Annotated in this window: 54 protein-coding genes (2 of these 54 cut by a window edge); 38 read left to right on the forward strand and 16 right to left on the reverse strand. The window is 43.5% G+C overall.

Annotation, left to right across the window (positions count from 1 at the left end):
- A protein-coding gene (locus ACN0VI_RS06440; RefSeq protein ID WP_417446179.1) for a DUF1329 domain-containing protein crosses the window boundary here: on the reverse strand, positions 1–573 show its start. It extends 774 nt beyond the left edge of the window; the window shows 573 of its 1,347 coding nt (coding positions 1–573); it begins with the start codon at positions 571–573; the stop codon falls past the left edge of the window.
- Between the two features lie 251 nt (positions 574–824).
- Between ACN0VI_RS06440 and ACN0VI_RS06445 the strand changes: the two genes are divergently transcribed.
- The gene (locus ACN0VI_RS06445; RefSeq protein ID WP_417446180.1) at positions 825–1,265 is read left to right on the forward strand and encodes a MarR family winged helix-turn-helix transcriptional regulator; all 441 of its coding nucleotides are present in this window, start codon (positions 825–827) and stop codon (positions 1,263–1,265) included.
- Between the two features lie 164 nt (positions 1,266–1,429).
- On the opposite strand, the gene rpsT is transcribed toward ACN0VI_RS06445, so the two are convergent.
- Entirely contained in the window at positions 1,430–1,690 is a 261-nt protein-coding gene (gene rpsT / locus ACN0VI_RS06450; RefSeq protein WP_015780686.1) for a 30S ribosomal protein S20, read from the reverse strand.
- A gap of 205 nt (positions 1,691–1,895) precedes the next feature.
- Between rpsT and murJ the strand changes: the two genes are divergently transcribed.
- Positions 1,896–3,428, forward strand: a complete 1,533-nt coding sequence (gene murJ, locus ACN0VI_RS06455) for a murein biosynthesis integral membrane protein MurJ (RefSeq protein WP_331889609.1) — start codon at positions 1,896–1,898, stop codon at positions 3,426–3,428.
- 64 nt (positions 3,429–3,492) lie between these two features.
- Here the strand turns inward: murJ and ACN0VI_RS06460 are convergent, their stop codons facing one another.
- A complete protein-coding gene (locus ACN0VI_RS06460; protein ID WP_417446181.1) occupies positions 3,493–4,071 on the reverse strand; it encodes a hypothetical protein in 579 nt (192 codons plus the stop codon).
- A 188-nt stretch (positions 4,072–4,259) separates the two neighbouring features.
- Here ACN0VI_RS06460 and ribF point away from each other — a divergent pair, with 188 nt between their 5' ends.
- The 22 genes from ribF (at position 4,260) to aroC (ending at position 28,011) form a co-directional block, all read left to right on the forward strand.
- Positions 4,260–5,201, forward strand: coding sequence for a bifunctional riboflavin kinase/FAD synthetase (gene ribF, locus ACN0VI_RS06465; RefSeq protein ID WP_417446182.1), 942 nt, complete (start codon positions 4,260–4,262; stop codon positions 5,199–5,201).
- A 58-nt stretch (positions 5,202–5,259) separates the two neighbouring features.
- Positions 5,260–8,076: an isoleucine--tRNA ligase gene (ileS, locus tag ACN0VI_RS06470; protein WP_417446183.1), complete on the forward strand. Its 2,817-nt coding sequence runs from the start codon at positions 5,260–5,262 to the stop codon at positions 8,074–8,076.
- Positions 8,077–8,090: 14 nt separating this feature from the next.
- Positions 8,091–8,633, forward strand: coding sequence for a signal peptidase II (lspA, locus tag ACN0VI_RS06475; protein WP_331889617.1), 543 nt, complete (start codon positions 8,091–8,093; stop codon positions 8,631–8,633).
- The gene (fkpB, locus tag ACN0VI_RS06480; RefSeq protein WP_331889619.1) at positions 8,623–9,060 is read left to right on the forward strand and encodes an FKBP-type peptidyl-prolyl cis-trans isomerase; all 438 of its coding nucleotides are present in this window, start codon (positions 8,623–8,625) and stop codon (positions 9,058–9,060) included. Before lspA ends, fkpB begins: the two co-directional genes overlap by 11 nt.
- 3 nt (positions 9,061–9,063) lie before the next feature.
- Entirely contained in the window at positions 9,064–9,999 is a 936-nt protein-coding gene (gene ispH, locus ACN0VI_RS06485) for a 4-hydroxy-3-methylbut-2-enyl diphosphate reductase (RefSeq protein ID WP_331889622.1), read from the forward strand.
- A 176-nt stretch (positions 10,000–10,175) separates the two neighbouring features.
- Positions 10,176–10,652, forward strand: a complete 477-nt coding sequence (locus ACN0VI_RS06490; RefSeq protein WP_417446184.1) for a GspH/FimT family pseudopilin — start codon at positions 10,176–10,178, stop codon at positions 10,650–10,652.
- Positions 10,652–11,305, forward strand: coding sequence for a type IV pilus modification protein PilV (gene pilV / locus ACN0VI_RS06495; protein ID WP_331889626.1), 654 nt, complete (start codon positions 10,652–10,654; stop codon positions 11,303–11,305). Before ACN0VI_RS06490 ends, pilV begins: the two co-directional genes overlap by 1 nt.
- A gap of 9 nt (positions 11,306–11,314) precedes the next feature.
- Positions 11,315–12,055, forward strand: a complete 741-nt coding sequence (locus ACN0VI_RS06500; RefSeq protein WP_331889628.1) for a PilW family protein — start codon at positions 11,315–11,317, stop codon at positions 12,053–12,055.
- 1 nt (position 12,056) lies between these two features.
- Positions 12,057–12,596, forward strand: a complete 540-nt coding sequence (locus tag ACN0VI_RS06505) for a PilX N-terminal domain-containing pilus assembly protein (RefSeq protein ID WP_331889630.1) — start codon at positions 12,057–12,059, stop codon at positions 12,594–12,596.
- Between the two features lie 21 nt (positions 12,597–12,617).
- Positions 12,618–15,824: a pilus assembly protein gene (locus ACN0VI_RS06510; RefSeq protein ID WP_417446185.1), complete on the forward strand. Its 3,207-nt coding sequence runs from the start codon at positions 12,618–12,620 to the stop codon at positions 15,822–15,824.
- A 3-nt stretch (positions 15,825–15,827) separates the two neighbouring features.
- Positions 15,828–16,250: a type IV pilin protein gene (locus ACN0VI_RS06515; RefSeq protein WP_331889634.1), complete on the forward strand. Its 423-nt coding sequence runs from the start codon at positions 15,828–15,830 to the stop codon at positions 16,248–16,250.
- A 116-nt stretch (positions 16,251–16,366) separates the two neighbouring features.
- A complete protein-coding gene (locus ACN0VI_RS06520) occupies positions 16,367–17,077 on the forward strand; it encodes an AAA family ATPase (RefSeq protein WP_417446186.1) in 711 nt (236 codons plus the stop codon).
- Positions 17,078–17,541: 464 nt separating this feature from the next.
- Positions 17,542–18,576, forward strand: a complete 1,035-nt coding sequence (gene aroF, locus ACN0VI_RS06525) for a 3-deoxy-7-phosphoheptulonate synthase (protein WP_417446187.1) — start codon at positions 17,542–17,544, stop codon at positions 18,574–18,576.
- Complete coding sequence (locus ACN0VI_RS06530; protein ID WP_417446188.1) at positions 18,566–20,158, forward strand: anthranilate synthase component 1; 1,593 nt, start codon at positions 18,566–18,568, stop codon at positions 20,156–20,158. The genes aroF and ACN0VI_RS06530 overlap by 11 nt, the downstream gene beginning before the upstream one ends.
- Positions 20,155–20,775, forward strand: a complete 621-nt coding sequence (locus ACN0VI_RS06535; RefSeq protein WP_417446189.1) for an anthranilate synthase component II — start codon at positions 20,155–20,157, stop codon at positions 20,773–20,775. The genes ACN0VI_RS06530 and ACN0VI_RS06535 overlap by 4 nt, the downstream gene beginning before the upstream one ends.
- Complete coding sequence (gene trpD / locus ACN0VI_RS06540; protein WP_417446190.1) at positions 20,759–21,766, forward strand: anthranilate phosphoribosyltransferase; 1,008 nt, start codon at positions 20,759–20,761, stop codon at positions 21,764–21,766. Before ACN0VI_RS06535 ends, trpD begins: the two co-directional genes overlap by 17 nt.
- A complete protein-coding gene (gene trpCF / locus ACN0VI_RS06545) occupies positions 21,759–23,219 on the forward strand; it encodes a bifunctional indole-3-glycerol-phosphate synthase TrpC/phosphoribosylanthranilate isomerase TrpF (protein WP_417446191.1) in 1,461 nt (486 codons plus the stop codon). Before trpD ends, trpCF begins: the two co-directional genes overlap by 8 nt.
- The gene (gene trpB, locus ACN0VI_RS06550; protein WP_417446192.1) at positions 23,216–24,427 is read left to right on the forward strand and encodes a tryptophan synthase subunit beta; all 1,212 of its coding nucleotides are present in this window, start codon (positions 23,216–23,218) and stop codon (positions 24,425–24,427) included. The genes trpCF and trpB overlap by 4 nt, the downstream gene beginning before the upstream one ends.
- Before the next feature lie 42 nt (positions 24,428–24,469).
- Entirely contained in the window at positions 24,470–25,375 is a 906-nt protein-coding gene (gene trpA / locus ACN0VI_RS06555; protein ID WP_417446193.1) for a tryptophan synthase subunit alpha, read from the forward strand.
- Positions 25,320–25,568, forward strand: coding sequence for a hypothetical protein (locus ACN0VI_RS06560; protein WP_331889652.1), 249 nt, complete (start codon positions 25,320–25,322; stop codon positions 25,566–25,568). Before trpA ends, ACN0VI_RS06560 begins: the two co-directional genes overlap by 56 nt.
- A 26-nt stretch (positions 25,569–25,594) precedes the next feature.
- Positions 25,595–26,887 (forward strand): 3-phosphoshikimate 1-carboxyvinyltransferase, encoded by a 1,293-nt coding sequence (gene aroA / locus ACN0VI_RS06565; protein ID WP_417446194.1) that lies wholly within the window; start codon positions 25,595–25,597, stop codon positions 26,885–26,887.
- A gap of 29 nt (positions 26,888–26,916) precedes the next feature.
- Positions 26,917–28,011: a chorismate synthase gene (gene aroC, locus ACN0VI_RS06570; protein WP_417446195.1), complete on the forward strand. Its 1,095-nt coding sequence runs from the start codon at positions 26,917–26,919 to the stop codon at positions 28,009–28,011.
- A 38-nt stretch (positions 28,012–28,049) separates the two neighbouring features.
- Here aroC and ACN0VI_RS06575 read toward each other — a convergent pair whose 3' ends face one another.
- Genes ACN0VI_RS06575 through arsC form a run of 3 tightly spaced genes read right to left on the reverse strand, consistent with a single transcriptional unit; the run spans position 28,050 to position 29,468 of the window.
- Positions 28,050–28,463, reverse strand: a complete 414-nt coding sequence (locus tag ACN0VI_RS06575) for a DUF2069 domain-containing protein (protein WP_331889658.1) — start codon at positions 28,461–28,463, stop codon at positions 28,050–28,052.
- A 39-nt stretch (positions 28,464–28,502) separates the two neighbouring features.
- On the reverse strand, positions 28,503–29,102 hold the full coding sequence (gene wrbA / locus ACN0VI_RS06580) for an NAD(P)H:quinone oxidoreductase (protein WP_417446196.1): 600 nt from the start codon (positions 29,100–29,102) through the stop codon (positions 28,503–28,505).
- Between the two features lie 12 nt (positions 29,103–29,114).
- A complete protein-coding gene (gene arsC / locus ACN0VI_RS06585; RefSeq protein ID WP_417446197.1) occupies positions 29,115–29,468 on the reverse strand; it encodes an arsenate reductase (glutaredoxin) in 354 nt (117 codons plus the stop codon).
- A gap of 50 nt (positions 29,469–29,518) precedes the next feature.
- Here arsC and ACN0VI_RS06590 point away from each other — a divergent pair, with 50 nt between their 5' ends.
- On the forward strand, positions 29,519–30,712 hold the full coding sequence (locus tag ACN0VI_RS06590) for a YihY family inner membrane protein (protein ID WP_331889664.1): 1,194 nt from the start codon (positions 29,519–29,521) through the stop codon (positions 30,710–30,712).
- Here ACN0VI_RS06590 and ACN0VI_RS06595 read toward each other — a convergent pair.
- Positions 30,683–32,260, reverse strand: a complete 1,578-nt coding sequence (locus ACN0VI_RS06595; protein WP_331889666.1) for a hypothetical protein — start codon at positions 32,258–32,260, stop codon at positions 30,683–30,685. The genes ACN0VI_RS06590 and ACN0VI_RS06595 overlap by 30 nt on opposite strands.
- Before the next feature lie 123 nt (positions 32,261–32,383).
- Here ACN0VI_RS06595 and ACN0VI_RS06600 point away from each other — a divergent pair, with 123 nt between their 5' ends.
- A complete protein-coding gene (locus tag ACN0VI_RS06600; protein WP_417446198.1) occupies positions 32,384–32,860 on the forward strand; it encodes a TlpA family protein disulfide reductase in 477 nt (158 codons plus the stop codon).
- A gap of 41 nt (positions 32,861–32,901) precedes the next feature.
- Here the strand turns inward: ACN0VI_RS06600 and ACN0VI_RS06605 are convergent, their stop codons facing one another.
- Positions 32,902–34,413 carry a M48 family metalloprotease gene (locus tag ACN0VI_RS06605; RefSeq protein ID WP_417446199.1) on the reverse strand — a complete coding sequence of 504 codons (1,512 nt, stop codon included), beginning with the start codon at positions 34,411–34,413 and terminating at the stop codon, positions 32,902–32,904.
- Positions 34,414–34,539: 126 nt separating this feature from the next.
- On the opposite strand from ACN0VI_RS06605, the gene ACN0VI_RS06610 reads away from it, so the two are divergent.
- Complete coding sequence (locus ACN0VI_RS06610; RefSeq protein ID WP_331889672.1) at positions 34,540–35,670, forward strand: AI-2E family transporter; 1,131 nt, start codon at positions 34,540–34,542, stop codon at positions 35,668–35,670.
- Positions 35,671–35,774: 104 nt separating this feature from the next.
- Here the strand turns inward: ACN0VI_RS06610 and ACN0VI_RS06615 are convergent, their stop codons facing one another.
- From ACN0VI_RS06615 to bcp, 3 genes are all read right to left on the reverse strand, one after another.
- Positions 35,775–37,463: a serine hydrolase gene (locus ACN0VI_RS06615; RefSeq protein WP_417446200.1), complete on the reverse strand. Its 1,689-nt coding sequence runs from the start codon at positions 37,461–37,463 to the stop codon at positions 35,775–35,777.
- 366 nt (positions 37,464–37,829) lie between these two features.
- Positions 37,830–39,251 (reverse strand): PhoH family protein, encoded by a 1,422-nt coding sequence (locus tag ACN0VI_RS06620; RefSeq protein WP_331889676.1) that lies wholly within the window; start codon positions 39,249–39,251, stop codon positions 37,830–37,832.
- A 22-nt stretch (positions 39,252–39,273) separates the two neighbouring features.
- Positions 39,274–39,741, reverse strand: a complete 468-nt coding sequence (gene bcp / locus ACN0VI_RS06625) for a thioredoxin-dependent thiol peroxidase (RefSeq protein WP_417446201.1) — start codon at positions 39,739–39,741, stop codon at positions 39,274–39,276.
- A 175-nt stretch (positions 39,742–39,916) separates the two neighbouring features.
- Here bcp and dapA point away from each other — a divergent pair, with 175 nt between their 5' ends.
- Genes dapA through ACN0VI_RS06640 form a run of 3 tightly spaced genes read left to right on the forward strand, consistent with a single transcriptional unit; the run spans position 39,917 to position 42,660 of the window.
- Entirely contained in the window at positions 39,917–40,798 is an 882-nt protein-coding gene (gene dapA, locus ACN0VI_RS06630; RefSeq protein WP_331889680.1) for a 4-hydroxy-tetrahydrodipicolinate synthase, read from the forward strand.
- Positions 40,782–41,864 (forward strand): outer membrane protein assembly factor BamC, encoded by a 1,083-nt coding sequence (gene bamC / locus ACN0VI_RS06635; RefSeq protein WP_331889682.1) that lies wholly within the window; start codon positions 40,782–40,784, stop codon positions 41,862–41,864. Before dapA ends, bamC begins: the two co-directional genes overlap by 17 nt.
- The gene (locus ACN0VI_RS06640; RefSeq protein ID WP_331889684.1) at positions 41,851–42,660 is read left to right on the forward strand and encodes an MBL fold metallo-hydrolase; all 810 of its coding nucleotides are present in this window, start codon (positions 41,851–41,853) and stop codon (positions 42,658–42,660) included. Before bamC ends, ACN0VI_RS06640 begins: the two co-directional genes overlap by 14 nt.
- 47 nt (positions 42,661–42,707) lie before the next feature.
- Here ACN0VI_RS06640 and ACN0VI_RS06645 read toward each other — a convergent pair whose 3' ends face one another.
- Positions 42,708–44,072, reverse strand: a complete 1,365-nt coding sequence (locus tag ACN0VI_RS06645; protein WP_331889686.1) for an ATP-binding protein — start codon at positions 44,070–44,072, stop codon at positions 42,708–42,710.
- Positions 44,069–44,800: a response regulator gene (locus tag ACN0VI_RS06650; RefSeq protein WP_417446202.1), complete on the reverse strand. Its 732-nt coding sequence runs from the start codon at positions 44,798–44,800 to the stop codon at positions 44,069–44,071. The genes ACN0VI_RS06645 and ACN0VI_RS06650 overlap by 4 nt, the downstream gene beginning before the upstream one ends.
- Before the next feature lie 266 nt (positions 44,801–45,066).
- Between ACN0VI_RS06650 and ACN0VI_RS06655 the strand changes: the two genes are divergently transcribed.
- From ACN0VI_RS06655 to ACN0VI_RS06665, 3 genes are all read left to right on the forward strand, one after another.
- A complete protein-coding gene (locus ACN0VI_RS06655; RefSeq protein WP_417446203.1) occupies positions 45,067–46,290 on the forward strand; it encodes a TonB family protein in 1,224 nt (407 codons plus the stop codon).
- A 106-nt stretch (positions 46,291–46,396) separates the two neighbouring features.
- Complete coding sequence (locus ACN0VI_RS06660) at positions 46,397–47,524, forward strand: M14-type cytosolic carboxypeptidase (protein ID WP_417446204.1); 1,128 nt, start codon at positions 46,397–46,399, stop codon at positions 47,522–47,524.
- Positions 47,525–47,528: 4 nt separating this feature from the next.
- On the forward strand, positions 47,529–48,854 hold the full coding sequence (locus ACN0VI_RS06665; protein WP_417446205.1) for a saccharopine dehydrogenase C-terminal domain-containing protein: 1,326 nt from the start codon (positions 47,529–47,531) through the stop codon (positions 48,852–48,854).
- A gap of 28 nt (positions 48,855–48,882) precedes the next feature.
- Here ACN0VI_RS06665 and ACN0VI_RS06670 read toward each other — a convergent pair whose 3' ends face one another.
- A complete protein-coding gene (locus ACN0VI_RS06670; RefSeq protein WP_417446206.1) occupies positions 48,883–51,039 on the reverse strand; it encodes a prolyl oligopeptidase family serine peptidase in 2,157 nt (718 codons plus the stop codon).
- Positions 51,040–51,181: 142 nt separating this feature from the next.
- Here ACN0VI_RS06670 and nadA point away from each other — a divergent pair, with 142 nt between their 5' ends.
- Complete coding sequence (nadA, locus tag ACN0VI_RS06675; protein ID WP_331889699.1) at positions 51,182–52,243, forward strand: quinolinate synthase NadA; 1,062 nt, start codon at positions 51,182–51,184, stop codon at positions 52,241–52,243.
- A gap of 34 nt (positions 52,244–52,277) precedes the next feature.
- Complete coding sequence (locus ACN0VI_RS06680) at positions 52,278–53,201, forward strand: methyltransferase domain-containing protein (RefSeq protein ID WP_331889701.1); 924 nt, start codon at positions 52,278–52,280, stop codon at positions 53,199–53,201.
- A gap of 57 nt (positions 53,202–53,258) precedes the next feature.
- On the opposite strand, the gene ACN0VI_RS06685 is transcribed toward ACN0VI_RS06680, so the two are convergent.
- On the reverse strand, positions 53,259–54,266 hold the full coding sequence (locus ACN0VI_RS06685; protein WP_331889703.1) for a LysR substrate-binding domain-containing protein: 1,008 nt from the start codon (positions 54,264–54,266) through the stop codon (positions 53,259–53,261).
- A 282-nt stretch (positions 54,267–54,548) separates the two neighbouring features.
- On the opposite strand from ACN0VI_RS06685, the gene cysK reads away from it, so the two are divergent.
- Complete coding sequence (cysK, locus tag ACN0VI_RS06690; protein ID WP_417446207.1) at positions 54,549–55,496, forward strand: cysteine synthase A; 948 nt, start codon at positions 54,549–54,551, stop codon at positions 55,494–55,496.
- A 66-nt stretch (positions 55,497–55,562) separates the two neighbouring features.
- Here the strand turns inward: cysK and metJ are convergent, their stop codons facing one another.
- Positions 55,563–55,859 (reverse strand): met regulon transcriptional regulator MetJ, encoded by a 297-nt coding sequence (gene metJ, locus ACN0VI_RS06695; protein ID WP_331892474.1) that lies wholly within the window; start codon positions 55,857–55,859, stop codon positions 55,563–55,565.
- Positions 55,860–56,020: 161 nt separating this feature from the next.
- Between metJ and metX the strand changes: the two genes are divergently transcribed.
- The gene (metX, locus tag ACN0VI_RS06700; protein WP_417446208.1) at positions 56,021–57,058 is read left to right on the forward strand and encodes a homoserine O-succinyltransferase MetX; all 1,038 of its coding nucleotides are present in this window, start codon (positions 56,021–56,023) and stop codon (positions 57,056–57,058) included.
- A protein-coding gene (metB, locus tag ACN0VI_RS06705; RefSeq protein WP_417446209.1) for a cystathionine gamma-synthase crosses the window boundary here: on the forward strand, positions 57,055–57,671 show its 5' portion. The gene runs 562 nt beyond the window's last position; only the first 617 of its 1,179 coding nucleotides appear in the window; it begins with the start codon at positions 57,055–57,057; the stop codon falls past the right edge of the window. The genes metX and metB overlap by 4 nt, the downstream gene beginning before the upstream one ends.

The following is a 57,671-nucleotide window of genomic DNA, read 5'->3' on the forward strand; positions in this document are numbered from 1 at the left end:
GTCTTGTTGTGGCGTTACCTGAATGTATTCACGAGTAATATATTCGCCACGATAACGGGTTAAGTGGTTCCAGATTGCTTCTAATCCATTATTAGGGATCGGAAAGGGGGCGCCAACTTTGGCATTAACCAGACCAGCACCATCCTGGGTAAGTTCTGCTCGTGTCGCATTTTGAATACTATAGTCATAGACCTTTTGTGGGAATGAAGCGGTTCTATGAGTAGGATAGATCTTGATTTTATAATCAGGGTATTGATTGATCATGGCAATCTGTCCTGCCGTCAGCTTGTCTGAGTAGCGTTGAACATTGCTTTGATCGATGATTAGCAGTGCTTTCTCATCAGCAAAAGGATCTTTATGGTGTTCGCCCGGTTCATAATCCTGGGGAACTTGTTGGATTCCACCTGTCCAGGCTGGAATAGTGCCGTCTGCACTGCCTGCCAACTCAGCACCAATTGGACTGAGGGTATTGCCTAAAGCTTGTGCTTCATCGGCTGTAACTTTGGCCTGGATTGCAGAAAGTGGAAGAATGCTAAGGGTTGTAACAATCGCGGATAGAAAGACCTTTCTCATCAAAATGCCTCAAGAAGGTTCTGAAAATGTGGCGCAATTCTACTCATCCGACCAATAAAGTCAATAACTGGTCATACCTCATAGAGGGAAACTAATAGGGGGCTGCAGTAAGTCCCTGATATTGCATGCTTGAGGCTGCAGAATTTTCATTCTGATAGGCATCTTCTATCTATTTTTTGGATAGCTTATTGAAATAGGTAGCTAAGACGAATATATTTAACCAATGTTAATATTTAACCATGGCAAGACAAATGTCTGATTCCAGAAGCAATCATACGGAAGTCGCTGAAATGTTGCATAGTGTAGCCATTCATCTACTTAGAAATGCCAAAAAGCATGATCAGGAAAGCGGTTTAACTGCCGAAAGGCTCTCTTTGCTGTCTATTCTTATCTATGTTGGGCCGCAGACCATAAACAGTCTGGCTGAAATGGAGCAGGTATCAGCACCGGCAATCACTCGAACCGTAAAGAGTCTTGAAAAGCAGGGCTATGTGATTAAGTCCCGCTCAAAGACTGATCAAAGAGTTGTCTATGTTGCACCAACCCGTAAAAGTCAGCAGTTATTGGAAGAAACGCGGCGCAAGAGATTACAGAGAATAGAGCATTTGTTAGAGGGAGCAGCTGAAGAGGATTTAAAGCAGTTGAAGGCGGCGATGACCATACTGGAAAAGCAAATAGTGAATAATGGCTAATAAAAAAAACATTATGGGTATTGGATGGAAGTGATTGCTGTTTGTGGATAATTTACACGGCAACAAAAAAAGCTGCGACTCAAAAGAGAAGCAGCTTTTATAATTCTTACTGTCTAGCGACTGGTTGTATTAACTTAAATAACCAGCTCTAGTAACCCGGGCAATTATAGAGCCTGGATACGTGCGGTAAGGCGGCTCTTATGACGAGCAGCTTTATTTTTGTGGATAATGCCTTTGTTAGCGGCTTTATCAATCACAGGGATAGCACGCTCGAAAGCAGCTTGCGCGTCAGTTTTGTTGCCTGCATCAATAGCATAAACAACTTTTTTAATGTAGCTGCGCAACATAGAGCGGCGGCTAGCGTTGTGCTGGCGACGAGCTTCAGCTTGACGAGCACGTTTTTTGGCAGATTTAATGTTAGCCAAGGTGAACTCCTAACAACGTAATAGTTAATTCAAAATTTAAGGTCGCGAAATATACCGTCTTTGCACGTCCTTATCAAGTAAAAACCACCAAAAACGGCAGAATTCTGGCAATTTGGAGGCTTTTAAAGCGATTGTCTGGTCGCAGGTCTAATTATCACTTAAACTTGCGCCAATTTCTACAACAAACAACAGATTAGGGGAATCGATGGGTGGCTTACTAAAATCAAGTACCATCGTCAGTTTTTGGACTATGATCTCGCGTGTTATGGGCTTAGTGCGCGACGTGGTTCTGGCAAACCTTTTAGGCGCTTCATTTCAGGCGGATGTGTTTCTGGTGGCGCAAAAAATCCCTAACTTTTTACGTCGGTTGTTTGGTGAGGGTGCTTTCGCGACCGCGTTTGTACCTGTATTTTCCGAGTATTATTCCAACCGAAGCCAAAAAGAAACGGTGCAACTGTTAAGCAAGGTTTCGGGCACTTTGGGTGGTGTTCTGGCGATCGTCACCATTGTTGGTGTGCTGGGTTCACAAGGTGTTATCGCTATCTTTGGTATCGGTTTCCTTGATGAGCCGGAAAAGTTTAACCTGGCCAGTGACCTGTTGAAGATCACTTTCCCTTATATCTTCTTTATCTCATTGGTTGCGATGTACAGTTCGGTACTTAACACGCTAAATAAGTTTGCTGTACCTGCCTTTGCGCCTATTTTACTCAATCTTTCAATTATCGCGGCTGCTATAGTCTATGCCCCGACAATGGAAGAGCCAACGGTAGCTCTGGCCTGGGCTATCTTTATTGCTGGCGCTTTGCAGTTGTTTCTGCACTTTCCATTCCTGTGGAAAGCAGGCTATTTGCCTAAACCACAATGGGCCTGGAAAGATACTGCGGTGCAACGCATCATCAAATTGATGATTCCAGTGATTTTCGGCGCATCAGTGAGCCAAATTAACCTGCTTATCGATACTCAGATTGCTTCTTTGCTGGTTGAAGGCAGTATTTCCTGGCTGTATTACTCTGATCGTTTGCTCGAGTTTCCTTTGGGTATTTTCGGCATTGCCATTGCTACGGTATTGTTGCCTACCTTATCCAAGTTCTTCTCTAAGAAAGATATGGAGCATTATTCAGGGACGCTGGACTGGGGCTTGCGGATGGTGCTTATGATTGGTATTCCTGCAGCGATAGGACTCTTCTGGCTTGCCGAACCGATCATGATAACCGTATTCCAGCACGGCGCTTTCACTGATTATGATTCCTTTAAAGCAGGACAGAGTTTGCAGGCCTATTCTTCAGGCCTGATAGCTTTCATGATGGTTAAAGTGTTTCTTACTGGATTCTACTCGCGCCAGGACACTAAAACGCCAGTGAAAATTGCGGTTGTGGCGGTGGTTACTAATATTGTGTTGAACCTTGCCTTGTTTAAGCCTTTTGGTCATGTGGGGTTAGCGGCGGCAACCAGCGTTTCAGCTTTCGTCAATGCTATCTTGTTGTATCACTTCTTGAGTAAAGATAACCACTTAAAGCTTTCCAGAGAAAGTAAGCTGTGGATAGGCAAGTTGGTTGTGGCCAGTAGCTTACTGTTGTTAGGGCTTTGGTATACGGACTTTAGCATTGAGCAGTGGCAGGCCTGGTCACGAATGGAAGCCATTGGCATGATCAGTATTATTATTACTGCAACCATCGCAGCTTACGTGGTTCTGTTAGTCATATTAGGACTCAGGCGCAAAGACTTCAGGATAGGCTGATATGCGCCTTACACTAAAAAGGGAAGCCGTTGCTTCCCTTTTTTTGTAGTGTTGTAGTCTCGGATTACTGTTCTTCAACCAGCTTTAAAACTGCTTTATATCTTGGCTCTTGATGACGCTCTAAATAATAGGTCATTTCCTGAGTATCTGGATTGTATTCCAGCATCCAGACATTGCTTTGCGCAGCTGGAATCAACTCGGCAGTATAGTCATCAGCATGGAAAAACTGTTTGTACTGGGTCGGCTTTTCACCTTTATAAGGCGCGGAATAACCACCGTAAAGCGTTTCTTCATCAGGTGTCCCATCTTCATGACGGTGGTCGTGGCGCAATCTCAAGCCACTGCCAGTTTTGTAGATGAGCCATGTTCTGGACTTGTCTTCACCAACCTGAAAAGGAATAGAGACGTAGCGGGGGCCACAGCCATCAATCGTGGCAACCAGTTGTTTGCCAGCAAAGTCATGGCTGGGATCATCAGGATAGGTTGACTCACCAATAAACTTACTTCCACACATACGGGCAAGGTTATCAAAGAAGGCTGCCTCTTCATCGGTTAAGTCATAATCTGGCGAGAAAAAGCAGGCGCAGCTGGTCAGCAATAGACTAGAAGCTATCAGACTGGTGATTATTAGTTGGTTTTTCATAAGGTTACCGAATTGTTGTATCATTCTATGGAATACTCATATCTTGGCAGTTTCTTGAGTTCGATTCAATTCCGATGAAAATTAGCTAATTTATTGAAAGGTGGTTAATTCCTGACCCATAGTCCGCTATAATTGCCCGCTTTGATTAGCTCGGCATCAATGTCTGTCGCCTGGAGAACATTGCGTTCATGCGCTTAATTCGTGGTCTATACAGTTGTCCGCCTAACCTGTTTGCTCAGGGGAGCGTGGCAACCATTGGTAATTTTGATGGTGTCCATTTGGGCCATCAGGCGATCATCGAACGATTAACGAGCAAGGCCAAAGCTCTATCAGTGCCCAGTGTCGTTATTGTTTTTGAGCCACACCCGCAAGAGTTCTTCCGTCCTAGTGCTGCACCAGCGCGTTTGTTTAAGCTGACGGATAAACTACAGGCATTAAAAGATATGGGTGTGGATTACGTGCTATGTTTACGCTTTAATCAAGAGCTGGCAGAACTCAGCGCGGAAGATTTTATTCGTCGTGTGCTGGTAGAGACTTTACGGGTTAAGTACTTGTTTATCGGTGATGACTTTAAATTTGGTTATCAGCGACAGGGTGACTTTGCTTTGTTGAAGCAGGCCGGTCACTTTCCAGTTGAAGCCAATCAGACGGTTGTGCAAGAGATTGATGATAGTGATGTACGTATTAGCAGTAGTCTAGTGCGACAGGCTATAGCGGATAGTGATTTTGCACGAGCTGAAAAGTTGTTAGGCCGTCCTTATCGATTTCGTGGACGTGTGGCGCATGGCGACAAACAAGGACGAACCATTGGCATTCCAACCGCCAACATTGCCTTAAAGCGTGTCAAAAGCCCATTGCAGGGCGTTTACGCGGTTAAGGTCTTAGGTGTCGGCGACAAGGTCGTGAATGGCGTTGCTAACGTTGGTAAGAAACCCACGTTGAATGAGCGCGAAGAACGGTTAGAAGTACATTTATTAGATTTTAATAGTGATGTTTACGGACAACACCTAACGATTGAGCCGATTATGAAAATTCGTGACGAACAGAAGTTCAATGGTAAAGATGAGTTGATTGAACAAATTAACCGAGATATTGAAAAAGCGAGAGCGCTTTTTAACAACCAGCTTTAATCTTATTAGCAAAGCATTAATTTAATTTCACATTACATAAAACAGAGTAGTAGCTTAAATGAGCGATTATAAAGACACATTAAACCTACCGAAAACACGTTTTGAAATGCGTGGAAATTTGCCACAGCGCGAGCCAAAAATGTTGGCTGAATGGAGCAAGAATGATCTTTACGGTGAAATTCGTAAAGCGCGCGCTGGCCGTGAGCAATTTATTTTGCACGATGGCCCTCCATACGCGAATGGCAATATTCATATTGGTCACTCTGTGAATAAAATTCTTAAAGACATTGTTGTTAAAAGTAAAACCTTGAGCGGTTTCGACAGCCCTTATGTACCGGGCTGGGACTGTCATGGTTTGCCGATTGAAAATAATGTCGAGAAAAAAGTCGGTAAAGCCGGAGCTAAAGTCACTCATGCAGAATTTCGTCAGAAATGCCGTGACTATGCGGCGAAACAGGTTGACGGTCAGAAAGCTGACTTCATTCGCCTTGGTGTCTTGGGTGAGTGGGACAACCCGTATTTGACCATGGACTTTAAATTTGAAGCCAATATTGTTCGCGCTTTATCAAAATTGGTGCGTAATGGCCATTTGCATAAAGGCGAAAAGCCAGTGTATTGGAGTGTGGTCGGTGGTTCATCTTTGGCAGAAGCTGAAGTTGAGTATCAGGATAAAACTTCGTTCTCGATTTATGTGAATTACCCAGTCAGCGATGAACAAAAATTTTTACAGACGTTTGATTTCTCCGGCGAACAGGGCGAAGGTGAAGTATCTGTTGTGATCTGGACCACAACGCCTTGGACACTACCTTCGAGTCAGGCTGTTACTATCCACGAAGATTTGGAGTATGTACTAGTACAGGTCGATCGTGAAGGTAAAAAACAGCGTTTTGTTCTGGCCAATGAGTTGGTTGAGAGCGTGATGAAAGAAGCTGAAATTGAACATTATTCAGTGTTGGCTTCTACCAAAGGTTCCAAGCTTGAAAACTTGGAGCTTAACCATCCATTCTACGATAAAAAAGTACCAGTGATTATCGGTGAGCATGTCACCACTGATGCTGGTACGGGCCTTGTCCATACCGCCCCAGATCACGGTCCTGATGACTTTGTGGTGGGTAAGAAGTATGGCATAGGCTTATTAAACTATGTGATGGCCAATGGTGTTTTCTCTGATGACACGCCAGTCTTTGCCGGACAGCATGTTTACAAAGTGGATCAGCCGGTGGTTGATCATTTGATCGAAAAAGGTTGCTTGTTACATCATGATAAAATCCGTCACAGCTATCCACATTGCTGGCGTACTAAAACACCATTGATTTATCGCGCCACTCCTCAGTGGTTTATTTCAATGAGCCAAAATGGTTTGCAGGCGCAGGCCATGGAAGAAATCAAAAAAGTGAAGTGGGTTCCAGAGTGGGGCGAAGCTCGCATTGAAAGCATGGTCGGCACGCGTCCTGATTGGTGTATTTCACGCCAGCGTACCTGGGGCGTACCATTATGTTTGTTCATTGATAAGCAGACCGGCGAACCGCATCCAGAGTCGGCTGACATAATGGAAAAAGTGTCGGTTTATATCGAAGAGAAGGGTATTCAGGCCTGGTACGACTTAGATGCTTCGGAGTTTGTCGATGCTGACAAGTACGAAAAAATTGATGACACTTTGGACGTCTGGTTTGATTCCGGTGTGACGCACTATTGTGTGCTTGAATCGCGTGATTATTTGCGTCAGCCGGCAGATTTATATCTAGAAGGTTCTGATCAGCATCGTGGCTGGTTCCAGTCTTCGTTGCTTACAGCAACTGGCATGTATGGTCATGCGCCTTATAAGCAATGTCTGACGCACGGTTTCGTAGTCGATGGTAAAGGCGAGAAAATGTCCAAGTCCAAAGGCAACGTGATGGCACCTAATGATGTCATCAACAAGCTGGGCGCTGATGTGTTGCGTCTTTGGGTTTCGTCGGCTGACTACCGTGGCGAGATGGCGGTTTCCGAAGAAATCTTAAAACGTACTGGCGATACCTACCGTCGCCTGCGTAATACTTCTCGTTTCTTATTATCAAATCTTGAAGGTTTCGAACCTGCAAAAGATTTGGTGGCTAAAGATGATTTATTGCCATTGGATCGTTGGGCGGTTGATTGTGCATACCAAGCACAACAGGAAATCATTAAGGCCTATGACGAATATAACTTCTGGTTAGTGGCGCAAAAAATTCATCACTTCTGCTCGATTGATATGGGCAGTTTCTATCTGGATATTATTAAGGATCGTCAATACACAGCAAAAACAGATTCGCGTGCACAGCGTTCTTGTCAAACAGCTCTGTATCATATTATCGAAGGGTTAGTACGCTGGATGGCACCTGTGTTGAGTTTCACTGCCAACGAAATCTGGCCGCTCTTACCTGAGCCAGCTGAAGGCAAGCGCGAATCCAATGTATTCATCGCTGAGTGGTATGAAGGCTTATTCGCGATGGAGCAAGCTAAGATTACTCAAGCTGACTGGGCGCTTATTTCACAAGTTAAAGATGAAGTGAACCGTGCGCTAGAAAATAAGCGTAAGGACGGCGCTATTGGTGGTTCATTAGCTGCTGAAGTGACGCTCTATGCCAATGATGAACTCTATGCTGTTCTGTCGAAACTGGAAGATGAGTTACGTTTTGTATTCATAACTTCACAGGCTCGTCTGGAGAAAGCAGAGGGCGGTGAAGCAACAGAAATGAAAGGTTTGCAGTTGAGTATTACCAAATCTGAAGCAGAGAAGTGCGAACGCTGTTGGCATCATCGTCATGATGTGGGTGAGAATCCGGAGCATCCGACTATCTGTATCCGTTGCGTTGAAAACGTGGTGGGTGATGGCGAAATTCGTCATTACGCTTAAGGGCATTAAATACTATGAAAAGATTGCCATTTAAACAGTCAGGTTTGGTCTGGTTGTGGTTGACCGTGGTTTTATTGATTATCGATCAGGCTACCAAGATTTGGGCTAACTTGGCATTAGCTCCGGTTCATGGCGGACCGATCATTGAGGTGATGCCGCATTTTAATTTAAATCTTGCTTATAATTACGGCGCTGCGTTCAGCTTTCTTGGAGATGCTGGGGGCTGGCAACGCTGGTTCTTTACTGCGGTGGCGATTGGTATCAGCTTACTCTTGTTGTTCTGGATGTGGTGTACTGAATCCAATAAGAAGTTGTCAAATGTTGGTATGGCGCTAATCCTAAGTGGCGCATTTGGTAATTTAATTGACCGCATGGCTTATGGTTATGTGATTGATTTTATTGACTGGTATGTATCCATAGATGGTTACCATTGGCCAACCTTTAATATTGCTGATAGCGTTATTCTAATAGGTGTAGGGCTTCTCTTGATTGACTCTTTTGTTAATCCTGAGCAAAAGAGTCAATCTAAAAAGGCGAGAAAAGTTAATGAAAATTGAAGCAAATTCAAAGGCTTTAGTGCATTTTAATATTTTGCTTAAGGATGGCTCAGCAGCGGACAGTACACGCGTGGATGGGAAGCCGGTGTGGTTTATTTTTGGCGATGGCAGTTTGACCGATAAGCTCGAAGCAAAATTGCTTGGCGCTGAAAAAGGTGACACTCGCGAGCTTGATATTCATGGCTCAGAATTTTTTGGTCCCGCTAGCCCAGATAATGTTCATTTTATGGATATTAACCAGTTTCCAGTTGATTTAAAATTGGAAGAAGGCTCTATTATTGCTTTTGAGCAAATGGGCGGCGGCGCCATTCCTGGCATGGTTCGAGAAGTAAAAGGCCACTCGGTTAAGGTAGATTTCAACCATCCCTTAGCTGACCAGGATATTATTGTAGAAATTGAAGTTGTCGATATTCGACACCAGGAATAAAAGATGGATATTGTTTTAGCTAATCCTCGTGGTTTTTGTGCTGGTGTAGACCGCGCCATTGAGATCGTTAACCGTGCCATTGAGATTTTCGGTGCGCCAATTTACGTCAAGCATGAAGTGGTGCATAACAAGTTTGTGGTGGATGGCCTGCGTGAAAAAGGCGCTGTATTTATCGAAGACTTGAATGATGTCCCTGAAAATGCCACTTTGATTTTTAGTGCGCACGGGGTTTCTCAACAGGTTCGCCATGAAGCTAAAGAAAGGAATTTGAAGGTGTTTGATGCCACCTGTCCTTTAGTAACTAAGGTACACATGGAAGTTGCGCGCCATAGCCGTCGCAACGAAGAATGTGTTTTGATTGGTCATAAAGGACACCCCGAAGTTGAAGGCACTATGGGGCAATACGATAACTCAGTGGCTGGCATCTACCTGGTTGAAGATGAGCAGGATGTGGCTGAGCTTCAAGTCAAAAATCCAGATGCATTTTTCTACGTCACTCAAACCACCTTGTCAGTTGACGACACCCAACGATTAGTGCGTGCTTTGAAGGAGAAATTCCCGAATATTCAAGGCCCTAAAAAGGACGATATCTGTTATGCCACACAAAACAGACAGGATGCGGTGAAGCAATTGGCCGCAGAATGTGACCTGATTTTAGTGGTCGGTGCGCAGAACAGCTCTAACTCCAGCCGCTTGCAAGAATTAGCTGAAAACCAAGGTTGCCGCTCCTATCTGATTAATAACGCTAAGGAAATTAACCCTGAATGGCTGGCTGGTGTCAACAAAGTAGGGGTTACCGCCGGTGCTTCAGCGCCTGAGATATTAGTTCAGGATGTGATCTGCTATCTTGAGTCACAAGGTGGCTCGACTGCACTGGAATCCGATGGAGTGGAAGAGAATATCGTATTTGTACTGCCAGCAGAACTAAGAGTAGAGTAAGAGCGATCAAGATTCTTAAGCCTCTGATTATTATCACTTTCCTTCATAAACTCTTTACTAAAAGCCGATAAACTCACCGTTTGTCGGCAAATCCCTACCGTCTATCAAATAAAGTGTGCTTCTATATTTTTAATTAGGTATAAAGTATATGTCGACAGAATTTAGGTAGGTGGCCAATGATACAACCAAAAAATACGGGACTAACTCTGATTGAACTGATGGTTACAATTGCTGTTCTGGGAATTGTCTCAGCCATAGCTGCGCCATCTTTTAGCAATTTGATTAGCAGTAATCGTCTTACAGGCTTAGCAAACGAACTCAATGCTTCGTTTACTTCTGCTCGAGCTGAAGCTATCAAAATGAAAACTGATGTAACCGTTGCCCCGATTGGCGGAAGCTGGGCAGGAGGTTGGATAGTTACTTATGTAGATAGCGGTGCGACTGTAGAGTTATTGAAGCAAGACCCAATTAATAAAGCGGTTACTCTTGGTACTGGTTCCTCTACGGGGTCGGCTGTATTCAATGCAAGTGGTTACAGTGTTGGCAACCATCTTGGAGCCAATGGTGTTGTATTTTGCGGTGCAGACAAAAACGGCAGGAAGGTTGATGTGTTACCTTCCGGTACAACGGTCGTTGAAAGGGTGGAGTGTTAATGATGAGTTTACAAAATCAAAAGTACATTCAAGGCCTGACTCTAATCGAGGTGATTATCACTGTGTTGGTGGTAGCTATTGGAATGCTGGGTATGGCAGCTTTACAGGTCAAAACCCTTACTTCTACTCAAGAAAGCTATGCCCGCTCGCAGGCTGTTGCTCTTCTAGAAGATGCTAGTGGACGGATCCGTGCAAACCGTGAATTTTTTGCTACAGACCCAGCTTCGAGCCCTGCAGTTGATGCAGATGGCAATCCGATTGATCTGGCAAATCCCTATACAAATAATCTTACTTCTGGTTCTTTTTACCAGTGGTGTGAAGTGACTGGTGCACCGTATGAGCCGATTGGTACCTGTACTGGAGCCTGCTCCGCGAGAGACTTGGCTATGGCTGATATAGATTTAGTCTGCTCTGGGTTGAACGATACGGGTATTCAAGGGGCTCAAATTGGCGTCGCTTGCACTGATAGAGATGTTGGCGATAGCGATAATTGTAGCAGCGGCTCAAAACTTACTCTATATGTTGCTTGGCCTCAAATTGAAAGAGAGGACTCGGGCGACAAACAGATAACGGGTACTAGATGTCAATCAGATATACCAACAGACTTGGTTGGTGATGGTCATTCATGTGTCATTATAGAGTTAATACCGTAGGGGTTGATTGTGATTAAGAATACAAGAGCAAGACATCAAAGTGGTTTCACTCTGGTTGAGTTGATGGTGGGTATGTTACTGGGATTAATCCTGATAGCCGGCATATTTACTGTTTATATATCAACTAAAAAAACAAATAACACAACCGAAGGTGTCATCACTGCGCAAAGCGGGGCCCAGCTGGCTATAAACTTTATGAAAGAAGATATAGCTCGCACAGGTTGGGTTAATAACTCCTCATTGAGTTATTCGCTATCAAGCCCACTAACAGCCGATTATGCCGCACTTGATGGTGGGATCGCTTCTGATACGCTCAAAGTTCATTACGAATCATGCGACGCCTCATCACCTTTAAATGAGTGTGATGCTAATGGTCTTGATGTCGCAGATTGTAATGGGGTTGCGGTAGCTCCAGGAGCGATAATTACTAATGTTTATGCTTTGAATGCTGATAATGAGTTAACGTGTAATGGACAACCTCTTATCAACAATGTTACTGATTTTCAGGTGCTCTATGGTGAACTCACTCCTTCAGGACTTCAGTATGTTACTGCTAATAATATTAGCGACAGTTCTAAGATTCACAGCATTCGTTTTGGCATTTTAGTAACTTCTGACAATGACACTTCAGACTCTAATATCTCTAGAGCCGTAAATTTGTTAGATCAAACGATAAACCTTAACGATAAAAAGCTTCATCTGAAGTATGAATCTACTGTAGTTGTTTATAATCGACCACATGGTATTTAATATGAAATTGAAAAATGAGTCTGGATTTTCGCTACTTATAGCACTAATTATTTTGATGGCTCTAACCATAGTTGGTTTAGCTATTATGCGCTCAGCTGTCTTATCCGAAAAGCAGGCAGCAAACATCCAAGAAAAGTCCGTATCATTCCATGGAGCGCAAAGTTCCAACAATGGTGTGATTGAAAGCTATCGTTATAACCCTAATTTACTTGCTGAAACTTTAGATGCTCCCGATCAAACGATAGATACATGTGTTGATTCTGCGGGTAATGTATCCAGAGATTGTGGCACGCTTCCTACCATTGATAATGTAGGAGGAGTATTAAAAGGAATTACTGAAACACGTTATAAGCAATGCTTAACAGCGATGAAGTGTACTGGTAACTCTTCCGGTATGACTAGCTCGAACCCTATAGGCTGTAATGTCTTTCAACATATGGGTACAGGCTGGGTTGATATTGATGGTGATGGCGTTGAGGATGCAAATGAAGCAAAAACTCAAATTGAGCAGTGGTCGTTTTTAGTTGCGGCTTGTTCGTAAGGTTAATTGTAGGAGATTGTTGTGAAAACATTTAAACAGAAAATTCAAAGTGCTGGCGTGTCGTTAGTAGTCGCTTTGGTGATTGGCTTTGGAGTAACGACAACTTCTCAAAAAGCTTATGCTGATGATACTGAGATTTTCTTTGGCGAAGCTAAAACGGCGAACTTAATGTTGGTTCTTGATGAGTCAGGCTCAATGTCTTTTGCTGCCGACGGTTCAGAAGAGGTAACCGAGGGAGAGGTTATAGTAGACTCATGGGCTCAAAGAAACAAAATTACTATTGACCAGGCTAGAAGCTTATTACCTGATCCTGCGGGTAACCCCAAAGCACGGTTTCCTACACTGCAAGTGGAGCTTGATGCGTGTCTTAATTGGTCTTGGGGATGGTGTGCAGAATGGGGCAAGAAATGGGTTAATTACACCCCTTACAAGACCCAGAATGAGTTAAAAAACTGGGGAGTTGATGTCACAGAACGTCTAGACGGTGGTTATAACTACCGTTGGGTGTACTTAGATAATCGAATGACTCGCCTGAAGGAAGCTCTTTATATTTTCTTAACTTCGGAAACGACTAAAGATAACAACCAGATTGGTATGATGTCATATTCAGGCACTAGAAGTCCTAATGTTGTCCTGCTACAGGAGATTCGTGTTCTAGATAAAATGACGTCTGGCTTGACGCATAGAGAGCATTTAATTAACTCCATTCATGATTTAAACCCAAGTTTTGGTACACCGACAGCAGACGGATATTATTCCGCAACTCAGTACATGGGGGGAGCTTATACACAAAATGGGCAACCCGTACCTTCACCTATCTTAGAAGGTGCGTGTGGTTACAATAGTTCTATCGTGTTATTGACTGATGGACTTCCTACTGAATTTGATGATGGTGTTCACAGTGACTACGACAAGGTTATTGATTTCTGTGATGAGTCTGTTGATGCTAGCGACCAAACAGATACTAATAACGGTAAACAGTGTATTGAAAAACTATCTGCTCATTACTTTGTTAACGATATCAAGAGTAATTTCCCGGGTTCTACCGTTCAAACATCTACAGTTGCTTTTGCATTACAAGATGAAGTTGCAACCAATTTTCTGAAAAGAACAGCTTCTACAGTTAATGGAACTCATTTGTTCTTTGCGCCAACCGATGTTGATTCGTTAGTACGTTCATTTGATGAGTCATTAAATGCTGTTCAAGATACAACGTCATTTGTAGCACCAAGTATTCCACTTAGTCAGTTCAACCGCTTGCGTCATAGCAACAATCTTTACATGGGCATGTTTAAGCCATCGGCGAATGAAACTTGGTTTGGTAATCTTAAGAAATATCAGCTCGAAAAAGGCATCATTGTTGACAAAGATGGCACGCAAGCAGTTGATGCAGAAACAGGTACTTTTATTGAGGAGTCAAAAAGTTTCTGGGGAGATGTTGCTGATGGCAACATCATTGAAAAAGGCGGTGCGCTTCCACATATCACCGTTGGAGAAAATGCTAAAGTTTATACTAACTTAAACACTGATGAATTAAACCTCATTACTGAAGAGTTTATAACAACATATATAGCTGCTAATGCTACAGAGCCAGACTTCCAGGATCGATTATTTGGATCTGATACTACTAGTTCATTCCCCGACTTGACTCCGGAACAGTTAAACAAGTATTACACCTGGATTCGTGAACGTGTGACTTCTCTAGATGGTGTAGCGATAAACCGTTTTGGTGATATCCTTCATTCAAAACCTGAAATTCTTGAGTATGATGTCGATACCTCAACAGCATTTGTTGCTACCAACCAGGGTTATGTTCACGCGATTGATATTAATACTGGTCAAGAGCGCTGGGCTTTTTTCCCTAGACAAATGATGAAGAAGGTTCCAACTTGGATCACTAATTCTGTTGTAGACTATGATAATGAAACTCGTGAGTATGGCTTGGATGGTACTATCAGTGTGCATAGTGAAGAAGTAAACGGAGTGAAGAAACACTATCTATACTTTGGTCAACGCCGTGGCGGTAATTATGTCTTTGGTTTGGACGTCACTAACCCAACCGCTCCTAAGATGTTATTCACTGTGGGCGATGAGTTTGAATTCACAAAGGCCGAGCTTGATTATCAGAATGAAAAACGCACAGTGATTCCGAATCTTGGTCAAAGCTGGTTAAAACCAGTAGTGCTTAAGATGCACTCTGGTAATGCTGAGGGTTTCGAAAAGAGATTAATATTGGCTGGCGGTTACGATACTTATTATGATGACCGTGCAAATCCAATAAATCCTGCTGATAATGTTATTAAAGGTGATGGAATATATGATATTCCTTACCTGGGCTCAGCATCTGACACGGACTATAGTGTTATTGCAGAAGAAAGTGTTATAGACAATAGCTTTGCTGGTGATTTAACATTTATTGATATTGATAATGATCAGATTGTTGATCATATATATGCAGCAGATGTTGCTGGTAAAATCTATCGTGTTGACTTCACAAAAGAGTCAACAACCAGAAATGTCGAGCTATTTGCTAACGTTCAGACAGAAGCTGCTGATGGACCGTATCGGTTTTATAGCAAGCCTGACGTAGCTTTTGCGACTTATTCAGGCAAAAGTTTCGCCGTAGTTACCCTTGGTTCAGGACATCGAGCTAATCCAAAAGCGGAAGCTACGCAAGATCGATACTATGCATTTTATGATTTCGAAATAACCAAAGTAGAAGAGTCTGGTGATGTTGATCCAATAACTCCAAGTTCGTTATTAGATGTAACAACAGCCACTATCGACCCAGAAACAAACGAAACAGCGTTTGCAGATGTGTCTGATATCTTTAAAGAGGGTGAAGAGAAGAAAGGCTGGTATTTCGATTTACAACCAAAAGAGAAGGTTTTATCATCTTCTACGACCCTAGACTTCACAACTCTATTTACAACTTACATACCAGGCCCCCCAGGTTGTGGCGTAACATCAGGTGTGAACAGGTTGTACGGAGTCAATTTATTAGATGGTAAACCAAGTGTTGGTGGGTTCGAAGTAGGTGATGTCGCAGACATGCAGGATCGCTACACTAACGTAAAATATGTTGGTATTGCTCCAGGGGCGACTGCGCTTTTCCCCGAAGATGAGACTTTTGCATTATTGGTTGGTACACAAACAGTTTGTACTGGTGATGATTGTGACTTCTTCACACCAAATGTACGCACTATCAAATGGAAACAACAAGAGTAGGTTATGAAAAAAAATACTAGAGGCTTTACATTATTGGAGCTAATGATTGTTGTCGCCGTCATAGGTATTATAGCGGCGATAGCACTTCCTTCTTATACTCGTTATGTTATTCGAACGAAGCGAACGGATGCTATGGGTGTAATGCTGTCCGCAACCCAATCGATTGAAAGGTATAAGGCAAACAATAACTTTAGTTATGCTGGTGTAGAAGGTGCGAATGTCATTCCTACTCAGGTTCCGACAGATGGGGGAGATGCATATTACACAATTGCTTTTCAGGGCACTCCGACAAACAATAGCTACACACTGATAGCTACTCCCACCGGTAGTCAGCCTGCATCAGATGGCACATTGACTATTGATCAGAATGGCCGAAAAACATGGAATGGGAATAACTGTTGGCCAGAATCTGGTGATAGTTGTTAGTTATATATAAAGCTGCTTCGGCAGCTTTTTTCTTTTTTTAACTTCGGTAAAAGCGACTAGAATCAATAACCTGCCTCATGTAGAATGCCTTATACGTCACAGAGCTTGAGGTGGACATGCGTGCAAAAATAATTAGTTTTGTTCAGATGAAAGGTGGGGCAGGTAAAACCACTCTATGTGCCAATATTGCCTCTACCTTATCCGATAAAAGTAAAGTTTTGATGATCGATACTGATCATCCGCAAAGCTCACTCGAAACCTGGTATCGAGTTCGAGATGAACAATATCTGATTGAGAATATGGATATTGTTTCCGCTAAGAATCTCTCTCATCTGCAGAAGCAGGTTCGAGAAAATACTGACCTATACGACTATATCCTTATTGATGGTCATCCTAGAATCACCAATCTTACTCGTGCAGTGGTATTGCTGTCTGATCTTGCTCTCGTTCCGTTAAGTCCGTCACCAATAGAGGTTTGGTCTACCAAGCACTTGGCTGAAATCGTTGATGAAGCTAAGAAAATGAATCCCAATCTTGAAGCACGTATTTGCTGGAACCGTTATCGTGTTCGCACTAACTCTGCTGACAATGTTGTGTCTAACGCCAAGCAGGAGCTGGCTATGGATGACTTTCCAACCAAACTAGGTAACCGTGTTGCTTATCTAGACTCGTTTGCTGAAGGGCTTACAGTGGCTGAATGGCATGATCCAGCAGCAAAGCTGGAGATTTGGTCGTTAACTTCTAATATTGAGCGTCTGGCTTCACAATTACCTAAGTCACGCCTCAAGACAGAAGCTCAAGTTGATAAATTTGCGAAAGGTAAGTAGTTGTTTTGATACTCTTTAATTATATAGATAATAAAACAGTTGACCCTATAAAGAAGATGGTTTAGATTGCTCATCATGAATATGAATATCGCACAAAACATTTGGTGGTGGCACGTTACTTAAGTAGCGGGCTATTTGCTGTGTGTAGGATATTTATTTCAAGATAAACACAAAGAATTCAAAAGCCCGCAGAAGCGGGCTTTTTTTATGCTTGTAATAAATACAAGCTGATTGATAAACAACTGATTTTACTAAGACTTAGATCGAGAATTTAAACATGACAATTGATTCGATAACTAACATTTTCCATATAGCTAACTGGTGGTGGTTCCATTAGGGCGGGTTATTGTCTTGAGAAAAGATAATAAAGCCCGTCATTGTGCGGGCTTTTTTTATGTCTACGATTTTATGTTTACTGATTAAAAAATTACAGAGAATTCAAACTTAAAGATAAGGAACACACTATGATTATTATTCTTCGACATGATGCATCAGAGCAAGATGCGCAGGAAATATTGCAGAAAATTGATGCGGCAGGACTAAAGCCTCTTCATTTACCCGGCGTTGAGCGCACTGTAATCGGTGCGCTTGGCGATGAGCGTGTTCTAGAGTCGCTGCACCTGGAAAACTTACCGCAAGTTGATTTAGTCAAACCTGTACTAAGCAAATACAAGTTGGTCAGCCGTGAAATTTATGCACAGGATACCGTCGTGCAGGTTGGTAATACGCCGGTGGGTTCTGAGCAATTCACCATTATGGCTGGGCCGTGTGCTATTGAGAGCGAAGATCAGTTGTTAGAAACTGCGCGTTACGTCAAGCAAGCCGGTGCGACAGTGCTACGTGGTGGGGCATTCAAACCGCGGACTAGCCCTTATTCCTTTCAGGGACTAGGCGTCGAAGGTCTAAAGATTATGCATAACGTCGGAAAGGAAACCGGTTTGGACACCATTACAGAGCTGATGGACGTTAATGACCTTGATGATGTGGCGCGTTATATTTCTGCGATTCAAATTGGTGCCAGGAATATGCAAAACTACACGCTGCTTAAAGCAGTGGGTGAAACCAAAAAACCGGTATTACTCAAACGTGGATTATCAGCAACCATTGAAGAGTTGTTGCTTGCCGCCGAATATATTGTTGCCAGCGGCAATCCGAATGTGATGATTTGCGAGCGTGGCATCCGGACTTTTGAAACCGCTACCCGCAATACGCTTGATTTAAATGCGGTTGCGTTTATCAAGGAGCGTAGCCACTTACCCGTTATCGTTGATCCTTCGCATGGAACAGGGGTTCGCACATTAGTATCTCCTATGGCTAAAGCAGCAGTGGCCTGCGGTGCTGATGGTGTCATTATCGAGTGTCACAGAAGCCCTAAAGAATCCGTCTCTGATGCAGCTCAGGCATTATCACCGCAAGACTTCCATACCTTAATGCAACAGCTTGCACCCTTTGTTGCAGCTAGCGGAAGAACCTTAGCTGAGGTGGCGCATGCAAGTTAATACGCTAACCAAAAAACTACCGTTGTCTTTATTGCCCTGCGAAGTGTTTGGTCTTTTAACTGAGAGTGGTCACTTGGCTCATACTGCATTGTTGGAGACGGCTGAGCCCGGCACACAGAAGAGCAAGCGTAGCATCAGCATGGTTTCAGCGGCAGCGATCATAGAAGGGCTTGATGGCACTGTAACTATCAAATGCTTAAATGATAACGGAAAAAGTTTCATTGCAGAGCTTGCAAAATCCGATGCGGCACTGACTGGCTTTTCACAGCAAGCATCGAAAGAGGCTATCACGTACACACTCGAAAAAACACATGGAGGCAGTGAGCTCAATGAAGACCAACGTCTGACTCAGCCAACTATTTCAGATATCCTGACTCTGATAACCGAGCAGATTGAATGTGAGCAAAAAGTCGATAATGTCAGTTCCTGTTTAATTGGTGCCATGAGTTTTGATCTTGTGGATCAGTATGAATCTTTGCCAGAACTTAACAAGGTGACACCAGATTTTAGATTTTATCTTGCTGATCAGTTAGTCATTCAAGAAGATGACTCGCAGTCAGCTAAAATTATTGTTAAAGGTTTTGGTGGCAATGCGGGTAATACTGTCCGACTTGGTGTTGCGATAGAATCGATAGAGTCAAAGTTAGCGTCTTCATCTAAAGCTCCGGCTTTAACATCAACATCATCTAATTCCGTTTTAAGCTCATTGCAGAGTTGCGACTTCCTGCTGGATGTCAGTGATGAGCAGTTTGCCGAAAGTGTGAATACAGTGAAGCGGCATATTATCGAAGGTGACGCTTTTCAGGTGGTTTTGTCGAGAACGTTTTCGACTGATTGTGATGATGCCTTTAAAGCCTATCAAGTGCTGAGAAAGTCTAACCCCGGACCATACATGTACTATATTAACTTTGATGACAGTCAGTTATTTGGTTCGAGTCCTGAAAGTGCCCTGAAAGTTTTTGATACTAACAAAGTCACCCTGTATCCCATTGCCGGAACGCGCAAGCGTGCCATTGCACCTAATGGTGCCATTAACTTTGAGCTAGATGCAAAAACTGAGTTCGAGCTTATCAGCGATGAGAAAGAAGGGGCGGAACACATGATGTTGGTCGACTTGGCTCGTAACGATATAGCAAAGGTTGTTAAGGCAGGAAGTCGTCAGGTCACACAGTTAAAACGTATCGTAAAGTACTCGAATGTGATGCATATGGTTTCAGAAGTTATTGGTGAACTACGCGATGATGTTAATCCAATGCATGCCTACCGAGCCTGCGCCAATATGGGAACATTAACGGGGGCACCTAAAATTAAAGCGGTCGAAATCATTCGTCAATTGGAGCAAAAACCGCGCGGCTACTATGGCGGGGCTGTCAGTATCTATAATGCTAACCAGGAGTTTGATAGCGCCATTATTATTCGCTCTGCCGAGGTGGCTAATGGGGTTGCAAAGGTTTCGGCTGGCGCAGGAATTGTGTATGACTCTGTGCCAGAACTGGAAGCCAATGAAACATTCCATAAAGCTAAAGCGGTGCTTAATGCTTGCCTTGTTGCGCAACAAAATATGAAGGAGGATGCAGCATGAAAGCACTCTTGATCGATAACTTTGATTCTTTTATTTACAACCTTGATTATGAGTTAAAGCTACTGGGGTTTGAAGTCACAGTAGTGCGTAATGATGCTGAGTTTGACTATGTTTCTACTCTGGCCAATAAAGCAGATTGTATTGTGCTTTCACCCGGACCAGGCAAGCCATCAGATGCGGGTTGCTGTTTGAAGTTGCTGCAAGACTTTCAAAGCACCAAGCCAATCTTAGGTGTATGTTTAGGGCATCAAGTGATAGTTGAAGCTTTTGGTGGAGTTGTTGAGAAAGCACAGCAGGTAGTCCACGGAAAAGTATCACAGCTTAAATTAAAAGAAAGCTCAGGGCTGTTTTCTGAGAACAATGGCAGTATTGCGGTAGCGCGGTATCATTCGCTGGTCGCAACAACTGTACCTGAATCACTATCAATCACAGCTGAGTCAGAACAAAATGAAGTGATGGCAGTACAACACAATAAATTACCAATCTTCGGTGTTCAGTTTCATCCCGAAAGCATTATGAGCTTTGCCGGTTATAAGTTACTGCGTAACTTTATTAATATCGTTGAAAGACACTCGGGTAAAACCGCTAAGGAGACGCGCCATGATGCAGTTGCTTGAATCCATATATCAGGGAGAGAGTCTTAACTATTCCCAGGCCACAGAGTCATTTCAGGCTGTGCTAAAAGGGCAGGTGGAAGCTCCGGTTGTTGCTGCTATGTTGGCAGCGCTGAAAACGAAAGGTGAGTCAGTTGAGGAAATTGCGGGCGCTGCCTACGCGTTGCGCCAAGAAGCGGTCAAGTTTCCACAGAGTGACTATCTAGTAAGTGATTGTTGTGGTACTGGTGGTGATGGTCTGAACACAATTAATGTATCAACCATTGTCAGTTTATTAGCAGCTACTGCTGGCGTCAAAATGGTCAAGCATGGTAATCGTTCGGTTTCATCAAAGTGCGGCTCTGCAGACTTGATGGAGCAGCTTGGTGTGAATATTCATGTCAGTCCAGAAAAGAGCAAACAGCTTTTGGACGAAGTAAACTTTTCTTTTTTATTTGCGCCAGACTATCATCCCGGTGTTAAGCATGTGATGCCGATCAGGCAATCTCTCAAAACACGAACCATATTTAACCTGATAGGGCCATTGGCAAATCCTGCGCTACCTGAAGTCCAGTTACTTGGTGTTTATGATAAGAAGTATTGTCGTCCATTTGCTGAGATTCTAAAAATCCTTGGCGCACAAACCACACTGGTAGTTCATGGCTCAGGTTTGGATGAGGTCGCAGTGCATGACAGCACCTTTGCCGTTTCGCTCAATAATGGCGTCATTGAAGAACTTACTCTTTCGCCAGAAGACTTTGGCATTAAACGACACAGCATTGCCAGCATTCAGGCAAGCAGTGTTGATGATAATGTTCTTGCTGCCAAGCAATTGCTGAAAGGCCAGGGCAGTGATGCACATATTGATATGGTAGCAGTGAACTGTGGTGCTTTATTAGTGCTTAATAATTTTGCAGATAACTTTGCAGCAGGAACAGTGTTGGCTAAAGAGCTATTGAAAAGTGGTCAAGCCTATCAGCAATTACAAATAATCAAGGAGTCTTCCCATGCTTAACGTATTAGAAACCATCCTTGAACATAAGCGTAATGTCATTGGCAATACGCCCGATTATCATGATCTGGAGCCGAGCCAACGAAGCTTTTATGATGCTCTTAGTAAGCCACATTACGGCTTTATCATGGAGTGTAAAAAAGCTTCTCCATCCAAAGGGCTTATACGCGCTGAATTTGATTTAGACGAAATTGTTCCAGTATATGACCAGTATGCGGATGCAATTTCAGTATTAACCGAAGAGCGCTTCTTTCGAGGTGGCTTCTCTAATCTGAAAAAAGTCAGGGGACTAACTGATAAACCCTTATTGTGCAAAGATTTCATCTTATCGGCAAAACAAATTCGTCAGGCGTGTCACTTTGGAGCTGATGCTGTATTGCTGATGCTGTCGGTTCTCAATGACAGAGATTATCAAGTTTGTCAGGAGCAGGCCGAAGCTTTAAGTATGGATGTTCTGACTGAAGTACATACCGAAGAAGAGCTTGAACGAGCGATACAGTTAGGCGCTAAAATTATTGGTATCAATAATCGTAATCTAAAAGACTTATCAACCAGTTTGGAACACACCAAAGCGCTGGTAAAAAAAGTGCCTGCAGACCGATTGGTTATTACTGAGTCTGGTATCAATACCCATCAAGATGTATTAGAGCTTTCCCAGTTTTCAGACGCCTGTTTAGTAGGTTCCAGTCTTATGGAGAAAGCTGACCTTGAGTTAGCAGCTCGGCAACTGGTGTACGGTGATATTAAAGTGTGTGGTGTGACACAACAGTCCGATGCTGACCTCTTGCAAACTTCTCCCGCCAGTTTTGTAGGTTTGATTTTTACGCCGAATTCAAAACGTTTTGTTATCAATGAAATGAGTAGTCCAAGCAAACCTCTGGTTGGCGTCTTTCAAGATCAATCCATTGATGAGGTTGTGTATGCAGTTCAACAATACAAGCTGCAAGTTGTACAGCTGCATGGTGATGAATCTATACAGTTTGCTAAAGACATTAAGCAACAATTACCCTCTGTTAAGTTATCAAAAGTTTTTCATATTGGAACTGATGTGTCACCCGAAGCGCTTGAGTCAAAGCTAAAGGTTTTGCTTGAAACTTATGATGAAGTGCTGCTGGATACTGAGGTTACTAAAGAAGCACAAAGTCAACGGGGGGGCACTGGCGTCACTTTCGACTGGTCGCTGCTCAGCCAATTGGATTCTGAACTTATGGATAAAAGAATTCGTATTGCAGGAGGCGTCAGCGCTGATAACATTCAAGAGCTTAAAAAGTTTGGTGTTTTCAAAATTGATCTGTCCAGTTCAGTAGAGTCGAGCCCGGGAATAAAGAGCGAAGCCTTGATTGAAGAGTTTTTTAGTCATTGTCGGCCACAGTCAGGACGCTATCAGTCAAAATCTACAGCACCGGCATTAGATAGTAATCTAAGCCAGGCTACTGTCGGAGGTATTTCATTATGAATCAAAAAGTCAACTCACCTACAAGCTTCGAATTTGACGGTGGCTATATTGGACAATATGGCGGACAGTTTGTGCCGCAGTTGTTAATGCCCGCATTACAGCAGCTTGATAAAGCATTTGAAGCATCATTGCTTGATGATGAATTTCAAACTGAGCTAAGCCGTTTGCTTAAGGAGTATGCAGGTCGGCCTACGCCAGTGACTGAGTGCACTTCTTATGCACGAATTAACCAATCACGTATTTTCCTTAAACGTGAAGATTTATTACATGGTGGTGCGCATAAAACCAATCAGGTTCTGGCTCAGGCTTTATTAGCTAAGAAAATGGGTAAGCATCGAATCATTGCTGAAACCGGTGCCGGTCAGCATGGTGTGGCCACAGCGCTGGCTTGTGCTTTGCTTGGATTGAAGGCGACTATCTATATGGGAAAAAAGGACTGTGATCGCCAGGCTCCTAATGTTTTTAGGATGCAGTTGATGGGGGCAGAAGTGATTCCCGTTGACAATGGTAGTGCCAGTCTTAAGGACGCCATCAATGAAGCTTTACGCGACTGGGCATCAAGTTATGAAACCACTCACTATTTGTTGGGTACAGTAGCTGGTCCAGCACCGTTCCCTAAAATGGTACGAACGTTCCAGAAAATCATTGGCGAAGAGGCCAAGCAGCAAATGAAACAATTAATTGGCAAGTTGCCAGATGCTGTTGTGGCCTGTGTCGGTGGCGGCTCGAATGCGATTGGCATTTTCGCGGATTTCATTAAGGATGATGATGTTCGTTTGATAGGTGTTGAACCGGCCGGTAAAGGGCTCGATACCAAAGCGCATGGTGCAACTCTATTAAAAGGCCGTGAGGGCATTTTGCATGGCTCAAGAACCTATGTATTACAGGATAAGGAAGGGCAGGTGCAAGAGTCGCATTCAGTTTCTGCTGGACTCGATTATCCTGGTATTGGGCCTGAGCATGTTCATTTAATGACCGCCGGTCGTGCTGAATATGTTTCGGTAACCGATGACGAGGCGTTAGAGGCATTTCAAGAGTTGTCAAAGACTGAAGGGATTATACCGGCACTTGAGTCTTCGCATGCATTGGCTTATGCCAAAAAGCTGGCCGCTGAATCCAGTGAGCCGCTGAATATTCTGGTCAATCTGTCCGGACGCGGCGATAAAGATTTGGCTCATGTAATGAGCCTACTGCAAGAGACTGCCTAACACATCCATTTTGATAAAGAGATAACAGAGAAGAGAGTGACTATGCGTTACCAACAATTATTTGATCGACTCAAAGATGCTAATCAACTGGCTTATATCCCATTTGTGCTGCTCGGTGATCCTACAGAGGACTTGTCTTTGCAGCTCATCGATACACTGGTTGAGAATGGTGCTGATGCACTGGAACTCGGCTTTGCCTTTTCCGACCCGGTGGCCGATGGTCCGGTTATTCAAACTGCCAGTCTAAGACCTTTAGCCAATGGCTTCAGTGTGCAGAAAGGTTTTGATTTAGTTGCTAAAGTGCGCGCCAAATATCCTGACTTACCAATTGGTATTTTGACTTATGCCAATCTGGTCTTTGCCCCAGGCGTTGAGCAGTTTTATCATGATGCCCACCAAGCAGGCATTGATTCGGTCCTGATTGCTGACTGCCCCGTAGAGGAGCGCGAGCTATTTGCTCAGTCGGCAAAGTCACAGAGCATTGATTCAGTGTATATTGCGCCGCCTGATGCCGAGCTATCCAGCCTGAAATTGATTGCTGAAAACAGCCAGGGCTACACCTATGTCTTAAGTCGCAAGGGGATTACCGGAGCTGATAACAGTCAGCAGGAAACGGGTACTGATCTGATTGATAACCTCAAACATCTGGGTGCTCCGCCATTGGTTCAAGGTTTTGGTATTTCCAAACCTGAGCACGTACTAAAGGCAGCCCAAGCTGGGGTTGATGGAATTATTACTGGCTCAGCCATAGTTAACTTGATCAATGAGCATTATAATACGCCGGATACAATGTTAGATTTGGTGGCGGATTACGCCAAGACTATGTCTAATGCGGCACATAATGCGCGTCATGAACTGAACATGACTGACTCAATTGAAAAAGGCTCACACTATGTCGATAGCAGAAACAATCAAGCAGCAACTGCTGGAAATGGAACAGCAGGTTGAAGAAGAGAAGTTGTTTTTAATTGGGTATCTGATTCCAATGGTGGATTTGATACCTGCTGATGATTTATCAGATGATGAATGGTTTGCTGAATTTGCGCTATTTGTGGAAGATGCTGTAGAAGCCGATGGTTTAGCAGACCGCGATGTTGAGTTGCTATCAGAGCTGCTCAATGAGCTACAACCTCAAGACTAAACTGATTATAAGAGTGATGATATCTTTTGACTGATCGAATAATTGTTTCAAGCGCCATTGACTCGATTGATGTGCGCTTGCCGGGTAGTAAGTATTTAGCCAATCGTTACATCGTTTTGGCCGCTATCAGCGACGGTATAACTCACCTGACCAATGTTCCTCGTAATGACGATATACTGGCCGCATTAAGTGCTATTAAGGCGTTAGGTGCCGGGGTTGAGTGGCTTGACCAAACCAGTGTCAATATTCATGGTATTGAAAGCTTTGAGTTGACCGGTGATGTGGTTATTGATTGTCATGATAGCGGCACTCTGGCGCGTTTTATTACCGCGTTAACGGGGCTTTTCCATTCGTCAGCAGGCCATCAGATTACAATTACTGGTAGCAAGCAGATGCAGTCGAGACCGATGCAAGAGAGCGTTTCCAGTCTGCAAAACCTTGGAGTGACTGTAGAGAGTGAAAATGGTTATCTACCGATAAGAGTTTCTGGCCCCATTGCTGGCGGTACCTGTCAATTAGATGCTTCGCGCAGCAGTCAGTTTTTAAGCGGTCTATTGATTGCCAGTTTAAAGTCGGAGAAAGACACTTTAATTCAATTAGCATCAGATGCTGTGTCAGAAAGTTATGTAGAACTAACTCTTCGCGCCATTGAGCTATTTGGCGGAGAAGTTAAGCGAATCAATTGCCGTGAGTTTTTCATTTCCGGCCAACAAGTGTTAAGTGCTAAAGCAATAGAGGTGCGTGGTGATGTGGTCAGCAGCAGTTATTTTTTAGTGGCTGCACTGTTAGCTGAAACCAGTTGCATCATTCGTGGTTATCATTTTGATTCTCCACAAGGCGAAGCCAGGTTTCCGCAAGTACTGGAACGTATGGGCGCCAAAGTTTACTTGATGCAGGATGACCTAAAAGTTGTATATGGCTCTCCGCTGCAAGGCATCGAAGTGGACATGGGTAATATGCCAGATGTGGTGCCAACCTTGGCTGCTCTGGCCTGTTTTGCGGAAGGCGCAACTCATATAACCAACATTGCTCATTTAGCCTATAAAGAGTCTAATCGTATTGTCGATTTATGTGAGCAGCTGAAGAAGCTTGGCGCAGATTGTGAATTTGATGAATCCAGTATCACCATTCGCGGTAGTAAACAGCTAACGGCAGCTAAAGTTTCAAGTTGTCATGATCATCGCTTGGCCATGAGTTTGGCCTTAATCGGTATCAAGCTGAATGGTCTGACGATAGAATCATCGGAAGCCGTTGCAAAGTCCTTCCCAGACTATTGGCAGTATCTAGAGCAGGTTGGTATGGTGACTAAAGTTGTTTAATCAGAATATTAAAGAATTAGGAAATCCTTATGGCAGGTGATAGTTTCGGAACTTTATTCAGAGTGACCAATTGGGGCGAGTCTCACGGCAAAGCCATCGGTGCTGTGGTTGAAGGCTGCCCAGCAGGTTTGAAACTGTCTGAGGACGATATTCAGGTTTTTCTTGATAGACGCCGCCCAGGTCAAAGCTCAATCACCACCCGCCGCGATGAATCGGATCAGGTGCAGATTATGTCGGGTGTAGTTAATGGTATCACCACCGGCACACCGATAAGTTTGTTGATCCCCAACCAGGATCAACGCAGCAAAGATTATTCAGAGCTTGAATCAATTTTCAGACCAAGTCATGCCGATTACACCTACCAGAAAAAATACGGCATACGTGATGTAGCAGGTGGTGGTCGTAGTTCAGCCCGAATTACCGCCGGGCACGTTGCAGCCGGTGCTATTGCACGCAAAGTACTTGAGCAAGCGCTAGGCACAGAGATTGTAGGCTATGTTAAAAGCGTCCAAGACTTAACTATGACACTTGATTCTGATGCGATAGATGCCAGCCTGATTGAGCAGACTCCTGTACGTTGTCCTGATTTAAAACTGGCTGAACAGATGATTGCCAAGATTGAACAGGCTCGAAAAAACGGTGACTCACTGGGTGGTATTGTTGAGTGTCGAATCAAGTCTGTGCCAGTAGGCTTGGGTGAGCCAGTGTTTGATAAGTTAGAAGCTGATTTGGCAAAAGCCATGATGGCGATTAATGCCTCAAAAGCTTTTGAGATAGGCTCAGGCTTTGCCGGCACTTTGTTCAGTGGCACCTCGCATAATGATGTCTTCATTAATCAGGATGGCGAAGTTAAGACTCGAACCAATAATTCCGGTGGTGTGCTGGGTGGTATTTCCAATGGTATGCCTATCGTATTTAGAGTGGCTTTCAAGCCAACGCCGACTATCATCAAGGAGCAGGAAACGGTTAACCTTGAAGGTGAAGAAACGGTGTTCCATGGAAGAGGGCGCCATGATCCTTGTGTGTTGCCAAGAGCTGTGCCGATTGTTGAAGCGATGGCGGCTTTAGTGTTGTGTGATCACTTTCTGCGTTTTAGGGCCTACAAAGATTTGTTTAATATTTAGTTTTACAGATTAAGTTTCAAGAAAGCAAAAGGGCTGGTTTATTCCAGCCCTTTTGCTTTTTTTGCATCTTTATTGGTCTTTACACCATGTCCTAATGCATTTTTCTTAACATACAAAACCGATGCAAAGAAATAGATAACACAGAGTATGGTTATGATGAGTGACCATTGAAATTTTTCTGGTTCAATAATGTAGTAAAAGGCATAAAAGAAAGGCAGTAAAATAATAAAGCCTGTCCACCCGTAAGTGTAAGTCTTGCCTTTAAACAGTCCTGGAACTGCGATTAGTAATGGCGCCCACCATATGGCTAATGAAAAATAAACCAAGGCTTGGCTGTCATGATTCTGAAAAATATAAAAAGGCATCATAATCAGAATCGCTACATAAACTGCAAGACCAATTAAGCGATAGCGACTGGCGCTGACTAAGTGTGGATTTAAATCATTTGGCATCAGGTTTTGTTACCTTATTTTGAGTGCTATTTTATAAGGTTAGCTGCTTGCTAACTTTTTGCTTAGGCTGGCAATACGCTTACCTTGAGCAATACACAGTTTTTTTTCTGATTCGCTAATTGGCCTATCATTATCACTACCGGCGGTATGCGATGCACCGTAAGGCGTGCCGCCAGTTTCGGTATGAATCAGTTCGGTTTCAGAGTAGGGCAGACCGGTTATTAACATGCCGTGGTGTAACAAGGGCAACATCATGCTCAATAGGGTTGCCTCCTGTCCTCCATGCAAAGTCCCGGTCGAGGTGAAGACAGCAGCTGGTTTACCAGCCAATGCGCCCGACATCCAGATGGCTGAGGTGGTTTCCAGAAAAAACTTCAACGGTGAAGCCATGTGACCAAAGCGAGTGGGGCTGCCCAGAATAAGTCCATCACAAGCTTTAAGCTCATCCAGTGTCACAAATGGATCACTGGCTTCTTCTGTGCTGGTCTCTGAAGAAGATTGCTCAGCGCTGCTAACCGCAGGCACGGTTCGTAACAAAGCTTCGCAGCCATCGACAGTTTCGACGCCACGAGCAATGAGGCGCGCCATCTGGCGAGTGTGGCCTTGGCGCGAATAATACAAAATCAGGATTTGCCGCAAAATAATTCCTTTCTATTTAATGACTGCTAGCACATTTTCAGGCGGGCGGCCTACGGCAGCTTTGTCCTTGGAAAAAACGATAGGGCGCTCGATGACTTTAGGATTGCTGACCATCAGCTCAATGATTTGTTCTTTGGTCAAATCAGGGTTATCTAAACCAGCTTCTTTGTATTCGGCTTCCTTGGTGCGAATGATATCGCGTGGAGAAACACCCAATAGTTTTACGATTTGCTTAAGCTTGGTTTTGCTTGGTGGGCTCTTTAAATACTCAATAACGTTCGGTTCAACACCGTTTTCTTGCAAAAGTGCCAATGTTTGACGTGATTTCGAGCAGCGAGGATTATGTAAGATGTTAATTTCACTCATAATATGATGTAATTTATTCAAACGTAGAGCTATTTTAGGCATAAATGAGCATGGAAAAAAGATGGAAGTGGTTAAAAGCCTTTATTAAATTTGTTTTTATCCAGTTTAATCGAAAGCAAGCCAGCGCCATGGCGGCAGAATTGACGTTAAGCAATATGTTGGCGTTAGTGCCATTAATGACGGTTGCGGTCAGTTTAATGGCTGTGTTTCCTTCATTCGAAGGTATTAATGCACAGGTGCAGACGCTCATTTTTGATAATCTAATGCCTGAAACCGGTCTAGCGGTTCAGGAGCATCTGAATGAGTATGTTTCCAAGTCTAAAAACTTATCGGCGATAGGACTCGGCTTCTTAATCGTGACGTCGCTATTGTTGATGCGCTCCATTGATCGCTCGATAAATGCGTTATGGGAAACGCCAACCCAGCGAAAAGGCATTCATAAGATACTCGCTTACTGGGCCATGCTAACCATGGCGCCAATCCTGATTGCCGCTAGTTTGGCAGCATCTTCTTACTTTGCTGCTTTGCCGATTGTTGCGGACATCAGTGGCGTCTTAACTATTGGCTTACCTTTTATATTAATTGTGCTGGCTTTTTCTGCGCTTTATATGGTGGTGCCATTTTCTCAGGTTAGGTTTTATAAAGCCTTAATTGCAGCGACGATCACGGCTATTTTGTTCGAAACAGCAAAGTATGCCTTTGCCATTTTCGTGACGAAGTTTTCCAGCTATGAGCTCATTTATGGGGCTATCACAGCTATTCCAATATTCTTCCTTTGGGTCTATCTTTCCTGGTCTATTTTATTGCTTGGTGTGATTATCTGTTTTGGACTTCATCGCTTTGAAGTAGAGAGCGAGAAGAATGAGCATGAATTTATTTCAGTACTCAAGATTTTGCAGTTCTTTATTCAGGCCCAGGACAAAGAAAGCTCTCTTTCGCTTGAGCAATTGAAGAGTAAGTTCAGTTATTTACATGAGCAGACACTGCGGGGTTATATGGAGCAGTTATTAAGGCTGAATTTTTTAGCAAAACTTGAAGGCGAGCAATACTGTTTGAAGCTTACAGGCCACTCATTGACTATAGAAGAGGTCTATCGTCGAGGGAACTGGCGCTTACCCAACAATAATCAAGCCTTGTCAGATGAGAAGGATGACAGCTTCAGCACACCGATTGAACAGGCAAACCTGGAGATGGCTAAGGCGCTTGATGTTGAGTTAGTCTCGTCGAATACCGAAAATAGCTAGTTGAGAACTGCTTTCAACAATATGAGTCACGTAGCTGGGGTAATGCTTTCCGTCGATTTCAATCTGCAATAATTTCTGTCCACCAATCAAGCTACGAGAGGCAATCATCATTGATGGGAAGTCGCCACTTTGTTTTAGCGTGATGACAGGGTGTTTTACAATTTCATCATCCTTGGTTTTCGTCAGATAATAGTTGAGATGTGGCTCGCCACGAAGATATTCAACCCCAATCGTTGTACCGCGCGCATGATCAATATTTTGCCAGCGACTGATGGCTAACTGCCAGCGATCAGGCTCTTCATGATTATCATCAATCCGAATTAAGCCAATACTTCCCACAGGCAGTTGCGCAATCTGTTCCTTGTTATGGCGAATACACATGCCGCCTTCGCTGTAGTTAACTGTCTGCCAGTTAATACCGGTTTTATAGTCATTTCCTAGCAGTTCTTTAATCTGGTAGCCCAAATGCTCGTTGATAGTCAGTTTGTCTTTCGATGAGAGAATTTTGTGTATAGGCACAGAGCCCCAAACAATACTGACATGGCCCATCATCGGATAACGTGTTGATTGGCGCTTTAGATGTTGGTCACAATAGGTGAAAACTCGATGTAATAACTTAGTTGCAAGCTTCGTATCAATTGCCCGATAAAAAGCAGGCTTTGGTAATTCCTGACTCGCTTCCAGTTTCAGCATCTGCTGCTCAACTACATCAAGCAGTTGATTGGTTAACAACAGTCGCAAATGACCGGAGTCTTCGTACTCAGTATCTTTCTGGATAAATAATGGCTTCTTGCCTTCATTTAAATTAATGATAAAGCAACGGCTCTCACTGAAGTGTTGGAGGTTGCTATCAAGGACGACTTTATTACCCCAATGTGAAAAGTATTTGAATAAATGCCAATGTAGGTTGTCACCCAGATGATAAGGATCGATGATTGCCATCAAGCAGCTTCGAATATAAGTCTCTTCAATTGTCGGCATTGGCTCTAAAGCATCTTTAAAATTGCCTGTCTTTACACGGTGTATCTTTTTATCCTCAGCGAATTCATACAGCATATGCAGCTCATGCCACAAGTAGGCTGGTACCGGAGTATGCAGTTGGTAATGCTCAATGAGCATCAAACCGAGGTAATGTTGCGCAAAGTTAATGACTTTCGCTAATCGTGCATTCTTGTTAAGGACAAATTTTTGTGTCGTTAAATCATCCACAATCCGTTTAAAGGCAAAAGCCATTTCATTGCTTAGGGAGTGGAGGGCTTTGAGTTGGGCGTGACTGACATTTATTGTTCGACGATCATTGTGTTCGCGCAGATGCTTACTAATCTGTAGGTAACCCTTGCTTAAGGTCAGAAAATTAGCTTCACGATGTGATGTTTTTTGCTGACAGCGGTTTAAGGTTTTGGCCACTTTATAAATTTCAGCGATGGAATTATCAATGTTAGAAAAGGCTAAACGCTCCAACCAGGCGCTAATGGCTGCGGGTGCTGTATCCAGCATGAATTCCTGGCCTGCTTGCAAAGAAGGGTATGTGAGCTTTAATTCCGTCATTAATAGCGCCTATCTGTTTTTAGTTCTATTATTTGTAATGTCCACTGAGTATAATATGCACGAAAGTTCGTGGCATTTCCACCATTCTATTCAAATTAACCTTTCTAACTTAATGATTTATAAATGATTATTATGAGACATTTGTGTTTGCGTTTAACTCTTTCTGCCTTCCTGCTTATGCTTGTCGCATCGTGCGATAGTAGCAAAGACTTTTCTTTATTGAACGGTGAGCAAAAGGGGCTATCTGACTATGAGGGAAGCTGGCTAGTAGTCAACTTCTGGGCTGAATGGTGTCCGCCCTGTTTGGAAGAAATCCCAGAGTTGAACTTATTGGCGCAGGAAAACGGAGATATTCAGGTTCTTGGTGTAAGCTTTGACAGACTGCCTAATGAAGAGCTTATTGCTCTGTCTGAGAAGCTGGATATCCAATACCCAGTGGTTGCCACTGAACCAATGCCTTTTCTTCCTATGGAGCTCCCACAAAGCCTGCCTGCGAGTTATATCGTTACTCCAAAGGGTGAGGTCATGGGACCGTTGCTTGGAAAGGTTGATCGACACAAAATTATTGAGTTAATAGAAAAGATAAAGTCTGCGCAGTAACCTATTGGCTTATCTTTAATTAGCGTTATAGACAACGTTTCCTAATTGAAATTAAAGCGGGAACGTCTCGAGTTTTCCGCTAAAAATTCTCGAATCCGGTAGTTCACATCATCTAACCGCGCTTGGATACGAGTTTGTGCGTAGGGGTCTTCGGATGTCCCATTCAACGCAAGTTCAAAGTGCTTTTTAGCGGTCCTTAGATCTCCTAGTAGCAGAAGGTATTGGCCAGTGGTTTCATGCATTTCGGGAGTATGGCCAGCTTGAGCCTGGGCCTCTGCCAATAAATATAGATAGTTCGGGTTGTAACGGTTAACGTCGGCGTAGCGTAAGAGTAATTTTTCTGCATCTTCGGCTTGCTTGTTATCGAGATAAACTTGAGCTGTAGCTAATATCAACTTAGTTGAGCCTGGTGTCTTTTCCAGTTGCTTCTGTAACTCCGGCAGTACTGCAGTTCCGCTATTATTCGCTCTGTGCGTTTCGGCTAAGCTAAATAATAACAGATGGTTGTCTGGATAGTTGGTATATAGCGATTGAAGTACCTTTATTGCTTCTTGGGTTTTACCATTTTTCTTCAATAATTCAGCGTAAAGATAGCGCTCTTCGATTGAGTTTAACTGTTTAGTCTGATACTTCCTTTCAAGAATTCTAAAGCTATCACTATTGTTAGCGAGCTCTATGCTCTTAATTCGTGCTTTGACCAAGTGGTATTCTACCGAGTCCTGATGATCAATATGGGGGTATAGTTCCGCGCGTTCTCTAGCGGCAGCAATACGGTTTCTTGATAGCGGGTGAGTCAATAAAATTTCAGGTGGTTTCAAGGTATAGCGGCTGACTTGCTGCATGGTTTCAAAGAAGTCAGAGGCAGCGCGTACATCGAAGCCAGCACTGGACAGCATGGTAATGCCTATCCTGTCCGCTTCTTTTTCGTTATCTCGGGTGTGAGTAATAATACTTTGATGCGCTGCGGCTTGAGTCGCTGCAACACCGGCCATACCTGCTTCAGGATCTTGGGTTGCTACAATAACAGAAGCTATCACTCCTAAGATGGTCGGAATCGAAATTTTGTCTTGTTGCTCTAAACGTTGAGCAAGGTGACGCTGAGTAACGTGTGCTACCTCATGGCCTAATACTGAAGCAAGCTCGCTTTCACTTTTCGATGCAGTAACTAATCCGGAGTGGATACCAATGTAACCGCCGGGTAGGGCAAATGCATTGATGGAGTCTTCCTGAATCACGAAGAACTGAAAGCGACGGCCTAAGGCATCTGGGTTAGCTGCTACTAATTTATGACCGAGTTGCTGAATATAGTCTGTCACCAAGGGATCTTGCATCAGAAATTGACTGCGGCGGATCTGACTCATAATTTGATCGCCAACCATTTGTTCTTCTGCGACAGATAACGTAGAACCGGCAGTTTCACCCAGCTTCGGCAGGTCGTTAGATGCAGCAAATGCAGTCGACAAACCTAAGGTGAGTAAAAGGCTTAGACAAAATGAGGTCTTTGACCCGGCAGAGCGTCGTTTTTGGGATAGTGTCTTGAGCAATGTTGTCATAAATTTATGATTCGATAGTAAAATCGTAAGCAGGTTACTGTATATGATGGGACTTGTGTGGTAAAAGTTCAATCACGAACTGTGTATCATAATAAGCGTTAGCTAATAACGTCTTTTGGAAATCTCATGACAACAATTTTTACTCGTTGGTTTAGACGTAACTTTTCAAGCCCAGCAACGATAGTACTTAGCATGTTGCTAATTGTGGGCTTTTTCATCATTTTAACGGTGGGTGACATTTTAGCCCCAATTCTGTGGGCACTGGTCTTTGCCTATCTGTTGGAATGGGTTGTGGAGGCATTGCAGAAGAAAGGAGTGTCTCGCTTCTGGTCTGTTATCGTTGTGTTTGCTGGCTTTATTAGCATGGCATTTATCGTGTTTTTTGGTCTGATTCCATTGGTATGGAAGCAGGGCGTTAAGCTCGTCGCTGAGCTGCCCAATATTATGACCAAGGTTCGAGAGAGTATTCTCGAGCTTCCTGAAAAGTATCCTAATTTTGTCAGCACCGAGCAGGTTAGCGCGCTATTCTCTAGCTTAAACAGCGAGCTTGCGAGTTGGGGCGAAGCTATTTTAAGCGCTTCAGTGGACTCATTGATGAGTATCGCAACAGTGATGGTCTACATCATTTTGGTGCCGTTACTAGTATTCTTCTTCCTGAAAGACCGCAATACCATTATAGCCTGGTGTACCCAATGGCTTCCTCAGGAGCGACACCTGGCTGAGTCTGTGTGGAGTGAAGTGAACCGACAGATCGGTAACTACATTCGAGGCAAGGTGTTGGAAATTGTAATCGTCGGTACTAGCTCCTATATTGCATTCCTGGTTATGGGTCTCAATTACGCCTTGTTGTTGGGTGTGTGCGTGGGACTTTCGGTATTGATTCCATACATAGGTGCGGCATTAGTGACCATCCCTGTTGCCCTGATTGCATTTTTTCAGTGGGGTTTCACTCATGATTTTTATATCATGCTGGTCATATACCTCATTATCCAGATTTTAGACGGTAACCTTCTCGTACCTTTAATTTTCTCCGAAGCGGTCAATCTGCATCCGGTAGCTATCATTGGCTCAATTCTCCTGTTTGGCGGCTTGTGGGGCTTCTGGGGAGTCTTCTTCGCCATTCCACTAGCGATACTGGTCAATGCGGTTTTATCAGCTTTAAAAGGCCATAAAATCCAACTAGAGAAGGAAGAGCAAGAAGGAGAACTCGGTGAACAAAAAGTACTGGATTCACCAGAGTCGGCAAAAGAGTCTTAATTTAGAGTTGAGTTAGAAATAAAAAGCCTCGTGAAATCTCGGGGCTTTTTTTGTTTCTAGGTCTCTTGTTAGAAGAGATATAAGTGAACTGATTAATACTTCGCTTATTCACCTACTCGAGGAGCTGGCATTTTTTGTCCGCCCTGATGGAGAGTTAAACCCCTTGCTGGTTTATCTCCTTCCAAATCAAACTCTAGTTTGGCGCCAATTTGTTTGTTGAGCAGCATGTTTTCGCTGTAGGCTAGGAAGTCAATGGCTGGCTGGCCGGTTGCTTGACCTGTTAGGCCTTTGTCACTACGGCGTATGCTGAGGATGAAGTTGGGTTGGATTTCGTAATCACCGACCAGGCGTTCCATCTGCGCTGGAGTTAGCTCAATTTCGACTAGCACTTCGACAGTATCACTGATCTTCTCGGCATATTCCGGATTAGCTTCGCCACCTTGATAGAAATCAAGTCCCGTTACTTTGCCGTGGTCATCACGTTTAAGCTGGAATGAGCTCAGGGAGTTTAAGAAGACGAAGCGGTCATCACCCACTGGGCGTACTTTGAATTCAGCACCACTATCGCGCTGGCTGATGATCTCACCGTCTACGAGACGCAAGCTGCGACTCGTATTTTCGTTAATGCGGTAGACACCGACGACTTCCTTGAGCGCTTCATCCGAAAGCTGGGCAGTCGGAAGTTCAATTGGGAAGGGCTTATTAATGGCTAGCGCTGCAAGGCGTTGGGCCACATCACCTGGGCGTGGCTCTAGGCCGACATAGTTGCTCAACACAACCACAGACAGCTTTTCCTCAGGCAACCAGAGCGCATGAGTATTAAAGCCGTGAATACCGCCACCGTGATAAATCATTAGTTGACCGTGCAGGCTTCCTCGCATCAGTCCGTAACCGTATCCGGCTTCACTCGCGGCTTCGTCCGGCGTATACATCCGCTCTAACATTTCTTGGGAGATGATGTCGCCGCCATGCAAGGCACGCTGCCAGAGATCTACATCCAGCGCTGTCGCTGAAAGAGCGCCAGCGGCATGGGGTTGGGTCATGCTCAGCCAAGGTGCATTAACAGGGTTGTTATCGGCCATTTGATATCCACGCGCACGATCAGCCAGAACTTGTTTATCTGGGTAATAACCTGTGTGTTCAATGCTAGCAGGCTTGAGTAGCTTTTCTTCTATGTAGGCATTCCAGCTTTGTCCACTGACCTTTTCAATGATCGCGCCAAGTAACACGTAACCTGAATTGTTGTAGCGCCAGCTTTCGCCCGGAGCAAAGTCCTCCTCAATTTCTGCAAACACGGCGATCAGTTCATCGGTACTTACTTCGCGGCGAATGCGCTCATCGATAAAGTAACCAGGAATGCTGGTGTAGCTGGCAATACCTGAGGTGTGATTGAGTAAATGATGGATGGTGACATCATCTGCTGGGAAGTCTGGCAGAAAGCGGGTTAATGGATCATCCAGTGATAGTTTTCCCTGTTCGGCTAGCAGCAGTATTGCTGCAGCGGCATATTGTTTGGTAACTGAGGCCAGGCGTAGAATGTGGTCTTCGCTCATGGCAACGCCCATCTCAAGATCAGCCATACCATAGGCCTCCGAGAAAATGACTTTGCCATCTTTGGAAACCACCACGGTCGCTCCGGGAGCATCTGCTTGGTAAGTCTTTTCTAGCACCGCTTGAAAGGCGCTAGCTCCTTTTGTGGTCGAGCTTTCTTTTTCAGGTACGCTGGCACAAGCAGCTAGGCCCAGCAACAGAGCACTTCCCCACACAGTGGTTATTGATTTTAAGGGTTTCATTCCTTCCTATCTCCTATTATTAGATATGGCAACAGTTTTGCCAGTTGTTTGCGAAGAGTTTTACGGCACGATTTTTGTTAAGTCAATCATGGAAAAAAGTGAGGTCAAAAACAGAAAGCAAAGAGTGTCGATTTAAATATAAAAACACTAAATATAGCGCTGAAATGTTTCTTTTTATTGCGCGTTAACTAGATGAAATACAAAGCATTTTTAATGCTTGCTAAACAAGCGATCAGGGTATTGTAACCTCATCTATGAATTTGTATTTTAAAGTGTTACAGCTAATGTATCAGTGAGAAATTAGCTGCTGCTCTTAATAAAAAAGCCCCGTGAAATTACGAGGCTTTGTAGGTTTTAAACTTGTCGTTACAATAGTTCTGAGGCGTAGTCAGCCAAACGAGATCGTTCGCCACGTTTTAGCGTCATGTGCCCTGAGTGCGGCCAGTTTTTGAAGCGGTCAACGACGAAGGTGATCCCCGAGGTTGTTTCTGACAGGTAAGGGGTGTCGATTTGTGCCACGTTACCCATACAGACGACTTTAGTGCCGGGACCTGCGCGAGTGATGAGGGTTTTCATCTGCTTTGAGGTCAAGTTTTGCGCCTCATCAATGATAATAAATTTATTGAGGAAGGTTCTGCCGCGCATGAAGTTCAATGAGCGTACTTTTATCCACTTTCTCAAAAGGTCATGGGTAACAGCTGCGCCCCATTCATCATTATCAGAAGGCGAGAGCACCTCAAGGTTGTCCATTAAAGCGCCCATCCAGGGTGTCATCTTTTCTTCTTCAGTTCCTGGTAGGAAACCAATATCTTCGCCAACTGAAACAGTTACCCGAGTCACAATGATCTCTTTGTAGCGCTTGAGTTCGATGGCTTGTTCTAATGCAGCTGCGAGAGCCAACAAAGTCTTACCTGTGCCGGCAGGGCCTTGCAGCGTGACAAAATCTATTTCGGGATCCATCAAAAGATTAAGTGCGTAACTTTGCTCACGATTTCTGGCAGCGATGCCCCAGATGTTATGGCTTTCGCTACTGTAATCAGTCAGCAACTCTATGGTTGCCATAGGCTGGTCATCTTTATCTTCAACCGAGCGGACGATGGCTTCGAAATTATCTTGAGGCTGAAATAAACATTGGTTGATAGACCATTCCGAGACTAGAGGCCCTTTAATCTGATAGAAGGTTTTACCTTCTTCTTGCCAGGAGTCGATATCACGACTGTGAGTATCCCAGAAGTTTTCGGGCAATTCATAATAGCCAGTGTAAAGTTGCTCTACGTCGTCCAGCACCTTGTCATTGAAGTAGTCCTCGGCATGCACACCAACTATATTGGCCTTAATGCGCAGGTTAATGTCTTTGGATACCAGAGTGACGGTTCGATCATCATCGCGAGCTTGCAATGCCAGCGCTACATTAAGAATGGTGTTATCAGCTTTACTGCTTGGCAACGAGTCGGGAAGTCTGTCGATGTGTTCTTTGGTTTGGAAATAAATTTTGCCGTGCTTGTTGCGGTCCTGGATTTGTGGGATGAGGCCAATGTGAATGCCTTCAACCATCGGGTCTTCGCCTTCTTCGGCAGCGGAGAGCAGGTCATCAAGATAGCGGGTAACTTGCCGAACATTGCGTGCTACTTCTGAAACTCCTTTCTTTCCTGCGTCGAGTTCTTCAAGAACAACCATTGGAATTAAAATATCATGCTCTTCAAAGCGGAATAGAGCGGTTGGGTCGTGCATCAATACATTCGTGTCCAATACGAATAGACGTTTTCCGTCCAGATTGTTTTTTACCATGAGGCACCTCTTAAGTGGTTTTTTATAGTGCTTTAACGGTTTCTAATACTTCTTCTACATGGCCTTTGACTTTTACTTTCCTCCATTCCTGTTTCAGTTTGCCTTGCGCATCAATTAAGAAGGTGCTGCGCTCAATCCCCATATATTCACGCCCATAGAGTTTCTTCAGTTTTATAACATCGAAGGCTTTGCACATTTCTTCGTCGGCATCAGACAGCAAATCAAAGGGAAACTCATGTTTTTTACGAAAGTTTTCATGAGTTCTGACGCTATCGCGCGATACGCCCAGAATTTCAGTGTTGTGTTTCTGAAACTGTTTGTACTGATCGCGAAAGTCTTGGCTTTCGGTGGTGCAACCTGGAGTGTTATCTTTGGGGTAAAAGTAGATGACGAGGTTTTTGCCTTTGAAATCGGCGAGTGAAAGAGTTTGGTCGCCAGTGGCGGGAAGTTTAAAGTTAGGTGCTTTTTTATTAAGCTGTGGTTGGCTCAAATCAGCCTCCTTTAAAGTTGTGTTGCTGGAGTCTTTTTTATCGTTTTCATTATCACTTTACGTCAGAAAAAAAATTGTCGCAAGCAATCCCGCCTTTTTTGTGATTTTGCTTGTTTTTACTGGCCTCGCTGGCTAACATAGCCCGCAAACAAGGCTGAGCCTTAAGGATTAATTCATGTTTTCAGGTAGCATTGTAGCGATTATCAGTCCCTTGCAGGCGGATGGCTCTCTTGATGAAAAGGCATTGGAAGAGCTTATCGAGTGGCATATTGATGAGGGTACCGACGGTATAGTCATTATGGGCACTACAGGCGAGTCAGCGACTGTCGATAGCAAAGATTATGAGGCTGCGATTCGCTTGACGGTAAAGCAGGTTGCAGGTCGTGTACCTGTCATAGCCGGAACTGGTTCAATCAGCACCAAGAAGACCATTGCCTTAACTCAGCAGGCCGAAGCTATGGGCGTGAATGCTGTCTTGGTGGCGACCCCTTATTATTGCAAACCTAGCCAAGAAGGGCTGTTTCAGCACTATCAAGCAGTTGCTGAGAACACTAAGCTACCGATTATCCTCTATAATGTTCCAGGTCGTACAGCGTGCGATTTACTGCCTGCGACAGTTGCTCGCCTTGCCGAGATTGAAAATATTGTGGCGATAAAAGAAGCAACTGGCGATTTATCCCGAGTTGAGGAACTAAATCGGCTATGCAAGACTCCAATCACCCTATTAAGTGGTGATGACGCTACAGCTTTGGAGTTCATGAAGTTGGGCGGTCATGGTGTGATTTCTGTTACCGCGAATGCTGCTCCTGCACTGATGAGCAAGATGTGTGAGCTGGCCAAAGCAGAGCAATGGAAGCAAGCCACTGTTATTAATGAAAAACTGTCAGCTCTACATCAGGATTTGTTTGTAGAGGCAAATCCGATTCCGGTTAAATGGGCATTGGCGAAAATGGGTAAATGCCAAGAAACCATTTTATTGCCATTGACTGTATTGGCTGAACAGTACCATTCACAAGTATTAGAAGCGTTGGAACAAGCGAATGTCGACATTAAATAAATATAAAACACTGATTATTATAAGTTCTTTAGCCACTGTATCCTCATGTAGTTGGTTTTCTGCAAAAGATGGAACAGAAGATATTGATGACCGCTACATGAAAAGTCAGCAAGGCCCTGAGTTACAAACTCCGCCAAATGCAAAACAAATTGAGGTTGAGGATCGCTATCGTGTTCCGGAAGGTGTCATTATTACCAATCGTGATGCTAAGGGTAAGAAATTGAGCCTTGATCCTCCGCAACTATTATTGGTTGGTGGTGATGGTGTACGGGAAGATTCGGAGCAGCCTCATCCTACCGTTTGGGTTCGCCATCAGGACACGCCATTCATGGATTATGTTTCGCGTTTTATGACACAAAAAAATATCCCCATTAATGCAGCAACGGATAAGCAAATCAGCTCGGACTGGATTAGCGATGAAGATGAAGAGATATTTTCTCAGTATATAGGCTCATACAACCTTGATGGCCAGCGCCATAAGGTGACCTTAGAAGTTATAGGTCAGAATGCAAATGAAGTCGCTGTTCAGGCTCGTAATACACAGAGCCAGCGTCTGGTTGATGATAAGTGGGTGACCATGAAAACATCAAAAACAGTCGCCAGCCAGTTCCTTAATGCATTTTTAGGTTTCTACGATACCGAGCGAACCCAAGAGGCGCGAGAGCGTATTCTTGATGAAGGAACGATTAGCGTGAGTTTAGGCACCAATGATCAAGGGCAGATGGCATTAACGGCCGAACGTGAATTTATGGCGATTTGGGAGCACTTACCAAGTGTCTTAGAAGACTTGAACCTATCAGTTTCAGATCGTGACCAATCTGCAGGTATCTATTACTTTAATGTTAAAGAACCTGAAACTGGCTTTTGGGCCTGGTTATGGGGTGATGATGAAACCAATCCTAAAGTAGAGATGGAACCTGGTGATTATCAGATTCATTTGGCCTCAACAGCTTCCGGTATTAGCATGACCTTTAAAGATGAAGAAGGTAACTTGTTAGACGCCAATGTAGTTACAAAAATTTACCCGGAGTTTGCAGCAAGCTTCAAAAGCCGTGGAAAACAATAGCAAGTTAAAAGTTGCATCGCTTGGTTCTGGAAGTAAAGGCAATGCAACCCTCGTATCAAATGGTGAAGTTACAGTCATGGTTGACTGTGGCTTCACTGTCAAAGAAGTTCTCAAACGACTCCCGCGCCTAAATATAGAGCCTAATCAAATCGATGGTATTTTAGTGACACATGAACACCAGGATCACATTAGTGGTGTTGGTGCTTTGAGTCGTCGATTTTCGATTCCGGTATGGTCGACAAGAGGCAGCTTATTGTCAGGAAAGTGTGGCAATTTGCCAGAGTTGAATCTGATTGAGGGCTTTCAACCTTTTTCAGTTGGAAGTTTAAATGTGACCCCTTTGTCGGTTCCACATGATGCGCGTGAACCCTGTCAGTTTGTCTTTACTCAAGATGAGCTAAGGCTTGCTATACTCACTGATTTGGGATGCTTTACTCCGAAAATTGTTGAGCAATTGACACCATGCCACGGCATATTACTTGAATGTAATCATGATGAAGAGATGTTGTGGAGTGGTTCTTATCCAGAGAGTCTAAAACAACGGGTTGCCGGTAAAATGGGGCATATGAGTAATCGTCAGGCGATAGAGCTTTTACAGCAGATGGATCGTGATTCACTGCAATTAGTTATTGCTACACATTTAAGTGAGAAAAACAATTGTCCAAAGCTGGTCTGTGAGTTATTAGCTGAAACATTGAGCTGGCCGACTGAGCGATTAAAAATTGCTGAACAGGAGTTAGGTTTTGATTGGCAGGAACTTAACCTTACATCCTCAGGCATGGCTCAATCTGCATAACACCTAGTGTTTAACACCATCCATAGCGTAATCTATCAAAGCTTATATTAGCTGATATCACCTTCTTGATTGTGATCGTTGTTCTCTGCGTCATCAAGTTGTTTCAGTGGCATGGAAATGGTGAACAGGGCACCGTTGAGTGCGCGACTATCTTCTGCCCAAATTTTTCCGTGGTGGCGTGAAACAATACCTTTAGCAATCGCCAGGCCTAGACCTGCGCCGCCAGAGTCCCTGTTGCGACTGAAGTCGAGGCGCGTAAAGGGCTCAAAAATTCTCTTGCGTTTACCAGGAGGAATTCCGGGACCATCATCTTCCACTTGGATATCGATAGACTCGTTATATTCGGTTAGATTGATTTGAACGGTTGAAATAGAGAAGCGGGCTGCATTTCTGACCAAGTTGATCAGTGCTCGCTCAATCAAATTTTTATCAGCGTACAGTACGCTTCCTTGATTCGGCTGGCTATAGATAACAAACTGTTTATTGTTATGGATGGTTTTAACCTTGTCACATACATCTTCAGTCAGTTCTTTAATATTGAATTCAGATAGCTGTAAAGGGTGCTGGCCATGCTTTAATCTTGAATAACCCAATACTTCACGAACCAGAGCATCCAGCTCATCTAAAGCGTCGTGCATATCAGTGGTTAACTTTTCTTTGCGAGCTTCCGATGTTTTGTCGTTGAATAGATCCAGGGCAAAACTAAGACGTGCCATTGGGCCTCGGAACTCATGAGCTACCGCATGCATCAAGTCTCTCTGATTATAGAGACTTTGCTGATGCTCTTTACGTAAGTCGTTGATGTGTTCAACCAGCTTGGGAATATTAGTCGCTAAATCTTGCACTGCATACTCTTGCCTTTCGAGATCGAGGCCATCAAATTGAACTTTATCTAAGGCATAGCTGGCAGGGCGCAGATTTCTTTGGTTTAAATAGTGTAAGCCGTACAGGATTGAACCATTCAGTAGAAGTAGCACAAAAGCATAGACAAACCAGTCTCTAACTGTGACATAGTAATAGGGGGCGTCATAGGGGCCAAGCTTCAGAATGGACTCGTTATCATTTAAGATTACCAGTCCAATAGGCCCATCCTCTCCACTCATATAGACCAGATACCGATTCTGTTTGAGTTCGTCCTTAATGTTTTTATCAAGGTTTAGATCAGATAGTTTTTCAGAAGTGATCTTAGTTTCTAATTCGTATTCAGCCCGAGCAATAGTCTGTGGAGAATGGTTGTAATCAAGGATGGATAATCTGAAATTAAGTTCTCGGGCATCGGAGGTAATGCTGTCTTTGACCTCTTTCTCTCCGATGTCAAAAACCCATGGAAAGTAAACGTAATAAACAAAGGTTCCGCCCAATATATTGGCTACGATGAGTACGAGTAGTGGGGCAAATATTTTTCGGATCATTTGGTCAGTAAATAGCCTTCACCGCGGATGGTTTTAATGATGTAAGGCAATTTGGGGTCGTCTCCCAGTTTTTTGCGAAGTCGTGAAATTCGCAAATCAATACTTCGGTCGGTGCCATCATATTCCAGGCGGAATGTTTTACGATGTAACTCTTCTCGGCTTACCACTTCACCGGAGCGCTCTGCTAGCAACCACAAAAGATTATACTCGGCGGTGGTAAGGTGCACGACTTGACCATCTGAAATGACAGTACGGTTTTGTGGGTTTATCTTGACCTTGCCTGCGTGGATAAAGTCTGTGCTGTTTTCAATAGCTTCTGAAACTTCCACTCGTCTAAGAAGAGCACGAAGGTGAGCTAGCAAAACACGAGATTTGACGGGTTTTGAGAGATAGTCATCAGCGCCTGTTTCAAGGCCTGCTACCTCATCAATATCATCGCTCATCGAAGTCAGCATTAAAATTGGGCCACTGTACTGCGGGCGGACAGTCCGGCAAACAGTTAAACCGTCTGCGCCAGGCAACATGACATCAAGGATAACAGCTCTAGGCTGCTGTTCTATAATAAGATCGATGGCTTTGGAACCATTAGCTTCAATTTGAACCTGATAGTCATTGCTTTCAAGAAACTCTGCTACCAAGGAAGCTAGTTTGTCATCATCTTCTACAAGTAAAATAGTTTGCGACATTGATTTGTAGTTTTTAAGTGTACACCCAGTAAAAGTAGGCATTAAATTGCCTGATTTAGCCTGCCAGGTCAATGCTTTGCCTTAAATATCTAAAGTATTTTTAGATTTGTATCGATCGATGGTAACACAGTTTTACTCTAAATGTGCCACCTCTAAATAAATAATCTTTAAAATCAATCGGTTAGTTAATTATTGTCATGCTTGCATTTAACTGCTAATCTCTTACAGTATGAACTGTGTCATAAAATTTGACATAGTTGGTTCATCATTTGGCATATTAACTTTTCACGCATTACGGCTGTACAAACATGAAAAAAGTAACATTATTCTTATCGACACTACTATTTATAGCTATTTCAGGTGGTTCTGGCCTTGTTAAGGCTGCTGAGCAGATTAACGTTGAGGGCTCCACTCTACAACTGAACGGTCTTGCTGTTCATAGTGAACTGCGTCAGGAATGGTTCCTCAATGGTTTATATTTAAGTAGCAAATCCGATGATCCAGAAGAGATTATAAACTCTCCGATGCTCAAGAGAATGCAGATTAAAGTTTTGGCTGATGAATTGCCTGGGCGCCGTTTGAAAAGATTCTGGATTGAACGCATTAAAAATAATAACGAAGCCTCTTTAGTGTTGGAAAACGCTAAAGGTGTGCGTGAGCTGGCCGATACACTGGGGCAGGATTTTGCTGCTGGCGATACTATTAATATTGATTTTGTACCTGGTCAGGGGACCGTTATTCAGATCAATGGTGCTGTTGTGAATACTATTGATGAAGATATTTTCCCGCTAATGCTCAATACATGGATAGGTGAAAGACCTCCATCTTCAGAATTTAAAGATTCTATTCTGGGTAGTCAGTCAGCAGTTAATTATTCTGACCTATTGGCTAAGTTTTCTTCGATAAGCCCTGCATCGAGCCGTGTTTCTTTGTTTGATCAGGCTGCACAAGCTGCCAAAGCAGAGGAAGAGCGTATGCAGCGTGAAGAAGAAGAGCGTATGCAGCGTGAAGAAGAAGAGCGTATGCAGCGTGAAGAAGAGAGACAGCGTCAAGCTGAGTTAGCAGCTGAGCGAGAACAACAACAAGCTCAAGAGCAGGCTCAACAACAGCAAGAGAAAGAAGCGGAACCTAAGCAAGAAGTTAAACAACCTGTAGTGGAGGAGGTTCCTGCTGGACCGACTGAAGAAGAGCTTGCAGCTATGAGAAGCAGTTATAATGCAGCTATTCGCTCGCATTACGTTCCTTTCTTCCAATATCCGGTTCAAGAAATTATGCGTCGTCATGGTAAGTCAGCCTTATTGAATCCACGTAAAGGCCGTACACATGGTGAAGTAACCATTCAGCTTGAAGTTGATCGTGATGGCGAGCTGGTTGGTGGTAGCCTGGTTTCCAGTTCTGGTGAGAAAATTCTGGATGACGCAGTAATGAGTGCCTTGTTTGATGCGGTGCCATATCCTGCAATGCCAGAAGAGTTACCGGAAGAGTCATTTAACACCACTTTGCCTATTTCAATTCCTGCGCCACAAATGTAGAATTCTCTACATCGTTTGCGAAAGGGGCCTTTGTGGCCCCTTTCTAGTATTTTGGGCTACACAGTTTTGAGGTGTGGTTTTTTTGAACAAATTAAGGTAGAAATTAATGAATATCAATTGCTTATTTGATAGTGGCAATATTGAGGTGATTGATGCTAGTGACAGCAAAGCAATAAAACTAGCTATCAGAAATGATTCTAATTCTGAATTTAAACAATGGTTCCATTTCCGTGCACATGGGGAAATTGGCAAAACCTATAATTTTGAAATCACTAATGCTAAAGAGTGTTCTTATGTTGATGGCTGGAAGGACTACCAAGTTGTCGCATCTTATGATGGAGACTATTGGTTCCGAGTCCATACTCAGTTTAGTGACGGTAAACCCTTAGCATTTTCACACCAATTAGAACAATCTACGATCTTCTTTGCCTACTTTGAACCTTATTCTTATCAACGGCATTTAAGCTTGATTCATCAGGCTCAACACTCAGAACTTTCTCAACACATTGTTTTAGGCCAGACGGTTGATGGTCATGATATTGATTTGCTGATTATTGGTGACGAAAGTCGTGAGCGTAAGATTTGGGTGACAGCGCGCCAACATCCTGGCGAAACCATGGCAGAGTGGTGTGCTGAAGGTTTGGTGGAGCGTTTATTGAATGAAGATGATGCTTTATCGCAAAGCTTGTTACAGGATGCTGTATTTTATGTGGTGCCAAATATGAATATCGATGGCAGCATACGAGGGAATTTGCGTTCTAACGCTGCTGGAGCGAATCTTAATCGTGAATGGCAAAACCCAACTGTTGAGAATAGCCCTGAGGTTTATCATGTGCGCAATAAAATGAAGGAAATCGGTGTCGATGCCTTTTTAGATTTGCACGGTGATGAAGGCTTGCCTTATGTTTTTGTGGCCGGCTGCGAAGGTATTCCGAGCTATGATGAGCGCTTAAAGTATTTGGAAGAAGAGTTTAGTCTTATCTTGAAATCTGTTAATCCGGATTTTCAGACAGAATTCGGCTATGACAAAGATGAGCCGGGTCGGGCCAACTTAACCGTTGCCAATGCCTGGGTTGGAGAAGAGTTTAAATGTTTATCGTTAACTCTGGAAATGCCATTTAAAGATAATGCAAATTTACCAAACAGAGAAACTGGCTGGTCAGGTGACCGGAGTTACTTATTGGGGCAAACCCTGCTAAACCCACTGTATCAATTAGTTAAAAAATTAAGGTAGTAGCATGGCTAAGTTTTTAGTATTCGGTGCAGGATTTGTTGCCGAACCTTTAGTGGAATATTTATTACGTCGTTCTGATAATTCTGTAACAGTAGTCAGCCATATTCTTGAAGAAGCCCAAGCTTTGGCGAATAAGTTTCCGGGAGTGGATGCGGTGCAGGCTGATGTGACCAATCAGGCACAAATTGAACCGTTAATAGCTGACTATGACTTGGTTGTGAGTCTGGTACCGGCGACTCTTCATGCGGTGATAGCTAAAGCATCGATTGCACAGGGAAAGAATATGGTGACAGCCAGTTATGAATCCCCGGCGATGCGAGAGCTGAAACAGGATGCTTTGGATGCTGGCGTCACTATCTTGAATGAAATCGGTTTAGATCCGGGCATTGATCACTTAAGCGCGATGAAAATTATTGATCAGGCGCACGCTGATAACGAAAAAGTTATAAGCTTCGTATCTTGGTGTGGTGGTTTGCCATCACCACAAGCTAACGATAATCCTCTGGGTTATAAATTCTCATGGGCCCCGAAAGGTGTCTTGCTCGCGTTACTTAATGATGCGCTATTTTTGCATAATGGCAAGGTTGAAAGGGTTGTTGCACAAGAGCTGTTGAAGTGGGCTAAGCCCTTGCAGGCTAATGGTTTAAATCTTGAAGGTTATCCTAACCGTGATTCGACCGGTTATCAGGAAATCTATGGAATTCCTGAAGCAGAAGATATTATTCGTGGCACATTCCGATACTCTGGTTTCTGCGAGATTATTCAAGCAGCCAAAGACCTGAACTTATTGGAAGCTGAATCTGATGTGCCGACGGGTGATACCATTTGGGCTGATTATATCTGCCAGATCAATGGCGTGGATAACTTTGAGCCAATTAAAACTAGACTATCTGAGTCAGCATGGCGTGGCTTGGGCTGGATAGGTTGTTTCTCAGAAAAGCCAACCGGTGATTTTGCAGGCCCTATTGACGCCTTTTGTAACTTGCTAGTGCAGAAATTAAATTATCATGAAGACCAGGTCGACATGGTACTGCTTCAGCACAAGTTTGAAATCGAAAAAGCTGACGGTAGTCGTTACCATATCGCTTCGACCTTGCAAGAGTTTGGTCAAGTGGGAGGCTATTCTGCGATGTCTAAAACGGTTGGTTATCCTGCTGCGATAGCATGCCAGCTTATCGCTGATGGCAAGATAGATCGAAAAGGCATTATCCTGCCTATGACTAAAGATATTTACCTTCCTATTCTAGATCTTCTGGAAGAAGAGGGGATTACTTGCCAAGAAGAAATTCGGGAGCTTGATCCTGCATTCTTAAGCGAGTTAGCTAACTAGCGATAGCAAACCTCGGGAACAGCAAGCTCTAAGGTTGAGCTTGCTGTTCCGATTTGCTGGCTCGTAATTCATTACTAAGGAAGTGCTTTATTGCTTCTAGAATAATGAGTTCAAAGTCTTGTTCATCATTCAGTTCTGAGGCAATATCTCTGTTCAGCAATAAAATCGGACGCGGCGATAGCTGAAGATTCTGCCACTTTGCTAATGTTTTATAGTTGCTGACAGCGGCTTCATTGCCATCATCAATGATAAGTGCAGCAGGATAGTTCTTGTTGGTAAGCCTGTGATAAGGACTGACAGCCAGAAACCATTCCGTTGATGCTTGATCGCTATTAAGCATAAACTCCTTCATCCAATAAGGATCTTTCTCTTCCAGCTTATTAAGATAATTAGCTTCGATATTTTTTAACACCAATGCTCTGAAATTCTGAGGAGCGTGAATAGCTGCCTCCATCAATAAACTACCAGCAAAACGTTCACCATAAGCTGCAATGTACTGCCTCTTTGAGAAGTTATTATTGGCAAGCCAGTCAACGGCGGACACAATATCTTCGACCGCTCTGGCATGCTTTTGGCCGCCGACAGATTGACGCCAACTTTCACCATATATACCACCGCCTCGAATATGAGCAATGGCAATAACGCCTCCCTTAGATAACCAGTCAGTAAAAAATGGAGAGTAGTAGGGTAGTTGAATATGACCAAATCCCTGGTTAGTAATTAGTAAGGTTGGGTTTTCACCATCTTTAGAAATCTCCTCGTGATATGTCAACGTCAAAGGGATTCGACTGCCATCGGATGATCGGTAAAAGACTGTTTCGGATACCAGGTCAGAGGTTTCTTCAAGCGGTAACAGGCTGTTTGAAAGCTTTCGCGTCTGGGTATCAATTGCAAAAATTCTAGCTGGATGCTGGAAACTGCTGATGGTAGCGAGAGAACTTAACCGACGATTAACCATCGTTTTTGGGCGCTGTATGATCAAATTACTATTAGGTGTAACTTTAATCTCTTCTTTGGCGCTGCCATTGAGTTGCGAATCATAGACTTTTTGTTGTGTATTATTGAGATAATGTAATAACCATCGGTTATCAATTAGCTGGGCTGATATGAGCAGTTCATTTTGCTGGGAAACAACTTCTTTCCAGTCCCGACGTGAGGGTTGGTTTAGGTTGATAGATATTATTCTCCAGCGTGGAGCGACTAGGTTAGTATGGAAATAAAATGTCTCATTGATATTGCCCACAAAGTTTAGACTTGCGCGGGTATTCTTTGCCAAGCTGATGGCTGATTGTATTTCACCTGATTCAGTAATTGGTAAGACCCAAAGCTGATCGGATGTATTAATCAGGTGCTTTGCAGTGACTAAAAGGTAGCGATTATCATCGGTAAGCTTCGCATTAATCTGCCATTGCTCTGCATCATCCATATGATCGTTTAAATCAAATAATGGCAGGCTAAAGTCAGGACCTTGGCCCAGGTTTAGATAGTGAACCTGCTGGTCAGTTTGGTAAATAAAGCGATTGAATCCATCAAGCCAGTTGAACTCGGTTTGAAGGTGGGTCGCCGGCAAGCGGTAAGAGTGAAAGTTTCGTTGTGCCAAATCAAAAATATACCAACGATAAAACTCTTGCCGGTTTTGGGTCTGGACAGCAAAAAAACGTCCTTCTGGAGAGAGTGACGTGCCTACAACCCGTTGGTTGTCCGGTAGCTTTCCTAACTCTGTTTCAACTTCTTTTATACTGTCATAAATGGCAATAACATTGCTTGACTTAAGGGTGCTTTCTTTAATATAAAAAAACTTGTTTACATATTGCTGTGGATAGAGATGATTGAATATTTCTTGTGGTGTTTGGTCTTCGTTTAAATCACTCCCTATCGCGGAAAAATATTCGCTGACTAGTCCCGTCTGTTGCTCCATCCATTCTGTGCGCTGTGGTGTTTTTTGATTCAGCCACATGTAATGGTCTTGTATCTGGACACCATTTAACTGGTAGTCGTAGTCCTGGCTCGGATTTTGTGGCAAGGATACTTTCGTTACCGGGGCTTGCTCGGGTTCGGGATCATCTGAGCAGGAACTCAATGACAGAGTTAAAACCATTACCATCAGGCTATTAACAATAAGTCTTTTGACAACTTGTTTAGAAGTTGAATGGTCTGTTCGGTACCCTTGAAGGTAAAAGCGCATAGATTCCTTGGGCAGGAGAGCAATTAAGGTTGAATTGATTGTACCAATAGCTAAATTTAATGCAAAACCAAATAACTAGAAAAGCTTTATCAGTTAGGGGTTAACTGTTATATAATACTGAGACCATTCTGCAACACCCAATATGGCGATGAATTCTATTGTAGCGCCCATTGAAATTGATGTCCCATTCCCAAAGCCACCCATTGAGCTGTCTGCTGATGAGAAAAATCATCACCGTTCACTGATTATTGAGCTGCTGAAAAAGCATAATGCCGTTTTAATTGCTCATTATTACACTGACCCTGAGATTCAGTCTCTGGCTGAAGAAACCGGTGGTTTTGTTGGTGATTCGTTAGAAATGGCTAAATTTGGAGCACGTCACCCAGCTGAAACCTTGATTATCGCAGGGGTTAAGTTTATGGGGGAAACGGCAAAAATTCTCAGCCCTGAAAAGCGCGTTTTGATGCCGACACTGGAGGCGACATGCTCTCTGGACTTGGGTTGTCCTATTGAGTCATTCAGTGAATTTTGCGACCAGCACCCAGACCGTGAAGTGGTGGTCTACGCCAATACCTCCGCTGCTGTAAAAGCTCGCGCTGATTGGGTTGTGACATCCAGTATTGCGGTAGATGTGCTAGAGTATCTCGCAGAGCAGGGCAAGAAGATTATCTGGGGGCCGGATAAGCATCTGGGTCGCTATATTCAGCAGAAAACGGGCGCCGACATGTTGTTGTGGCAAGGAGCCTGTATCGTACACGACGAGTTTAAATTTAAAGCCCTTGAGCAGTCGATGGCTTTATACCCAGAAGCTGCCGTATTAGTGCATCCCGAATCACCACAGAACATTGTTGATTTAGCTGACTTTGTGGGTTCAACTTCACAACTGATTAAAGCCGCTAAAGAGTTACCCAATAAACAGGTTATCGTGGCTACGGATAAAGGCATCTTCTACAAAATGCAGCAGGCTGCGCCTGAAAAAGAACTTATTATTGCTCCGACAGCCGGTGAAGGAGCAACCTGCCGCAGTTGTGCACACTGTCCTTGGATGAAGATGAATGTCTTACAACTTTTGTCGCAAGTCTTCGATCGTGATAATAATGAAATCTTCGTTGATCACGGTTTAGCTGAAAAAGCATTGATCCCTTTACAGAAAATGGTAAATTTTGCTAACGATATACAAGTAAACATCAAAAGTAATATTTAACTGAGAGCTAATTCATTGAGACCAAAGGGGAATTATGAAAACCAAAATTAAAACTTTAAGCTTAGCGGTTCTTGTCAGCTTGGGCATTACTGCCTGTGGTGATCAAAAAGAGCAGGCTGAGTCAGAGCAAGAAACTAGCCAGCTGGTTGCTGTAGAAACGAATAAGGCTGAGCAAGAAGTCAAAACTGAGAAGAATGCTACAACAGGTAGTAGTTTGCTTGGGATTATTGAGGGTCAGCATCGAAGCGATGCAAATAAAGCTCGTAACCAATATCGTAACCCTGCTGAAACTATTAAGTTCTTTGGTATTAGACCGGGTATGACGGTAGTTGAAGTTTCACCAGGTGGTGGTTGGTACACAGAGGTGCTAGCTCCCTGGCTGGGTGCTGAAGGCAAATTGTATGCTGCTCATTTCGATCCGAACTCTGAAGTAGAGTACTATCGTAACAGTTTAAAGGGTTTCCAAGAGAAGCTAGAAGCTAATCCAGACTTGTATTCAAATGTTGAGTTAACCGTTTTTGATGCTACTTCAAGTACGCCAATTGCGCCCGCCAACAGTGCTGATGTAGTGGTCACCTTCCGAAATGTTCATAACTGGATGCGTGGTGGTCGTGATGATGCACTTAATGCTTTTAAATTAATGCATGATGCGGTTAAACCTGGTGGTTACCTGGGGGTTGTTGAACATCGTTTAGCTACTGGTTTAAAGCAGGATGAACAGGCTAGCTCGGGTTATATGCATGAGAAGTATGTGATTGATCTTGCGGAAGAGGCTGGATTTAAGCTTCTGGAGCGGTCACAGATTAACGCTAACCCTAAAGATACAACCGATCATCCTAAAGGCGTGTGGACCTTGCCACCGAGCTTAAGGCTGGGTGATGAAAATCGTGAAACTTATTTGGAAATCGGTGAGAGTGATCGTATGACCCTCAAGTTCGTGAAACCTGCTACAGAGTAAGCTAACCAAGTTACAATATTTTGAAAAGGTAACACTGCACCTTATATCGGTGCAGTGTTACGCCGTAGCCAATCTTGATTGTAAATCAGCAAGGTTATGCGCTTTTGTCTCAAAACGGTTCAACAACTCTTTGGATGATGTGTGTTCACTGTACAAATAGCGAATGAGCTCTTGCTGTGAAATATGTGGTGCAAACAGCGCAATAAAGTCTTTCATGTATTGCTTTAAGAACAAGTTTTTATGGAACGCCAACCATGTTGTACATTGTGGTAACATCTCAGACGTTGAATAGCTGATAAGATCCTTATCTGCCTGTGGGTCATAAGCCATATTGGCAATGATGCCAACCCCAAAACCCTTTCTAACATATGTTTTGATAATATCTGCATCACGGGCTGTAAATACGATATTAGGCTCCAGCTTTTCTTTTTTACAGGCACGCATCAAGCTTGACGAACTTTTATCGCTAAAGTTGTAAGTAACCAGCGGATATTTAACCACGTCTTCTAAGGTGATTTTTCTTAAGTCACCCAGTTCATGGTCTTGAGGAAACAAAATTGAACGATCCCATTGGTAGCAGGGTATTTGAACGATATCCGGCCCGAGCTCAGCTGCTCCAGAGGCAATCACAAAATCAATCTCCTGCTTACGTAACTGCTCAATAACTTGCTCGGTGGTGCCTTGCTGCAGGTCGATTTTAAGATTGGGATACTCTTTGTGGAATGCGGCAAAAGTTCTCGGTAAGACATATTGAGCCTGTGTTTGCGTCGTTCCGATAGAAAAACACCCTGAGTCGTCTTGGCTTAACTCACTGGACAGTCGTTTAATGTTATTGATTTCCTGCATGACCTTGCGTGCACGGCCAAGTATTTCATTTCCAACTTGTGTGATTCCTACCAACTGCTTGCCATTACGCTCAAAGATTTTGGTCTGTAACTCATCTTCGAGCAGTCTTAGCTGCTTGCTGATCCCAGGCTGTGATGTGAATATTTTTTGAGCCGCATTGGTAATACTGAGGTTATTATCAGCAATTGCGATCAAATATTTTAGTTGTTGCAGTTTCATTTTAGACGTCTAAGTGTTTAAATGGCTAAGAAAAGTAGCACACTTTATGTGCAAAGGCAATATCTTACATGTCACTGAGATATATTGTGAAATTTTTTCCCGTATCTTAATAACCAACAGTTATTAGAGCATAATGCTAAATAATTAGCTTCTGGGCCTTATTATGCATAGATTTGTCTCTGGCTTTGTCTATTAAGATATAAAATAGCTTGTTAATACGATTGCTTAACTCTCGGTCTTTTTGAGATAAATAGCGTTAAGTTATAAACAGAGGTTGTATAAATGATTCATGATTCCATTTTGGATACTATCGGTAATACACCGATTATCAGAATAAATCGACTGGCCCCCAGCCATGTAAAAATGTTTGTTAAAGCGGAATTTTTTAATCCGCTATCTTCAGTCAAAGATCGTCTCGCTTACGCTATTATCAACGACGCGGAGCAAAGAGGGTTGTTGAAACCTGGTCAAACCGTGGTCGAAGCGACTTCAGGCAATACTGGGATAGCATTGGCTATGGTATGCGCAGCAAAGGGGTATCCCTTCGTGGCGGTGATGACTGAAACCTTTTCTATTGAGCGCAGAAAGATTATGCGCGCTCTTGGGGCTAAGGTCATTCTGACTCCGGCAGCGGAGCGTGGAACTGGCATGGTGAGGGTGGCTAAGGAGTTGTCAGAGAAAAAAGGTTGGTTCTTAGCACGCCAATTCGAGAATGAAGCCAATCCTGCGTATCACCGCAATACCACTGCGCCTGAAATCCTGCAGGACTTTGCCGGTAAACGGCTAGATTACTTTGTCAGCGGTTATGGCACCGGAGGAACTATCACCGGAGTTGGTGAAGTGCTTAAAGTAGCGCGCCCAGAAACTAAAATCATTGCTACTGAACCAGCTGGGGCCTCTTTGCTTGCTGGAAGAGAGTGGCAGCCCCATAAAATTCAGGGTTGGACTCCAGATTTTGTGGCTGATGTTATGAACCAGGAAATTTATGATCGGGTTATTCCAATTGATGACGAGTTGGCGCGTGATACATCATTAGCTTTAGCTCAGGAAGAGGGAATCTTCTGTGGTATTTCAGCTGGAGCAACCTTTGCCGCAGCTTTGGAGGCTGCAAAGGAAGCAGAAGAGGGTTCTTCGATTTTAGCCATGCTTCCAGACACCGGTGAGCGGTATATGAGTACTTTTCTGTTTGAGGGCATTAATGAAGGGAGCGATGACGAATTGTTAAGTTAGCAGTTTGTTTTCGTACATAAAAAAGGAGCAGAAAAATTCTGCTCCTTTTTATTAATAGAGGCTTTTTTACTTTTTAATTTTCTCTCCTTCAGCTTCCATATCAAGCACGTAATCATCTCTATCTTTTCTCAGGTCATCGTCAGTTGGAAGTGGCTGACCCGTATAAGCGTGCAAGAAAGCTTCACATAACAGTTCGCTATTGGTTGCGTGACGTAGGTTATTAACCTGACGACGAGTTCTCTCATCAGTCAATATTTTCAGTACCGAAAAAGGAATTGATACCGTAATTTTTTTTACTTTGTCTTTTTTCTCACCGTGTTCAACGTATGGATTGATAAAGTTTCCATCCCACTTTTTAGCCATATTAACCTCGTGTCTTATTCGATGCGGTTATTATACATTCTTTTCAGCCCTCTAAACATCTTGACTTGTAAACTTATAAAATAATATATTAGCCATATAGACGGCTAAACGTCTTTTTTTTGTAATTGTTCAATCTTGAATGCTTATAAGCGGGTCGCAATATGTCACATCAAAGTGTAGAACTGAATAGTTCAGAGTTGATTTCAGATAGTAATTCAGAACACTGGCTGTCGGTGCCCAGTCGGGCACACAAGCAAAGTGTGGGATTTATTGATATGGGATCAGTTCATCTAGACAGTTTGTCGTTACTGCATGGTGGCCTGATTGAAGACTTGGAAGTACATTACAACTGTTATGGCTCTTTGCATAATCCAGCCATCGTGGTACTGGGTGGAATTTCAGCCTCACGCAATATCCATGACTGGTGGGGGGAGTTAGTCGGTGCAGGAAAGGCTATCAACCTCGAACAGTTCTGTGTGGTTGGCATTGATTATATTGCTAATCAAGATTCTAAAAAACCAATTCTTATTTCTCCTTTTGACCAAGCGAAAATAATCCATCTAGTGTTGGACAAGTTGGGCTTTAGCAAAATAGAAGCGATCGTTGGTAGTTCCTACGGTGGCATGGTGGCTTTGGCATTCGCGGCACTATATCCTGCGAAGCTTGAAAAACTGATCTGTATAGCGGCAGCCCACCGAAATACACAGGTATCGGTGGCCCAACGTCAAATTCAACAACAGATATTGAACCTGGGTATCCGTACCGGAGAGTTTAAAGCTGCCATTTCTATAGCGAGAGAGCTTGGCTTTATCAGCTATCGAAGTGATCAGGAATTAGAAACTCGATTCAATCCATTGAGAGTGATTAACAAACAAACTTTAACATTTGAGCTTGTTGAATATTTAAAGCATCAAGGTGAAAAGTTCGCCAGCAAGTTTGACATCGAAAAATACCGTTCACTTTCACAGTCCATCGACCTGCATAAAGTTAACCCAAAAGACATCCACACTCAGGCACTGTTTGTTGCTATAGATAGCGATAGATTAGTTCCTTGCCGGCTAGTCGAGGAGTGTGCTTCTTCTTGTGCAGGTGAAACTCATATTAAAACTATTTACTCGCAATTTGGCCATGACGGTTTTCTGTTAGAAACCGAGCAATTGACAGAGTGTATAACACCATTTTTGAGGAGCTCACTATGACCAGTAGTAATCAGACTATTGCAGTCCGTTCCGGTATTGAATCGGATCAACAGTTTGGGGCAGTGACACCCCCTTTATATCTATCATCCAATTATACGTTTGCTGACTTGGAGCAACCGAGACGTTATGACTATAGTCGCTCAGGTAATCCAACACGAGATACTCTTGCCGACACTTTGGCTGAGTTAGAAGGGGGTTGCGGTGGTGTTATCACTTCAAGCGGCATGTCTGCGATCTATCTGGTCACTCATCTGTGCGGTAAAGATGATGTCATTATTGCACCGCATGATTGCTATGGTGGCACATACCGCTTACTTAATAGCCTAGCGGAAAAAGGGCAGTTCAAGGTTGAGTTTGTCGATCAAGGTTGTGAGGAAAGCTTACAGCAGGCGTTACAAACCAAGCCAAAATTGATCTGGATTGAAACCCCGAGCAACCCATTGCTGCGTGTGGTGGACATTCAGAATATTTGTAAGCTAGCGGGGCAGGATATTATTAAGGTGGTCGACAACACTTTTTTATCACCAGTGTTGCAACAGCCATTAACCCTTGGTGCTGACATCGTAGTCCATTCAACCACTAAATATATTAATGGACATAGTGATGTTGTTGG

This window comes from Kangiella sp., assembly GCF_048265365.1.
Classification (GTDB): Bacteria; Pseudomonadota; Gammaproteobacteria; order Enterobacterales; family Kangiellaceae; genus Kangiella.

What these genes read in the sequence shown, in the direction of transcription:
- ACN0VI_RS06605 (WP_417446199.1), bottom strand. Translation starts at nt 34,413, where the DNA reads ATGACAACATTGCTCAAGACACTATCCCAAAAACGACGCTCTGCCGGG.
- lspA (WP_331889617.1), top strand. Translation starts at nt 8,091, where the DNA reads ATGAAAAGATTGCCATTTAAACAGTCAGGTTTGGTCTGGTTGTGGTTG.
- aroF (WP_417446187.1), top strand. Translation starts at nt 17,542, where the DNA reads ATGATTATTATTCTTCGACATGATGCATCAGAGCAAGATGCGCAGGAA.
- ACN0VI_RS06685 (WP_331889703.1), bottom strand. Translation starts at nt 54,266, where the DNA reads ATGAAACTGCAACAACTAAAATATTTGATCGCAATTGCTGATAATAAC.
- trpA (WP_417446193.1), top strand. Translation starts at nt 24,470, where the DNA reads ATGCGTTACCAACAATTATTTGATCGACTCAAAGATGCTAATCAACTG.
- murJ (WP_331889609.1), top strand. Translation starts at nt 1,896, where the DNA reads ATGGGTGGCTTACTAAAATCAAGTACCATCGTCAGTTTTTGGACTATG.
- nadA (WP_331889699.1), top strand. Translation starts at nt 51,182, where the DNA reads ATGGCGATGAATTCTATTGTAGCGCCCATTGAAATTGATGTCCCATTC.
- ACN0VI_RS06610 (WP_331889672.1), top strand. Translation starts at nt 34,540, where the DNA reads ATGACAACAATTTTTACTCGTTGGTTTAGACGTAACTTTTCAAGCCCA.
- ileS (WP_417446183.1), top strand. Translation starts at nt 5,260, where the DNA reads ATGAGCGATTATAAAGACACATTAAACCTACCGAAAACACGTTTTGAA.
- ACN0VI_RS06600 (WP_417446198.1), top strand. Translation starts at nt 32,384, where the DNA reads ATGATTATTATGAGACATTTGTGTTTGCGTTTAACTCTTTCTGCCTTC.
- pilV (WP_331889626.1), top strand. Translation starts at nt 10,652, where the DNA reads ATGATGAGTTTACAAAATCAAAAGTACATTCAAGGCCTGACTCTAATC.
- bamC (WP_331889682.1), top strand. Translation starts at nt 40,782, where the DNA reads ATGTCGACATTAAATAAATATAAAACACTGATTATTATAAGTTCTTTA.
- ACN0VI_RS06445 (WP_417446180.1), top strand. Translation starts at nt 825, where the DNA reads ATGTCTGATTCCAGAAGCAATCATACGGAAGTCGCTGAAATGTTGCAT.
- ACN0VI_RS06615 (WP_417446200.1), bottom strand. Translation starts at nt 37,463, where the DNA reads ATGAAACCCTTAAAATCAATAACCACTGTGTGGGGAAGTGCTCTGTTG.
- ACN0VI_RS06655 (WP_417446203.1), top strand. Translation starts at nt 45,067, where the DNA reads ATGAAAAAAGTAACATTATTCTTATCGACACTACTATTTATAGCTATT.
- metJ (WP_331892474.1), bottom strand. Translation starts at nt 55,859, where the DNA reads ATGGCTAAAAAGTGGGATGGAAACTTTATCAATCCATACGTTGAACAC.
- ribF (WP_417446182.1), top strand. Translation starts at nt 4,260, where the DNA reads ATGCGCTTAATTCGTGGTCTATACAGTTGTCCGCCTAACCTGTTTGCT.
- trpCF (WP_417446191.1), top strand. Translation starts at nt 21,759, where the DNA reads ATGCTTAACGTATTAGAAACCATCCTTGAACATAAGCGTAATGTCATT.
- ACN0VI_RS06490 (WP_417446184.1), top strand. Translation starts at nt 10,176, where the DNA reads ATGATACAACCAAAAAATACGGGACTAACTCTGATTGAACTGATGGTT.
- arsC (WP_417446197.1), bottom strand. Translation starts at nt 29,468, where the DNA reads ATGAGTGAAATTAACATCTTACATAATCCTCGCTGCTCGAAATCACGT.
- ACN0VI_RS06650 (WP_417446202.1), bottom strand. Translation starts at nt 44,800, where the DNA reads ATGCCTACTTTTACTGGGTGTACACTTAAAAACTACAAATCAATGTCG.
- aroC (WP_417446195.1), top strand. Translation starts at nt 26,917, where the DNA reads ATGGCAGGTGATAGTTTCGGAACTTTATTCAGAGTGACCAATTGGGGC.
- ACN0VI_RS06590 (WP_331889664.1), top strand. Translation starts at nt 29,519, where the DNA reads ATGGAAAAAAGATGGAAGTGGTTAAAAGCCTTTATTAAATTTGTTTTT.
- ACN0VI_RS06535 (WP_417446189.1), top strand. Translation starts at nt 20,155, where the DNA reads ATGAAAGCACTCTTGATCGATAACTTTGATTCTTTTATTTACAACCTT.
- ACN0VI_RS06520 (WP_417446186.1), top strand. Translation starts at nt 16,367, where the DNA reads ATGCGTGCAAAAATAATTAGTTTTGTTCAGATGAAAGGTGGGGCAGGT.
- trpB (WP_417446192.1), top strand. Translation starts at nt 23,216, where the DNA reads ATGAATCAAAAAGTCAACTCACCTACAAGCTTCGAATTTGACGGTGGC.
- ACN0VI_RS06665 (WP_417446205.1), top strand. Translation starts at nt 47,529, where the DNA reads ATGGCTAAGTTTTTAGTATTCGGTGCAGGATTTGTTGCCGAACCTTTA.
- ACN0VI_RS06620 (WP_331889676.1), bottom strand. Translation starts at nt 39,251, where the DNA reads ATGGTAAAAAACAATCTGGACGGAAAACGTCTATTCGTATTGGACACG.
- ispH (WP_331889622.1), top strand. Translation starts at nt 9,064, where the DNA reads ATGGATATTGTTTTAGCTAATCCTCGTGGTTTTTGTGCTGGTGTAGAC.
- ACN0VI_RS06505 (WP_331889630.1), top strand. Translation starts at nt 12,057, where the DNA reads ATGAAATTGAAAAATGAGTCTGGATTTTCGCTACTTATAGCACTAATT.
- fkpB (WP_331889619.1), top strand. Translation starts at nt 8,623, where the DNA reads ATGAAAATTGAAGCAAATTCAAAGGCTTTAGTGCATTTTAATATTTTG.
- ACN0VI_RS06560 (WP_331889652.1), top strand. Translation starts at nt 25,320, where the DNA reads ATGTCGATAGCAGAAACAATCAAGCAGCAACTGCTGGAAATGGAACAG.
- cysK (WP_417446207.1), top strand. Translation starts at nt 54,549, where the DNA reads ATGATTCATGATTCCATTTTGGATACTATCGGTAATACACCGATTATC.
- ACN0VI_RS06595 (WP_331889666.1), bottom strand. Translation starts at nt 32,260, where the DNA reads ATGACGGAATTAAAGCTCACATACCCTTCTTTGCAAGCAGGCCAGGAA.
- dapA (WP_331889680.1), top strand. Translation starts at nt 39,917, where the DNA reads ATGTTTTCAGGTAGCATTGTAGCGATTATCAGTCCCTTGCAGGCGGAT.
- ACN0VI_RS06575 (WP_331889658.1), bottom strand. Translation starts at nt 28,463, where the DNA reads ATGCCAAATGATTTAAATCCACACTTAGTCAGCGCCAGTCGCTATCGC.
- ACN0VI_RS06680 (WP_331889701.1), top strand. Translation starts at nt 52,278, where the DNA reads ATGAAAACCAAAATTAAAACTTTAAGCTTAGCGGTTCTTGTCAGCTTG.
- ACN0VI_RS06670 (WP_417446206.1), bottom strand. Translation starts at nt 51,039, where the DNA reads ATGCGCTTTTACCTTCAAGGGTACCGAACAGACCATTCAACTTCTAAA.
- ACN0VI_RS06645 (WP_331889686.1), bottom strand. Translation starts at nt 44,072, where the DNA reads ATGATCCGAAAAATATTTGCCCCACTACTCGTACTCATCGTAGCCAAT.
- ACN0VI_RS06530 (WP_417446188.1), top strand. Translation starts at nt 18,566, where the DNA reads ATGCAAGTTAATACGCTAACCAAAAAACTACCGTTGTCTTTATTGCCC.
- trpD (WP_417446190.1), top strand. Translation starts at nt 20,759, where the DNA reads ATGATGCAGTTGCTTGAATCCATATATCAGGGAGAGAGTCTTAACTAT.
- ACN0VI_RS06660 (WP_417446204.1), top strand. Translation starts at nt 46,397, where the DNA reads ATGAATATCAATTGCTTATTTGATAGTGGCAATATTGAGGTGATTGAT.
- ACN0VI_RS06460 (WP_417446181.1), bottom strand. Translation starts at nt 4,071, where the DNA reads ATGAAAAACCAACTAATAATCACCAGTCTGATAGCTTCTAGTCTATTG.
- metX (WP_417446208.1), top strand. Translation starts at nt 56,021, where the DNA reads ATGTCACATCAAAGTGTAGAACTGAATAGTTCAGAGTTGATTTCAGAT.
- ACN0VI_RS06515 (WP_331889634.1), top strand. Translation starts at nt 15,828, where the DNA reads ATGAAAAAAAATACTAGAGGCTTTACATTATTGGAGCTAATGATTGTT.